This window comes from Kitasatospora sp. NPDC058444 (genome assembly GCF_042721415.1).
Taxonomy (GTDB): Bacteria; Actinomycetota; Actinomycetes; order Streptomycetales; family Streptomycetaceae; genus Kitasatospora.
In genome coordinates, this window is sequence record NZ_JBHXLL010000041.1 from 1 (window position 1) to 56,988 (window position 56,988).

The 56,988-nt window shown below is 73.6% G+C and carries 48 protein-coding genes, 1 tRNA gene and 1 rRNA gene (1 of these 50 only partly in view); 22 read left to right on the plus strand and 28 right to left on the minus strand.

Annotated elements, in window-relative coordinates; all coding sequences use genetic code 11:
* A 5S ribosomal RNA gene (gene rrf / locus ACFWP2_RS31220) occupies positions 1-91 on the plus strand; the annotation flags it as partial.
* Positions 92-380: 289 nt separating this feature from the next.
* Here the strand turns inward: rrf and ACFWP2_RS31225 are convergent.
* On the minus strand, positions 381-1,172 hold the full coding sequence (locus ACFWP2_RS31225; protein WP_380457688.1) for a VOC family protein: 792 nt from the start codon (positions 1,170-1,172) through the stop codon (positions 381-383).
* A 228-nt stretch (positions 1,173-1,400) separates the two neighbouring features.
* On the opposite strand from ACFWP2_RS31225, the gene ACFWP2_RS31230 reads away from it, so the two are divergent.
* The 3 genes from ACFWP2_RS31230 to ACFWP2_RS31240 all read left to right on the plus strand — a co-directional run bounded on the left by ACFWP2_RS31230 (position 1,401) and on the right by ACFWP2_RS31240 (position 6,432).
* A complete protein-coding gene (locus tag ACFWP2_RS31230) occupies positions 1,401-3,638 on the plus strand; it encodes an ATP-dependent RecD-like DNA helicase (protein WP_380457690.1) in 2,238 nt (745 codons plus the stop codon).
* A gap of 225 nt (positions 3,639-3,863) precedes the next feature.
* Positions 3,864-5,153: a citrate synthase gene (locus ACFWP2_RS31235; protein ID WP_359910538.1), complete on the plus strand. Its 1,290-nt coding sequence runs from the start codon at positions 3,864-3,866 to the stop codon at positions 5,151-5,153.
* A 559-nt stretch (positions 5,154-5,712) separates the two neighbouring features.
* Complete coding sequence (locus tag ACFWP2_RS31240) at positions 5,713-6,432, plus strand: SDR family NAD(P)-dependent oxidoreductase (RefSeq protein ID WP_380457693.1); 720 nt, start codon at positions 5,713-5,715, stop codon at positions 6,430-6,432.
* A 96-nt stretch (positions 6,433-6,528) separates the two neighbouring features.
* On the opposite strand, the gene ACFWP2_RS31245 is transcribed toward ACFWP2_RS31240, so the two are convergent.
* Together ACFWP2_RS31245 and ACFWP2_RS31250 are read right to left on the minus strand one after the other, a co-directional pair.
* Positions 6,529-8,793, minus strand: coding sequence for a heavy metal translocating P-type ATPase (locus tag ACFWP2_RS31245; RefSeq protein ID WP_380457695.1), 2,265 nt, complete (start codon positions 8,791-8,793; stop codon positions 6,529-6,531).
* A 67-nt stretch (positions 8,794-8,860) separates the two neighbouring features.
* A complete protein-coding gene (locus ACFWP2_RS31250) occupies positions 8,861-9,079 on the minus strand; it encodes a heavy-metal-associated domain-containing protein (RefSeq protein WP_380457697.1) in 219 nt (72 codons plus the stop codon).
* A gap of 182 nt (positions 9,080-9,261) precedes the next feature.
* Between ACFWP2_RS31250 and ACFWP2_RS31255 the strand changes: the two genes are divergently transcribed.
* Entirely contained in the window at positions 9,262-10,434 is a 1,173-nt protein-coding gene (locus ACFWP2_RS31255) for a PP2C family protein-serine/threonine phosphatase (protein WP_380457699.1), read from the plus strand.
* Positions 10,435-10,678: 244 nt separating this feature from the next.
* Here ACFWP2_RS31255 and dhaL read toward each other — a convergent pair whose 3' ends face one another.
* Together dhaL and dhaK are read right to left on the minus strand one after the other, a co-directional pair.
* Positions 10,679-11,302, minus strand: coding sequence for a dihydroxyacetone kinase subunit DhaL (gene dhaL, locus ACFWP2_RS31260; protein ID WP_380457701.1), 624 nt, complete (start codon positions 11,300-11,302; stop codon positions 10,679-10,681).
* Between the two features lie 20 nt (positions 11,303-11,322).
* Entirely contained in the window at positions 11,323-12,315 is a 993-nt protein-coding gene (dhaK, locus tag ACFWP2_RS31265) for a dihydroxyacetone kinase subunit DhaK (RefSeq protein ID WP_380457703.1), read from the minus strand.
* Positions 12,316-12,472: 157 nt separating this feature from the next.
* Here dhaK and dhaM point away from each other — a divergent pair, with 157 nt between their 5' ends.
* On the plus strand, positions 12,473-12,865 hold the full coding sequence (dhaM, locus tag ACFWP2_RS31270; RefSeq protein WP_380457705.1) for a dihydroxyacetone kinase phosphoryl donor subunit DhaM: 393 nt from the start codon (positions 12,473-12,475) through the stop codon (positions 12,863-12,865).
* 49 nt (positions 12,866-12,914) lie between these two features.
* Here dhaM and ACFWP2_RS31275 read toward each other — a convergent pair whose 3' ends face one another.
* Entirely contained in the window at positions 12,915-14,627 is a 1,713-nt protein-coding gene (locus ACFWP2_RS31275; protein ID WP_380457707.1) for a bifunctional 3'-5' exonuclease/DNA polymerase, read from the minus strand.
* A 239-nt stretch (positions 14,628-14,866) separates the two neighbouring features.
* On the opposite strand from ACFWP2_RS31275, the gene ACFWP2_RS31280 reads away from it, so the two are divergent.
* The gene (locus tag ACFWP2_RS31280) at positions 14,867-16,891 is read left to right on the plus strand and encodes a M3 family metallopeptidase (protein WP_380457709.1); all 2,025 of its coding nucleotides are present in this window, start codon (positions 14,867-14,869) and stop codon (positions 16,889-16,891) included.
* A 27-nt stretch (positions 16,892-16,918) separates the two neighbouring features.
* On the opposite strand, the gene ACFWP2_RS31285 is transcribed toward ACFWP2_RS31280, so the two are convergent.
* Together ACFWP2_RS31285 and ACFWP2_RS31290 are read right to left on the minus strand one after the other, a co-directional pair.
* Positions 16,919-18,394, minus strand: coding sequence for a cellulase family glycosylhydrolase (locus tag ACFWP2_RS31285; protein ID WP_380457711.1), 1,476 nt, complete (start codon positions 18,392-18,394; stop codon positions 16,919-16,921).
* A 165-nt stretch (positions 18,395-18,559) separates the two neighbouring features.
* On the minus strand, positions 18,560-19,183 hold the full coding sequence (locus tag ACFWP2_RS31290) for a TetR family transcriptional regulator (protein WP_380457713.1): 624 nt from the start codon (positions 19,181-19,183) through the stop codon (positions 18,560-18,562).
* A gap of 134 nt (positions 19,184-19,317) precedes the next feature.
* On the opposite strand from ACFWP2_RS31290, the gene ACFWP2_RS31295 reads away from it, so the two are divergent.
* Positions 19,318-20,544, plus strand: a complete 1,227-nt coding sequence (locus ACFWP2_RS31295; protein ID WP_380457715.1) for an acyl-CoA dehydrogenase family protein — start codon at positions 19,318-19,320, stop codon at positions 20,542-20,544.
* Positions 20,545-20,616: 72 nt separating this feature from the next.
* Here ACFWP2_RS31295 and ACFWP2_RS31300 read toward each other — a convergent pair whose 3' ends face one another.
* From ACFWP2_RS31300 to ACFWP2_RS31310, 3 genes are all read right to left on the minus strand, one after another.
* Complete coding sequence (locus tag ACFWP2_RS31300; protein ID WP_380457717.1) at positions 20,617-21,225, minus strand: hypothetical protein; 609 nt, start codon at positions 21,223-21,225, stop codon at positions 20,617-20,619.
* A 67-nt stretch (positions 21,226-21,292) separates the two neighbouring features.
* Positions 21,293-22,102: an enoyl-CoA hydratase/isomerase family protein gene (locus tag ACFWP2_RS31305; RefSeq protein ID WP_380457719.1), complete on the minus strand. Its 810-nt coding sequence runs from the start codon at positions 22,100-22,102 to the stop codon at positions 21,293-21,295.
* Between the two features lie 35 nt (positions 22,103-22,137).
* Entirely contained in the window at positions 22,138-22,827 is a 690-nt protein-coding gene (locus ACFWP2_RS31310) for a TetR family transcriptional regulator (RefSeq protein WP_380457721.1), read from the minus strand.
* Positions 22,828-22,979: 152 nt separating this feature from the next.
* Here ACFWP2_RS31310 and ACFWP2_RS31315 point away from each other — a divergent pair, with 152 nt between their 5' ends.
* Positions 22,980-24,605, plus strand: a complete 1,626-nt coding sequence (locus ACFWP2_RS31315) for an MFS transporter (protein ID WP_380457723.1) — start codon at positions 22,980-22,982, stop codon at positions 24,603-24,605.
* 80 nt (positions 24,606-24,685) lie between these two features.
* On the opposite strand, the gene ACFWP2_RS31320 is transcribed toward ACFWP2_RS31315, so the two are convergent.
* Positions 24,686-25,240: a GNAT family N-acetyltransferase gene (locus ACFWP2_RS31320; RefSeq protein ID WP_380457725.1), complete on the minus strand. Its 555-nt coding sequence runs from the start codon at positions 25,238-25,240 to the stop codon at positions 24,686-24,688.
* A gap of 130 nt (positions 25,241-25,370) precedes the next feature.
* On the opposite strand from ACFWP2_RS31320, the gene ACFWP2_RS31325 reads away from it, so the two are divergent.
* Positions 25,371-25,925, plus strand: coding sequence for a TetR/AcrR family transcriptional regulator (locus ACFWP2_RS31325; protein ID WP_380457826.1), 555 nt, complete (start codon positions 25,371-25,373; stop codon positions 25,923-25,925).
* 251 nt (positions 25,926-26,176) lie between these two features.
* Here ACFWP2_RS31325 and ACFWP2_RS31330 read toward each other — a convergent pair.
* Positions 26,177-26,252, minus strand: a tRNA-Arg gene (locus ACFWP2_RS31330).
* 656 nt (positions 26,253-26,908) lie between these two features.
* Here ACFWP2_RS31330 and ACFWP2_RS31335 point away from each other — a divergent pair.
* From ACFWP2_RS31335 to ACFWP2_RS31355, 5 genes are all read left to right on the plus strand, one after another.
* Positions 26,909-27,535, plus strand: coding sequence for a single-stranded DNA-binding protein (locus ACFWP2_RS31335; protein WP_380457727.1), 627 nt, complete (start codon positions 26,909-26,911; stop codon positions 27,533-27,535).
* Between the two features lie 355 nt (positions 27,536-27,890).
* Positions 27,891-29,324, plus strand: a complete 1,434-nt coding sequence (locus ACFWP2_RS31340) for a Cys-Gln thioester bond-forming surface protein (RefSeq protein ID WP_380457730.1) — start codon at positions 27,891-27,893, stop codon at positions 29,322-29,324.
* A gap of 346 nt (positions 29,325-29,670) precedes the next feature.
* Positions 29,671-31,335, plus strand: a complete 1,665-nt coding sequence (ettA, locus tag ACFWP2_RS31345; protein ID WP_380457732.1) for an energy-dependent translational throttle protein EttA — start codon at positions 29,671-29,673, stop codon at positions 31,333-31,335.
* A 142-nt stretch (positions 31,336-31,477) separates the two neighbouring features.
* Positions 31,478-31,921 carry an acyl-CoA thioesterase gene (locus tag ACFWP2_RS31350; protein WP_380457734.1) on the plus strand — a complete coding sequence of 148 codons (444 nt, stop codon included), beginning with the start codon at positions 31,478-31,480 and terminating at the stop codon, positions 31,919-31,921.
* 59 nt (positions 31,922-31,980) lie between these two features.
* Positions 31,981-32,673, plus strand: a complete 693-nt coding sequence (locus tag ACFWP2_RS31355) for a hypothetical protein (protein ID WP_380457736.1) — start codon at positions 31,981-31,983, stop codon at positions 32,671-32,673.
* A gap of 130 nt (positions 32,674-32,803) precedes the next feature.
* On the opposite strand, the gene ACFWP2_RS31360 is transcribed toward ACFWP2_RS31355, so the two are convergent.
* The 10 genes from ACFWP2_RS31360 to ACFWP2_RS31405 all read right to left on the minus strand — a co-directional run bounded on the left by ACFWP2_RS31360 (position 32,804) and on the right by ACFWP2_RS31405 (position 46,528).
* Positions 32,804-33,208 (minus strand): globin, encoded by a 405-nt coding sequence (locus ACFWP2_RS31360; RefSeq protein WP_380457738.1) that lies wholly within the window; start codon positions 33,206-33,208, stop codon positions 32,804-32,806.
* Positions 33,209-33,334: 126 nt separating this feature from the next.
* On the minus strand, positions 33,335-34,471 hold the full coding sequence (locus ACFWP2_RS31365; RefSeq protein ID WP_380457740.1) for an ABC transporter permease: 1,137 nt from the start codon (positions 34,469-34,471) through the stop codon (positions 33,335-33,337).
* Complete coding sequence (locus ACFWP2_RS31370) at positions 34,468-35,337, minus strand: ABC transporter ATP-binding protein (RefSeq protein WP_380457742.1); 870 nt, start codon at positions 35,335-35,337, stop codon at positions 34,468-34,470. Before ACFWP2_RS31370 ends, ACFWP2_RS31365 begins: the two co-directional genes overlap by 4 nt.
* A gap of 270 nt (positions 35,338-35,607) precedes the next feature.
* Positions 35,608-36,630, minus strand: a complete 1,023-nt coding sequence (locus ACFWP2_RS31375; RefSeq protein ID WP_380457744.1) for an FHA domain-containing protein — start codon at positions 36,628-36,630, stop codon at positions 35,608-35,610.
* Positions 36,631-36,973: 343 nt separating this feature from the next.
* Complete coding sequence (locus tag ACFWP2_RS31380) at positions 36,974-38,329, minus strand: VWA domain-containing protein (protein ID WP_380457746.1); 1,356 nt, start codon at positions 38,327-38,329, stop codon at positions 36,974-36,976.
* Positions 38,330-38,437: 108 nt separating this feature from the next.
* A complete protein-coding gene (locus tag ACFWP2_RS31385) occupies positions 38,438-39,817 on the minus strand; it encodes a protein phosphatase 2C domain-containing protein (RefSeq protein ID WP_380457748.1) in 1,380 nt (459 codons plus the stop codon).
* A 3-nt stretch (positions 39,818-39,820) separates the two neighbouring features.
* A complete protein-coding gene (locus tag ACFWP2_RS31390) occupies positions 39,821-42,577 on the minus strand; it encodes a tetratricopeptide repeat protein (RefSeq protein WP_380457750.1) in 2,757 nt (918 codons plus the stop codon).
* Positions 42,578-42,582: 5 nt separating this feature from the next.
* Complete coding sequence (locus tag ACFWP2_RS31395) at positions 42,583-43,950, minus strand: hypothetical protein (protein ID WP_380457752.1); 1,368 nt, start codon at positions 43,948-43,950, stop codon at positions 42,583-42,585.
* 261 nt (positions 43,951-44,211) lie between these two features.
* On the minus strand, positions 44,212-45,162 hold the full coding sequence (locus ACFWP2_RS31400; RefSeq protein WP_380457754.1) for a glutamate ABC transporter substrate-binding protein: 951 nt from the start codon (positions 45,160-45,162) through the stop codon (positions 44,212-44,214).
* Between the two features lie 22 nt (positions 45,163-45,184).
* Entirely contained in the window at positions 45,185-46,528 is a 1,344-nt protein-coding gene (locus tag ACFWP2_RS31405; protein WP_380457756.1) for a hypothetical protein, read from the minus strand.
* 527 nt (positions 46,529-47,055) lie between these two features.
* Between ACFWP2_RS31405 and ACFWP2_RS31410 the strand changes: the two genes are divergently transcribed.
* Positions 47,056-47,631, plus strand: a complete 576-nt coding sequence (locus ACFWP2_RS31410; protein ID WP_360352298.1) for a nucleosidase — start codon at positions 47,056-47,058, stop codon at positions 47,629-47,631.
* Between the two features lie 52 nt (positions 47,632-47,683).
* Positions 47,684-48,202, plus strand: a complete 519-nt coding sequence (locus ACFWP2_RS31415; RefSeq protein ID WP_380457759.1) for a DinB family protein — start codon at positions 47,684-47,686, stop codon at positions 48,200-48,202.
* An 86-nt stretch (positions 48,203-48,288) separates the two neighbouring features.
* Here the strand turns inward: ACFWP2_RS31415 and ACFWP2_RS31420 are convergent, their stop codons facing one another.
* Positions 48,289-49,248 (minus strand): sigma-70 family RNA polymerase sigma factor, encoded by a 960-nt coding sequence (locus ACFWP2_RS31420; protein ID WP_380457761.1) that lies wholly within the window; start codon positions 49,246-49,248, stop codon positions 48,289-48,291.
* 103 nt (positions 49,249-49,351) lie between these two features.
* Here ACFWP2_RS31420 and ACFWP2_RS31425 point away from each other — a divergent pair, with 103 nt between their 5' ends.
* Positions 49,352-50,134 carry an SDR family oxidoreductase gene (locus tag ACFWP2_RS31425; RefSeq protein ID WP_380457763.1) on the plus strand — a complete coding sequence of 261 codons (783 nt, stop codon included), beginning with the start codon at positions 49,352-49,354 and terminating at the stop codon, positions 50,132-50,134.
* A 33-nt stretch (positions 50,135-50,167) separates the two neighbouring features.
* The gene (locus ACFWP2_RS31430; protein ID WP_380457765.1) at positions 50,168-50,344 is read left to right on the plus strand and encodes a hypothetical protein; all 177 of its coding nucleotides are present in this window, start codon (positions 50,168-50,170) and stop codon (positions 50,342-50,344) included.
* Here the strand turns inward: ACFWP2_RS31430 and ACFWP2_RS31435 are convergent.
* Positions 50,334-50,987 (minus strand): cysteine hydrolase family protein, encoded by a 654-nt coding sequence (locus ACFWP2_RS31435; protein WP_380457767.1) that lies wholly within the window; start codon positions 50,985-50,987, stop codon positions 50,334-50,336. The two genes, ACFWP2_RS31430 and ACFWP2_RS31435, sit on opposite strands and share 11 nt — an antisense overlap.
* Before the next feature lie 39 nt (positions 50,988-51,026).
* On the opposite strand from ACFWP2_RS31435, the gene ACFWP2_RS31440 reads away from it, so the two are divergent.
* A complete protein-coding gene (locus ACFWP2_RS31440; protein WP_380457769.1) occupies positions 51,027-51,989 on the plus strand; it encodes a GlxA family transcriptional regulator in 963 nt (320 codons plus the stop codon).
* Between the two features lie 190 nt (positions 51,990-52,179).
* On the opposite strand, the gene ACFWP2_RS31445 is transcribed toward ACFWP2_RS31440, so the two are convergent.
* Both ACFWP2_RS31445 and ACFWP2_RS31450 read right to left on the minus strand, forming a co-directional pair.
* Positions 52,180-53,766 carry an AMP-binding protein gene (locus ACFWP2_RS31445; RefSeq protein WP_380457771.1) on the minus strand — a complete coding sequence of 529 codons (1,587 nt, stop codon included), beginning with the start codon at positions 53,764-53,766 and terminating at the stop codon, positions 52,180-52,182.
* 135 nt (positions 53,767-53,901) lie between these two features.
* Positions 53,902-54,396, minus strand: a complete 495-nt coding sequence (locus ACFWP2_RS31450) for a hypothetical protein (protein ID WP_380457773.1) — start codon at positions 54,394-54,396, stop codon at positions 53,902-53,904.
* Between ACFWP2_RS31450 and ACFWP2_RS31455 the strand changes: the two genes are divergently transcribed.
* Positions 54,365-54,868, plus strand: a complete 504-nt coding sequence (locus ACFWP2_RS31455; RefSeq protein WP_380457775.1) for an alpha/beta hydrolase — start codon at positions 54,365-54,367, stop codon at positions 54,866-54,868. The two genes, ACFWP2_RS31450 and ACFWP2_RS31455, sit on opposite strands and share 32 nt — an antisense overlap.
* A 108-nt stretch (positions 54,869-54,976) precedes the next feature.
* Here ACFWP2_RS31455 and ACFWP2_RS31460 read toward each other — a convergent pair whose 3' ends face one another.
* Entirely contained in the window at positions 54,977-55,900 is a 924-nt protein-coding gene (locus ACFWP2_RS31460; protein WP_380457777.1) for a ribosome-inactivating family protein, read from the minus strand.
* Positions 55,901-56,170: 270 nt separating this feature from the next.
* Here ACFWP2_RS31460 and ACFWP2_RS31465 point away from each other — a divergent pair, with 270 nt between their 5' ends.
* Positions 56,171-56,988, plus strand: partial view of a ribosome-inactivating family protein gene (locus ACFWP2_RS31465; RefSeq protein WP_380457779.1) — the 5' portion only. 82 nt of this gene lie beyond the right edge of the window; 818 of the gene's 900 nt are visible here — the first part of the coding sequence; the start codon lies at positions 56,171-56,173; its stop codon lies beyond the right edge, outside the window.

The following is a 56,988-nucleotide window of genomic DNA, read 5'->3' on the forward strand; positions in this document are numbered from 1 at the left end:
GCCCGGTTACATTCCGAACCCGGAAGCTAAGCCTCACAGCGCCGATGGTACTGCAGGGGGGACCCTGTGGGAGAGTAGGACGCCGCCGAACAATTCTTCAGAATGAACCCCCATCCGGTTTCCGGATGGGGGTTCTTCGCGTTTTGGGAGCATTCCCGGAGCGTTTTCGGAGCCGATGCCGGAGCCTGAACGTGCGAGGCCGCGGGCGAGTACGGCCGGGGTGGTCGGTGCGCCGGCGGCGATGGTCCGGCGGATCGTCAGAACAGCCGCTTCCGCCCTGCTCGGTGACCGGGAGCGGCCCCTTGGTCGCCCGGCGTCCTGTCTACGCCCGTAGCACCCCTTCACGGCCCTTCTGAAGGGTCGTGGGACCCCACCTGTCGTCACTCCCCGGGCTTGGCGCTGGTGATGACCGCGAAGACGGCGCCGTGCGGGTCGACCAGTTGGGCCAGACGGCCGACGCCGTGTACGTCCATGGCCGGGATCCGTACGGTCGCGCCGAGGGTGGCGGCGATGGCGAGGCTGGCGTCGGTGTTGGGGACCTCGAAGTAGGGGAGCCAGTGCGAGGTGGTGCCGCGCGCGGTCTGTTCGGGGCCGAGCTGCATGATGCCGCCGTGGGCGTCGTCGCTGCCGCCGCCGGCCGGGGTGAGGACGGTGTACATCGCCTCGCCGAACGGGACGTCCTGCTCCTGCCAGTCGAAGACGGCGCGGTAGAAGGACTTGGCGCGTTCGGCGTCGACGCTGTAGCACTCGGCCCAGCAGAGGCTGCCCTCCTCGGTGACGAGGTCCAGGCCGCGGTTGTCGTGCGGTTGCCAGACGGCGAAGTCGGCGCCGGTCGGGTCGGTGTAGCCGGCCATCCGGCCCGCGGTGAAGACGTCGAAGGGGGCGAACCGGACGCGGCCGCCGGCCTGTTCGACCAGGGCGGTGGTGCGGTCGGCGTCCTCGGTGGTGAAGTAGATCGTCCAGCCGGGCGGGGTGCCCTCGTCGGCGAGCGGGCCGAGGGCGGCGACGGTCCGGCCGTCGAGCTGGAAGAAGCCGTAGCCGCCGGCCTCGGGCCCGGCCGAGTCGAAGGTCCAGCCGAACAGGGTGGTGTAGAAGTCGACGGACGCGCGGGTGTCGGGGCTGCTCAGGTCGAGCCAGTCCGGGGAACCGGGGCGGAAGTCGGTGTTGAGCATGGCGGCACTGCTCCTCGGACGGGGCCCGGGCGGGCGTGGTCGGCGTCGGTCCCCCTCGGTCCCTCCCAGCCTGGCACCTCGGCCGGGGCGGTGCACGGCAGGCAGGTGCACGGCAGGCCGGTGGACGGCGGGCAGGTGCACGGCGGGGAACCGTTCAGGGCTTTGTCGGCACCGGGCGGTACGGTGCGTAGCGGCATTGATCCACCCGTACCGGTCGAAGGGGGTCCGGTGAGCAAGCGGACGGCGCAGTCCGAGCAGCAGGTGCCGCGGCAGCTCGCGCAGGTCGAGGGCGTGCTGGAGCGGATCACCTACGCCAACGAGGAGACCGGCTACACGGTGGCCCGGGTGGACACCGGGCGGGGCGCGAACGACCTGCTGACGGTGGTGGGCGCGCTGCTGGGGGCGCAGGTCGGGGAGTCGCTGCGGCTGCACGGGCGGTGGGGTTCGCACCCGCAGTACGGGCGGCAGTTCACGGTGGAGAACTACACCACGGTGCTGCCCGCGACCGTCCAGGGGATCCAGAGGTACCTGGGCTCGGGGCTGATCAAGGGGATCGGGCCGCGGTTCGCCGAGCGGATCGTGGAGCGCTTCGGGGCGGAGACCCTGGAGGTGATCGAGAACGAGCCGGGCCGGCTGATCGAGGTGCCGGGGCTGGGGCCGAAGCGGACGAAGAAGATCGCGGCGGCCTGGGAGGAGCAGAAGGCCATCAAGGAGGTGATGGTCTTCCTGCAGGGGGTCGGGGTGTCCACCTCGCTGGCTGTGCGAATCTACAAGCAGTACGGCGACGGTTCGATCGGGGTCGTGCGGAACGAGCCCTACCGGCTGGCCTCGGACGTCTGGGGCATCGGCTTCCTGACGGCGGACCGGATCGCCCAGGCGGTGGGCATCCCGCACGACAGCCCGGAGCGGGTGAAGGCGGGCCTGCAGTACGCGCTGTCGCAGAGCACCGACCAGGGGCACTGCTTCCTGCCGGAGGAGCGGCTGATCGCGGACGGGGTGAAGCTGCTCCAGGTGGACGTCGGGTTGGTGATCGACTGCCTGGCGGAGCTGGTCGCGGCCGAGGGGGTGGTGCGCGAGGCCATCCCGGGGGAGGGCGGCGAGCCGGTCACGGCGGTGTACCTGGTGCCGTTCCACCGGGCGGAGATCTCGCTCGCCAACCAGGTGGTGCGGCTGCTGCGGTCGGACGCGGACCGGATGCCGTGGTTCGGGAACGTGGACTGGCCGGTGGCGCTGGACTGGCTGGCGAAGCGGACCGGGGCCGAGCTGGCGCCGGAGCAGGAGCAGTCGGTGCGGCTGGCGTTGACCGAGAAGGTCGCGGTGCTGACGGGGGGTCCGGGCTGCGGCAAGTCGTTCACGGTGAAGTCGATCGTGACGCTGGCGCTGGCGAAGCGGGCCAAGGTGGTGCTGGCGGCGCCGACCGGCCGGGCGGCGAAGCGGCTGGCGGAGCTGACCGGGGTGGAGGCCTCGACGGTGCACCGGCTGCTGGAGCTGAAGCCGGGCGGGGACGCCGCGTACGACCGGGACCGGCCACTGGACGCGGACCTGGTGGTGGTCGACGAGGCCTCGATGCTGGACCTGATCCTGGCGAACAAGCTGGTCAAGGCGGTGCCGCCGGGTGCCCACCTGCTGTTCGTGGGGGACGTGGACCAGTTGCCCTCGGTGGGCGCCGGGGAGGTGCTGCGGGATTTGCTGGCCGAGGGCGGGCCGGTCCCGTCGGTGCGGCTGACCAGGATCTTCCGGCAGGCCCAGCAGTCCGGCGTGGTGACCAACGCGCACCGGATCAACGAGGGCAGGCCGCCGCTGACGGACGGTCTGGCGGACTTCTTCCTGTTCGCCGAGGACGACGCGGAGCGGGCGGCCGGGCTGACGGTGGACGTGGTGGCGCGCCGGATCCCGCAGAAGTTCGGCTTCGACCCGCGCCGGGACGTGCAGGTGCTGGCGCCGATGCACCGCGGCCCGGCCGGCGCGGGGAACCTGAACACCCTGCTCCAGGCGGCGGTGACGCCGGCCCGGGAGGGGCTGGCCGAACGCCGCTTCGGCGGCCGCACGTTCCGGGTGGGGGACAAGGTCACCCAGATCCGCAACAACTACGACAAGGGGCGGAACGGCGTCTTCAACGGCACAGTGGGAGTGGTGACCGCCCTCAGCGTGGACGACCAGCGGTTGACGGTGCTCACCGACGAGGACGAGGAGGTGGCGTACGACTTCGACGAACTGGACGAGCTGGCCCACGCGTACGCGGTGACGATCCACCGCTCGCAGGGCAGCGAGTACCCGGTGGTGGTGATTCCGGTCACCATGTCCGCTTGGACGATGCTCCAGCGGAACCTGCTCTACACGGCTGTGACCAGGGCTCGGAAACTGGTGGTGCTGGTGGGGTCACGCAAGGCGATCGGGCAGGCCGTCCGGGCCGTCAGCGCAGGTCGGAGGCACACCGCACTCGATCATCGACTGGCAACTGGATGATTATCCAACGGGATGGTTGCCTCTAATGTTCTCTTGACGTGAAGAGATTTACGGCAGAGCCTAGGGTGGTGCCGATCTTGTCCGGTTCGTACCGGCTGCGGCGGCAGGTTTTGTAGGGGCGGGCCCTTTCGGGCCACCCCGGGTGCGCGACTGTCCTCCGGATGGGGGATGGTAGAGACAGTCAGGGCACCTTGGAAGAGGATTCATTTCGTCGGTGAGGAAGACGTGAGCGACAACTCGGTAGTACTGCGGTACCAGGACGGCGAGTACGAATACCCCGTCGTCGAGAGCACTGCGGGCAACTCCGGCTTCGACATCTCGAAGCTGCTCCCGCAGACCGGCCTGGTCACCCTGGACAACGGCTTCGGTAACACCGCCGCGTACAAGTCCGCGATCACCTTCGTGGACGGTGACAACGGCATCCTGCGGTACCGCGGCTACCCGATCGAGCAGCTCGCCTCCGATGGCGGCTTCATCGAGACCGCGTACCTCCTGATCAACGGTGAGCTGCCCAACGCGGACCAGCTGGCGGAGTTCAACCGCGAGATCACCCAGCACACCCTGCTGCACGAGGACGTCAAGCGCTTCTTCCAGGGCTTCCCGCGGGACGCCCACCCGATGGCCATGCTTTCCTCGGTCGTCGGCGCGCTGTCCACGTTCTACCCGGAGAGCCACAACCCGTTCGACGCGGCCCAGCGCCACCTGTCGACGGTCCGCCTGCTCGCCAAGCTGCCGACGATCGCCGCGTACGCGTACAAGAAGGCGATGGGCCAGCCCTTCGTCTACCCGCGCAACGACCTGAGCTACGTCGAGAACTTCCTGCGGATGACCTTCGCCGTCCCCGCCGAGGACTACGAGCTCAACCCGGTCGTCGTCAACGCGCTGGACAAGCTGCTCATCCTGCACGCGGACCACGAGCAGAACTGCTCGACCTCCACCGTGCGCCTGGTCGGCTCCAGCCACGCCAACCTGTTCGCCTCGATCTCGGCCGGCATCTCGGCCCTGTGGGGCCCGCTGCACGGCGGCGCCAACCAGGCCGTGCTGGAGATGCTGGAGAGCATCCAGAAGGACGGCGGCGACGTCGACGCCTTCATCACGAAGGTGAAGAACAAGGAAGCCGGCGTCAAGCTGATGGGCTTCGGCCACCGGGTCTACAAGGCCTTCGACCCGCGCGCCGCCCAGGTCAAGCTGCTCGCGCACGAGGTCCTCGGCCAGCTCGGCAAGAGCGACGAGCTGCTGGACATCGCGCTCAAGCTGGAGGAGCACGCCCTCAAGGACGACTTCTTCATCTCGCGCAAGCTGTACCCGAACGTGGACTTCTACACCGGCCTGATCTACCGCGCCATGGGCTTCCCGACCAGCATGTTCACCGTGCTGTTCGCGCTCGGCCGGCTGCCGGGCTGGATCGCCCACTGGCACGAGATGATCAACGACCCGACCAGCCGGATCGGCCGCCCGCGCCAGATCTACACCGGCACCGCGATCCGCGACTACGTCCCGCTGGACGCCCGCTGACCGCAGCGGTGCCGACCACCGGCCCGCGCGGAAGCTGAAAGGGGCCCGGCCGCTGTCCCAGCGGCCGGGCCCCTTCGCGTCCCGGTGGCGCGCCCGAGGGCCCGCGCGGGGACGGAACCGTACGGCGCACGACTCCGGGGCCGGCCGCAGCCGGGGACGGCCGCTCAAAGCGTCCCAGGCCCGCCAGAACCCCGGCGTCGTGCGCGAAGGCCGTCGGGTTCGACGACCGTTCCCGGGGCCCGCCGGAGCCCCGTCGGCGACAGCCGCTGGAAGCGCGGGGACACGTTGCCGTTCAGCGTGTCCCCGCCCATCGGAAAAACTGCCGCACTACCAACCTAAGACGTATCAGGGTGCGAGAAGTTACGCCCGGGGGGTGTGAGCTGCCTCTCGCCACGCTCCGTGTGCGCGTCGTACCGGGCCCATATCACACCTTCGCTGGCGCGGGACGTCACCCTCCCCGCAGTCACGGCAACCGAGCGTGATAGGAATCGTGGCATTCCGGTACGGACCGTCGCGCACATTCGCAGTGCGACGGCGGAACTGGGGAGGGAGTGGGCAGATGGCCAGGAACGTCGTCGTCACCGGTGGTGGCACGGGAATCGGGTACGAGGTCACTCGGCGGTTCGTCGAGGCCGGCGACCGCGTGGTGATCGTGGGCCGCCGCCGGGAGGTCCTGGAGAAGGCCGCGGCCGAGTTCGGGCCGAACGTCACCCCGCTGGTGTGCGACCTCGCCGACCCGGACGCCGTCGAGGCCGCGCTCGCCGAACTGCCCGAGCGGATCGACGTCCTGATCAACAACGCCGGCAGCCGGGAGACCGTCGTCGGCGGCGGGCCGCACGCCCTGCTGGCGCGCTGGCGCGGCGACTTCGAGCGCAACGTGCTGACCGTGGTGCTGCTCACCGAGTCGGTCCGCGACCGGCTCACCCCGGGCTCCGGCCGGGTCGTCACCATCAGCTCCATCGCCGCCCTGCGCGGGGCCGGCTCGTACGGCGCGGCGAAGGCCTCGCTGCACGCCTGGAACCACTTCCTGGCCGCCCAGTTGGGCACCTCGGGCATCACCGCCAACATCGTCGCGCCGGGCACCGTCGCGGGCACCGAGTTCTTCGGGCCGCGGCTGGACGAGGCCGAGGTCGCCCGCCGGGCCGCCCGCACCCTGCTCGGGCGGATCGGCGAGACCGGCGAGGTCGCGGCGGCGGTGCACTTCCTGGCCTCGCCCGAGGCCGGGTTCATCACCGGCGAGATCCTGCACTGCAACGGCGGCGAGCTGCTGGGGCGTTGAGCCGCCGGCCCGCTGAGGCCCGCTGAGGCCCGCTGAGGCGCCGAGGTACGTCGAAGGCCCCGACCGGTGACGGTCGGGGCCTTCGCGCGCAAGGGCTCAGGCGGGCCGGAAGCGGCGCAGCCGCAGGCTGTTGGTGACCACGAAGACCGAGGAGAAGGCCATCGCGGCCCCCGCGATCATCGGGTTGAGCAGGCCGGCCGCGGCCAGCGGGATCGCCGCCACGTTGTAGCCGAAGGCCCAGCACAGGTTGCCCTTGATGGTGCCCAGGGTGCGGCGGGAGAGCCGGATGGCGTCGGCCGCCGAGCGGAGGTCGCCGCGGACCAGGGTGAGGTCGCCGGCCTCGATGGCGGCGTCGGTGCCGGTCCCCAGGGCCAGGCCCAGGTCGGCCTGGGCGAGCGCGGCCGCGTCGTTGACGCCGTCGCCGACCATCGCCACGACCCTGCCCTCGGCCTGCAGCCGCTTGACGGTGGAGACCTTCTCCTCGGGGAGCACCTCGGCGATCACGTGCTCCGGGGCGATGCCGACCTCGGCCGCCACGGCCTCGGCCACCGCCCGGTTGTCGCCGGTCAGCAGCACGGGCGTGAGGCCCAGCGCGCGCAGCCGGCCGACGGCCTCGGCGCTGGTCGGCTTGACCGCGTCGGCGACCTCCAGCACGGCCCGCGCCTCGCCGTCCCAGCCGACCGCGATCGCGGTGCGGCCGGCCGCCTCGGCGGCGGCCCGGGCGCGGGCCAGGGAGGGCGGCAGGTGCTGCGCGCGGTCGGCCAGTAGGGCCTCGCGCCCGGCGACCACCGTGCGGCCCGCCACGACCCCCTCCACGCCCCGCCCGGGCACGTTGCGGAAGTCCGCGACGGCGGGCAGTTCGCCGGCCTCGGCGGCCGCCTCGGCGATGGCCCGGGCGATCGGGTGCTCGGAGGCGTGCTCGACGGCGCCGGCCAGCCGCAGCGCCTCGGCCCGGTCCACGCCCTCGGCGGTGTGCACGGCGACCAGGGCCATCCGGCCGGTGGTGACGGTGCCGGTCTTGTCCAGGACGACGGTGTCGACCTCGCGGGTCGTCTCCAGCACCTCGGGGCCCTTGATCAGGATGCCGAGCTGGGCGCCGCGGCCGGTGCCGACCATGAGCGCGGTCGGGGTGGCCAGGCCCAGGGCGCACGGGCAGGCGATGATCAGCACGGCGACGGCGGCGGTGAAGGCCTCGGTGGCGCTGTCGGTGGTCAGCAGCCAGACCACCAGGGTGGTCAGGGCGATCAGGATGACGACCGGGACGAAGACGGCGGAGATCCGGTCCGCGAGGCGCTGGGCGGCGGCCTTGCCGTTCTGGGCCTCCTCGACCAGCCGGGCCATCCGGGCCAGCCGGGTGTCCGCGCCGACCCGGGTGGCCTCCACGACCAGGCGCCCGCCCGCGTTGACGGTGGCGCCGGTGACGGCGTCCCCGACGGTGACCTCGACCGGGACGGACTCGCCGGTGAGCATCGAGGCGTCCACGGCGGAGGCGCCCTCGACCACCACGCCGTCGGTGGCGATCTTCTCGCCGGGGCGGACCACGAAGCGGGTGCCGACCGCCAGCCGGTCGACCGGCAGCCGCACCTCGCGTCCGCCCTCCAGGACCGCGACGTCCTTGGCGCCGAGGTCGAGCAGGGCGTGCAGCGCGGCGCCGGCCCGGCGCTTGGAGCGGGCCTCCAGATAGCGGCCGAGCAGGATCAGCACGGTGACGGCGGCGGCGGTCTCCAGGTAGAGCGTGGCGGAGGCGTCGGTGTCGCCGACGGACAGCGAGAAGTCGTGGTGCATCCCGGGCATGCCGGCGTGGCCCAGGAACAGCGCCCAGCAGGACCAGCCGAAGGCGGCCAGGGTGCCGAGCGAGACCAGGGTGTCCATGGTGGCGGCGCCGTGCCGCAGGTTGGTCCAGGCGGCGCGGTGGAACGGCAGGCCTCCGTAGACCACCACCGGGCCGGTGAGCGCGAAGGCCAGCCACTGCCAGTCGGTGAACTGGAGGGCCGGGACCATGGACAGCAGGACGACCGGGACGCTGAGGACGGCGCTGATCAGCAGCCGGTCGCGCTGGGGGTCGGGCCGGGGGGCGGGCTCCTCGGCCCGGGCCGACGGCTCGGGGGCGGCGGGCGCCGGCGGCGGGGGGAGCTCGGCGGTGTAGCCGGTGCGCTCGACGGTGGCGATCAGGTCCTCGACCGTGGTGCCGGGGCCGAAGTCGACGCGGGCCTTCTCGGTGGCGAAGTTGACGGTGGCCTCGACGCCGTCCATCCGGTTGAGCTTCTTCTCGATCCGGGCGGCGCAGGAGGCGCAGGTCATCCCGCCGATCGCCAGCTCGACCCGGTCCCGGGCCCCGAGGTCCGGGGCGGACGTGCTCATTGCGGAATCAGCTCCTCGGTCGGGTGGGCGGCGGGGACGCCGCGGCGCCCCCGCCGTGCCGGGTGGTTCAGGCGCTGCGGCCGACCAGCTCGTAGCCGGCCTCGTCGATCGCGGCGCGCAGCTGCTCGTCGTCCAACGGGGCGGCGGAGGAGATCGTCACGGTGCCGGCCGCGGAGTCGGCGGAGACTCCGGTGACCCCGGTCAGGGCGGAGACCTCCTCGCTGATCGCCTTCTCGCAGTGGCCGCAGCTCATGCCGGACACGGTGTAGGTGATGGTGCTGGACATCGGAGGCCTCCGGGAGGTCCGGGCGGCCCGGGTGTTCGACCGGGACGCGGCGCTGGCAACGACTCTTATGACCACACCATACCCCTCCAGGGTATTTCTGGGAGTGGTGGGGTGGGGCACACCGCGGAACCGGGGCCCGGGCCGGTCGGGCCCCGCCCGTGATCGTCCCTTATGTTCGATATGTGTTTCCGCTCCGCCGCGCCCAGTCCCCCTCGGCCCCCACGGCAGCCGGACTGCCGCCGGACCGGCAGCGCGGCGCCCTGCTCGCCGCCGACCTCCAGGACGTGCCGTTCTGGAGGCGCGCCACCCCGGCGCTGATCGCCATCCTGCTGGTCGGGCTCGCGGACTTCCTCTCCGGCAAGGACCGCTACCTGGCCCCGCTGATGACCGTGGTGCCGACCATCGCGGCGCTCACCCTGAAACCCCGCGAACTGCTCCTGGTCTGCTCGCTCGGGCTGCTCACGGTGTTCGGGCTCAGCCACCACGACGAGGTCGACAACATCAACGATGCCCGCTTCCTGTACGGGGCGATGATCAGCTACGTCGTCCTGACACTCTTCTCGGCCTGGGTCGCCAAGATCCGGATGCGGCGAGCGGCGGCCTTCGCGGCCGTCAGCTCCGTCGCCGAGGCCGCCCAGCGGGCGCTGCTCCAGCTGCCGGGACCGACCGTCGGACCGCTGCGGCTCGCGGTGCGGTACGTGTCGGCGGCGGACGCCTCACGGATCGGCGGAGACCTGTACTCGGTGCTCGAGACACCGCACGGCACCCGGGTCGCGGTCGGAGACGTCCGGGGCAAGGGACTGGCGGCGGTGCAGACCGCGGCCGTGGTGCTCGGCGCGTTCCGCGAGGCGGCGTACGACGAGGCCGGGCTGCGGGGCGTCGCGGCACGGATCGAGGCCAGCGTCGAACGGCACGTGCCGGACGGGGAGTTCACCACGGCGCTGTTCGCCGAGTTCCGAACACCGGGGGCGATGGAACTACTGCAGTACGGGCACGTGCCGCCGATCCGGGTGGACCACGAGGGACGGGCGCACGTGCTCCACGCGCCCGACCCCTGGGTGCCGCTGGGGCTCGGCCGACTGGCGTCCGGGGAGCCGACCACCTGGGGGCAGCCGTTCGGGACGGACGACGTCCTGGTGCTCTGCACGGACGGGGTGATCGAGGCACGGCACCGGACGAGCGGGGAGTTCTACCCGCTGGCGGAACGGGTCGGGCCGCTGGTGCGGGGAGCTGCGCGCTCGGCGGGGGAGCTGGAGACGGCGGTGGGGCGGGTGTACGCGGACCTGCTGGCGCACACGGGTGGGGAGCTGGGGGACGACGCTTTGCTGTTGCTGATCGCGCGGACGGATGGGTGAGGGGCCCCTGCGGGGCGGGCTTGTGGGGTTGGGCTCTCGGGAGGGTGGGGGCCGGGGGCGCGTCCCTCTCGCTGGGGTGGGAGGGGGTGGGTGGGTGGCGTCGCTCGTGTGGGGTGGTGGGGCGTTCCTCTCGCTGGAGGGAGGGGGTGGTGGGGCGTTCCTCTCGCTGGAGGGAGGGGGTGGTGGGGCGTTCCACTCGCTGGAGGGAGTGGGTGTTGTGGGTGGGTGGGTGGGTGGGTGGGGCTCAGGTGGTGATGTCGGCGAGGGTGCGGAAGACGAGGGCTGTGGAGGTGGCGCCCGGGTCCTGGTGGCCGATGCTGCGTTCGCCGAGGTAGGAGGCGCGGCCCTTGCGGGCCTGGAGGGGGACGGTGTCGCGGGCGCCCTGTTCGGCGGCTTCGGCGGCCGCGGCGGCCGCCGCGGGGAGGCCCGCTCCGGTGGCGGCTGCGGCGCGGAAGGCGGCGACGGCCGGGGTCCAGGCGTCCACGATGGTCTTGTCGCCGGGTTCGGCCTTGCCGAGGAGGCGCACGGCGTCCAGGCCGGCGGACAGGGCCTCGGCGACGGCGGCCGGGCCGGCCGGTTCGGGCAGGGCGGCGCCGATGGCGCGGAAGGCCTTGCCGTAGAGCGGGCCGGAGGCGCCGCCGACCTTGGAGATGAGTGTGGTGCCGGTCTTGGTGAGGACGGCGCCGGGGCCGGCCGGCTGGAGGCCGTCCAGGGCGGTCAGGGCGGCGGCGAAGCCGCGCCGGAGGTTGCTGCCGTGGTCGCCGTCGCCGATCGCGGTGTCCAGCTCGGTGAGCCGGGACTGCTCCTTCTCGACGGCCGCGGCGATCGCGCGGATCCAGGCCTCGGCCAGCGGGGTGTCGAAGTCCATCGGGTCTCCTTCGGTGCGGCTCAGCGCTTGAGGGCGGGAGTGTCGACCGGGGCGTCCCAGAGTTCCAGCAGCTCGGGGTCGGCCTTGGTGAGGGTGAGCGAGAAGCCGGCCATGTCCAGGCTGGTGACGTAGTTGCCGACCAGGCTGCGGGCCACCGTGATGCCGCGCTCGGCGAGCCTCGCGGCGACCTCGCCGTAGACCACGTACAGCTCCAGCAGAGGGGTCGCGCCGAGGCCGTTGAGCAGGGCGATCACCTCGTCGCCCGGGGTCAGGTGGTGGTCGGTGAGGATGGTGTCGACCACTTCGGTGGCGAGTTCGCGGGCCGGGCGGAGCTTCTCACGGCGGCGGCCGGGCTCGCCGTGGATGCCGACGCCGACCTCGATCTCGTCCTCGGGCAGGTCGAAGCCGGGCTTGCCGGCGGCCGGGGCGGTGGCCGCGGTGAGCGCGATCGCGAAGGAGCGGGAGGCGGCGTTGACGCGCTCGCCGAGGGCGGCGACCTCGTCCAGCGGGGCGCCGCGTTCGGCGAGGGCGCCGGCCGTCTTCTCGACCAGGACGGTCGCGCCGGTGCCCCGGCGCCCGGCCGTCCAGGTGGAGTCCTCGACCGCGACGTCGTCGTTGACCAGGACGGTGCGGACCTCTAGGCCCTCCTCGGCGGCGAGTTCGGCGGCCAGCTCGAAGTTCATCACGTCGCCGGTGTAGTTCTTCACGACGAAGACCACGCCGGCACCGCTCTCCACGGCCTTGGCGGCGGCCAGCATCTGGTCCGGGACGGGCGAGGTGAACACCTCGCCGGGGCAGGCGGCGTCGAGCATGCCGGGGCCGACGAAGCCGCCGTGCAGCGGCTCGTGGCCGGAGCCGCCGCCGGAGATCAGCGCGACCTTGGGGCCGGCCGGGCGGGCCGCCCGGGTGATCACCCGGTTGGGGACGTCCACCGCCAGCTCCGGATGGGCGGCGGCGATTCCGGCCAGCGCGTCCTCCAGGACGCTCTCCGGGGTGTTGATCAGCTTCTTCAACGCTCTTCGCTCCCTTGGTGACCAGGGTGAGGACGCCACGGCGGTCGATGCCGTCGACCCGACGCTACGCCAGACGGGGGTGGTGGGCACGGGGTGCGACACGCGGGATTCCGGTCACCCTCCCGGAGCAGCGGGTCCCGGTCGTAGGGTCGGCCGCATGAGTGAGAACGTGGGCATTGTTCTGGTCTCGCACAGCGCCCGGCTCGCGGAGGGGCTGCGCGAGCTGCTCGGCGAACTCGCCTCGGACGGCGTGCGGGTGGTCGTCGCGGGCGGCACCGAGGACGGCGGGCTCGGCACCAGTTACGACCTGATCGCGGCGGCGATCGCGCGGGCCGACGCCGGGGCGGGCGTGGTCGTGCTGCCGGACCTTGGCAGTTCGGTGCTCACCGCCGTCACGGTGCTGGAGGACGAGCCGCGCCCGGGCGTGAAGCTGGTGGACGCGCCGTTCGTGGAGGGCGCGGTGGCCGCCGCCGTCACCGCCTCGACCGGGGCGGCGCTGGCCGAGGTGGTCGCGGCGGCCGAGGACGCGCGGGGATTCAGGAAGCTCTGATCACCTTCGGGGGGCGTGGCGCCTGGCGGCTGTTCGGCCGGACGTCCGCTCACTTGGCGTCCGCGTAGCAGTCCACCACCGCCGTGCTGAGCGGGAAGCGCACCGGGGTGTCGCCGAACACCAGCCGGCGGGCCTCCTCGGCCGCCTCGGCGACGGCGGCGGCCACCTCGTCGGCGAGGTTCGCCGGGGTGTGCACCACCACCTCGTCGTGCTGGAAGAACACCAGGTGGGGGCGGTCCGCCGGGCCGGCCGCCGGCAGGTCGTGCAGCCGGCGGCGCAGCGCGGCGAGCAGGGCCAGCGCCCAGTCGGCGGCGCTGGCCTGGATGACGAAGTTGCGGGTGAAGCGGCCGCGGGCGCGGGCCGTGCGGCCGCCGGCCTCGCCCGCGGTGTCGCCCTCGGTGAGGTCGAGGAAGTCGGCGGAGGCCGGCGGGCAGACCCGGCCGAGCCGGGAGGCGACCACGCCGCCGTCCTCGCCGGTGCGGGCGGCGGCCTCGACGTAGCCCATCGCGGCCGGGTAGCGGCGGTGCAGGGTGTTGAGCAGCGGGCCGATGTCGCCGCTGGTCTGCCCGTACATGGCGCCGAGCAGGCCGAGCTTGGCCTTGTCCCGGTCGCCCTGGAAGGCGTGGGTGGCGAGCGCCTCGTACAGGTCGCCGCCGGCGGCGGTGCGGGCTAGTCCGGCGTCCTGGGAGAGCGCGGCGAGCACCCGGGGCTCCAGCTGGGCGGCGTCGGCGACGACCAGCAGCCAGCCCGGGTCGGCGACCACGGCGCGGCGCAGGATGCGCGGGATCTGCAGGGCGCCGCCGCCGCGGCTGGCCCAGCGGCCGGAGACCACGCCGCCGACCACGTACTCGGGCCGGAACCGGCCGCCGCGGGCCCAGGCGTCCTGCCAGGCCCAGCCGTGCGCGACGTGGATCCGGGACAGCTCCTTGTAGCGGACCAGCAGCTGCGCGGCCGGGTGGTCGATGCCCTTGAGCTCCCAGGAGCGGGTGGAGCCGAGCTGGATGCCGGCCTCGGCGAAGGCGCGCAGCACCTGGGTGTGCGAGTCGGGGTTGAACGGCTTGGCGCCGAGCGCCTGCTGGAGGTCGACGGCGAGCTCGGCGAGGACCCTGGGCTGGGTGCCGGGGACGGTCGGGCGGGGGCCGAGCAGTTCGGTCAGCAGGTGGTCGTGGACGTCGGCCCGCCAGGGCAGCCCGTCGTGGGCGATCTCGGCGGCCACCAGGGCGCCGGCCGACTCGGCGGCGACCAGCAGCCGGAACCGCTGCCGGGCGCCCGGGTCGGCGATGGCGGCGATCCGGCGCTGCTGTTCGGCGTGGACGGCGACCACCGCCGCCAGCGGGTCGGCGCCGGGCGGCAGTTGCAGCCGGTCGGGGGCGAACAGGGTGTCCTGGCCGTCGTCGGCGTCGGCCAGGCCCGGTTCGGGCAGGTCCGCCGGGACGGGCAGGCCGCTCAGCCGGGCCCAGGCGGCGCCGAGCGACCGGGGCGCGCCGAACCGGCCCTCGTGCGCCAGCAGCAGGGCCTCGACCAGCCGCAGGTCGTGGCAGCGGGCGAGCCGGTCGGGCAGGTGGGGCAGCAGCGGGGCATACCCGGAGTCGGCGGCGGCCCAGACCCAGCGCGGGTGGTCGGCGGCCTCCCGGGCGGCGACGGCGGTGGCGAGGTCGCGGACGGCCTCCGGCGGGCCGAGCGGGGCGCCGGCGTCGTCCAGCGCCTGGAGCCGGCCGCCGGGGCCGTGCGGGTCGGGCGTGAGGGCGGTCCTGGGTGCCACGGGTGCTGCTCCTCTCCGGCGCGCGGTCGGGCGTGCGGGGGCGGGGACGGGGGTGCGGGCCCGCGGGCGGGCGCGCGGCGGCCCGCGACCGACGGGTCCGCGCCGTCGACGTTAACGGGTGGGTACGACAAAGGGTCGCAGGCGGGGGCGGCGGCGACCGGCGGGAGGGGCCCCGGCGGGCGTCCGCGACGGCGGTAGAGCCCGTGGGCAGGGCGGGTGACACCGCGTAGGGTTCGCGAATGACCGAGAACCCGTTCTTCCAGGCCAGCCCGCTGGTCTACGAACTCCCGCCGTTCGCCGAGATCCGCGAGGAGCACTACCTGCCCGCGTACGAGCGGGGAATGGCCGAGCAGCTGGCCGAGATCGCGGCGATCACCGCCGACCGGAGCCTGCCGACGTTCGAGAACACCGTGGTGGCCCTGGAGCGCTCCGGGGAGCTGCTGCGCCGGGTCGACGCGGTGTTCCGCCACGTGTCCTCCGCGGACACCACCGACGTGCTGGACGAGGTGGAGGCGAAGGTCAGCCCGCTGCTCGCGGCCCACCACGACGCGATCCACCTGGACCTCGCCCTGTTCGCCCGGATCGAGGCGCTGTACGAGGACCGTGCCGAGCTGGGCCTGGCCCCGGAGTCGCTGCGGCTGCTGGAGCGCCGATACACCGCCTTCGTGCGCTCCGGCGCCCGGCTGGGCGAGGCCGAGCAGGCCCGGCTGCGCGAGCTGAACGCCGAACTCGCCGCGCTCGGCACCACCTTCCAGCAGAACGTGAACGCCGCCACCCGCTCGGCCGCCCTGGTGCTGGACTCGGCCGAGGAGCTGGCCGGGCTCTCCGAGGGCGCGATCGCCGCCGCCGCGGAGAACGCCCGGGTGCTGGGCCACGACGGCGGGTACGTGCTGAGCCTGAAGAACACCTCCGCCCAGCCCGAGCTGGCCCAGCTCACCGACCGCTCGGTGCGCGAGCGGCTGCTGGCGGCCTCGCTCGGCCGGGGCCTGGCGGACAACGGTCCGGTGGCGATCCGGATGGCCGCGCTGCGCGCCGAGCGGGCCGCACTGCTGGGGCACCCGAGCCACGCCTCGTACGTGGTGGCGGACGAGACGGCCGGCACCGTCGAGGCGGTCTCCGCGCTGCTGGCCCGGCTGGTGGAGCCGGCGGTGGCCAACGCCCGCCGGGAGGCCGCCGAGCTGGCCCGGATGGCCGCCGCGGACGGGATCGGGGAGATCGCCGCGCACGACTGGGCGTACTACTCGGAGAAGGTCCGGCAGAGCTCCTACCGGGTGGACGCGGCGGCACTGCGCCCGTACCTGGAGCTGGAGCGGGTGCTGGAGGACGGCGTGTTCTTCGCCGCGAAGCTGGCGTACGGGCTGAGCTTCACCGAGCGGCCCGACCTGACGGCGCACCACCCGGACGCGCGGGTCTACGAGGTGTTCGAGGAGGACGGCACCGCGCTCGGCCTCTTCGTCGCCGACTTCTTCGCCCGCGCGTCCAAGCGCGGCGGCGCCTGGATGGACTCGATGGTCCCGCAGTCCGGGCTGACCGGGCACCGGGCGGTGGTGCAGAACACCCTCAACATCCCGCACCCGGCCCCCGGCGAGCCGGCGCTGATGGACTGGGACGAGGTGCGCACGCTCTTCCACGAGTTCGGGCACGCGCTGCACGGGCTGTTCTCGGACGTGCGCTACCCGCTGTTCTCGGGCACCTCGGTGCCCCGGGACTTCGTGGAGTTCCCCTCGCAGGTCAACGAGATGTGGATGGTCCGGCCGGAGGTGCTGGCCAACTACGCCCGCCACCACGCGACCGGGGAGCCGCTGCCGGCCGAGCTGGTCGAGCGGATGACGGCGGCCGAGGGCTTCGGGCAGGGCTTCCGGACGGTCGAGTACCTGGCGGCCACGCTGCTGGACTGGGCCTGGCACACCGTGCGGCAGGGCGAGGAGATCGCGGACGCCGAGGAGTTCGAGGCGCGGGCGCTGGCGGCGGCCGGGATCGCGGTGGACGCGATCCCGCCGCGCTACCGGACGGCGTACTTCCAGCACGTCTTCGCCAGCGGCTACAGCGCGGCGTACTACGCGTACATCTGGTCGGAGGTGCTGGACGCCGACACCGTGCAGTGGTTCGGGGGCAACGGGCGCCCGGTGCGGGAGAGCGGCGAGCTGTTCCGGCGGGAGCTGCTGGCGCGCGGGTTCAGCCGGGACCCGTTGGAGTCCTTCCGCGCGGTGGTCGGCCGGGCGCCGGAGACCGGGCCGCTGCTGGCCCGCCGGGGGCTGGCGTGACCGTCCCGCTCGTTCGGCGCGTTCCGCTCAGCGGGCGGTGAGCGTGACCGTCACGGTCGTGCCCGGGCGGGCGTGCGGGAGCCGGACGCGTACGGTTCCCGCACGCCCGCCCGCCGGCTGGCCGACCTCGACCCGGGCGCCCGCCGGGGCGACGGCGGCCCGGACGCCGTGCGGGAACGCGGCCGGGGGCAGCAGGAGTTCGCTGCTCCGCCCGGTGCCGTCGGCGCGCCAGCTCACGGTGGCGCCGTCGGCGCGGACGTCGGCGCGGACGTCGGCGCGGACGTCGGCGCCCGCGACGGCCACCGGGTACGGGCCGAAGGCGGGCTCCTCGCCGGGGGCGGGGCGTCCGGCCGGGTCGAGCGCGCAGTAGCCGCCGTTGCCCCGGCACCAGTACCACAGCGTCCAGCCCTCGGCGAAGCCGTCCATCGCGGCGACCTGACGGCGGACCAGCTCGGCGTTGCCCGGGGTGCGGGAGTTCGGCGGGCCCCATTCGCCGACCAGGACGGGCAGCCGGTGGGCGGCCGGGTAGGCGGTGATCGCGGCGGTGTACTGCTCGACGAAGCCGCCGGCCGGGTCCCAGTCGGCGCCGCCCTCGACGGCGGTGTCGTAGAAGTGCGGCGCGTAGCCGAGCCGGGCTGCGCCGGGGCGGGGGTCGGCGAAGCCGGGCAGCCGGGTGGGCACGCCCTGGCCGACCAGCACGGTGGGCTCCACGAACAGCCAGGAGCGGGAGTCGACCCGGCGCACGGCCGTGATCAGGCGGCGGTACATGTCGGCGAGCCGGCCCTGCTCCAGGGCGGCGGAGGCGGCGGCCAGCACGGCCGGGTCGCTCGGGTCGCCGTCCACCGGGCCGAACGGCTCGTTGAACAGGTCGTAGCCCAGCAGTGAGCTGTGGCCGCGCAGTTCGCGGGCGAAGCGGGTGTAGAAGTCGGCCTGCCAGGCGCGCAGGTCGGGGTCGTCGTAGAGGTGCCGGAAGGCGGCCTGGACGGCGGGCTGGAAGTAGCCGGCGAACCAGTCGTCCGGGTCCGGGGTGAACGGCAGGTCGTCGTCCCGGGTGGCCCAGACGGGGATGCCGTTGGTGCCGCCGCCGAACTTCGGTCCGTAGACGTCCTGGTGGAAGTCGACCAGGACCAGCAGGCCCAGCCGGTCGGCCCGGTCGAGGAGCCGCTGGATCCGGTGCAGTTCGGTGGGGTCGAGCCGGCCGCGCTCGGGCTCCAGCCTCGTCCAGGAGACCGGCAGCCGGACCAGGGTGAAGCCCTGGGCGGCGACGGAGTCGAGGTCGGCGGGGGTGGCCTCGGCGTACTTGTCGAGGTTGAAGCCGCGCAGCCGCAGGCGGCGGCCCTGGGCGTCGGTGAGGGCGGTCCGGCCGTCGGCGGCGGTGGCCGTGCCGGTGGGGAAGCGGTCCGGGGAGCGGTCCGTCCGCTCGCCGTGGGCCGAGGCCGGGACGGCGGTGAGGACGGCGGTGGCGGCGAGCAGCAGGGCGACGGCGGTGCGGCGCAGGCGCATCGGGGACCTCGCACGGCGGGGGTGGGGTTGGGGCCCGATGATGCCCGGACTGCCGTGTACGGCACAAGAGTTCGGACGGCGGACGGTTCGACGGAGGACGGTCCGGCGGACGGGGGTTCGGGTGGAGGGGCGGTCCGGTCGAGGGCGGACCGGGTGGCGGGCGCCTCAGTCGGCGGACGGTTCCGGCGCGGTCGGCAGGACGGCGGTCGGCAGGTCCGCGGCGGCGGCCAGCCGGCCCCAGAGCAGGTCGGCCAGCGCCTGCACCATCCGGGTGCGGGAGCAGGGCCTGGCCTCCAGCCACCAGTCCCCGGCGGCCAGCACCATGCCGGTGATGCCCCGCCCCCAGGCCTCGGCGAGCAGGTCGCGGTCGGCGCCGAGGTCGACCTGGCTCTGCACGGCCCGGGTGATCTCCTCGGCGATCTGCCGGAGCGCGGGGGCGAGCGCGTTGCCCGCGCCGCTCGGGTCGCCCGGCTCGGGGTGGGTGAGCAGCCGGTAGACCTGGGGGCGGGCCTCGATGCCGGCGAGGTAGGTGTCCAGGACGTGCTCGACCCGGTCGCGGCGTTCCAGCGGCTCGGCGAGGGCGGCCCGGACGGCGGCCAGCAGTCCGCCGGTGTGGCGCTCGGTGAGCGCTCTGATCAGGCCGTTCCGGTCGCCGAAGTGGCGGTAGAGGATCGGTTTGGTGATGCCGGCCTCGGCCGCGATGGCGTTCATGCTGGCGCCCGGGCCCTCGCGCTGGATGACCCGGTCGGCGGCGTTGAGCAGCTGCTCGCGGCGGGGCTCTCGGGACATGCGCTGCTCCTCGGGATCGGGTTCGGCGGGGTCTGCGGAGGCGTTGACACCGGTTACCAATCAGTAGCAGACTCCCACGATGTTACCCGTGGTAACACCCCGGTCGGCCGCACACGTCTTCGGAGGCACGCACCATGAGCAGCACGTTCTCGCTGGACCCGGGCGCGGACCAGCTCGCCGTACGCGACTGGCTGCACGGCTTCGCCGCCGACGTGATGCGCCCGGCCGCGGCCGAGTGGGACGAGCGCGAGGAGACCCCCTGGCCGGTCATCCAGGAGGCCGCCAAACTGGGCATCTACTCGCTGGACTTCTACGCCCAGCAGTACTTCGACCCCTCCGGCGTCGGCATCCCGATCGCCATGGAGGAGCTGTTCTGGGGCGACGCCGGCATCGGGCTGTCCATCGTCGGCACCACCCTGGCCGCCGTCGCGGTGCTGGCCAACGGCACCGACGAGCAGATCGGCACCTGGACCCCGCAGATGTTCGGCACCCCGGAGGACGTCAAGGTGGCGGCCTTCTGCTCCTCCGAGCCCGACGCCGGCTCCGACGTCTCGGCGCTGCGCACCCGGGCGGTGTACGACGAGGCCAAGGACGAGTGGGTGCTGAACGGCACCAAGACCTGGGCGACCAACGGCGGGATAGCCGCCGTCCACGTGGTGGTCGCCACCGTCGACCCGGAGCTCGGCGCGAAGGGCCAGGCCTCCTTCGTCGTCCCGCCGGGCACCCCGGGGCTGAGCCAGGGCCAGAAGTTCAAGAAGCACGGCATCCGCGCCTCGCACACCGCCGAGGTCGTGCTGGACGGCGTCCGGGTGCCCGGCAGCTGCCTGCTCGGCGGCAAGGAGAAGCTGGACGAGCGGCTGGCCCGGGCCCGCGAGGGCGTCAAGCGACCGGGCGGCAGGGGCAACGCGGCGATGGCCACCTTCGAGGCCTCCCGCCCGGCCGTCGGCGCGCAGGCGATCGGCATCGCCCGGGCCGCGTACGAGGTGGCGCTGGACTACGCGAAGACCCGTGAGCAGTTCGGCCGCCCGATCATCGACAACCAGGGCGTGGCCTTCCAGCTCGCCGACATGAGGACCCGGATCGACGCGGCCCGGCTGCTGGTGTGGCGGGCCTCCTGGATGGCGGTCAACAACCAGCCGTTCACCGCGGCCGAGGGCTCGATGTCCAAGCTGTACGCCGGCGAGACCGCCAAGTACGTGACCGCGCAGGCGATGCAGATCCTCGGCGGCAACGGCTTCACCCGGGAGTACCCGGTGGAGCGGATGCACCGGGACAGCGCGATCTACTCGATCTTCGAGGGGACCAGCGAGATCCAGCGGCTGGTGATCGCCCGGGCGATCTCGGGGATGCCGATCCGCTGACCCGGCGGGACGGTGGTGCTCGGCGGGACGGCGGTACCGGGCGGGACGGCCGGGTCAGCGGGCGAGTGGGGATCAGCGGGCCAGCCAGAAGGTGAGCCCGGCGGTGAGCGCGCCCACCACCGCGCCGACGATCGTCTGCGCGGTGGTGTGGTCCCGCAGCACCACCCGGGACCAGCCGATCAGCGGAACCAGCGGGGTGAGCAGCAGCCAGAGCGGGCCGAGCGCGATGGCGAGGCAGACCACCGCGCCGGTGGCCACGGCGGTGTGCACGGAGACCTTCCACCAGGCGGTGATCGCCAGGATCGGGACCAGCGAGGCGAACATCGCCAGCACCAGCGCGGTCAGATCGGCCGGGGCGTCCAGTCCGATCATCACCGCGAAGCTGAGCAGGACCGAGCCCATGATGAGCGGGATGACGGTCAGCCGGCGCTGCCGGTGGCCGACGTGACGGTCCGCCACGGTGCCCCTGCGCATGCCGTACCGGATGATCAGGGTCGGGACGACGGCGGCGAACAGGATGGCGAACAGCGCCCACCCGATGCCCGGCAGGCCGTAGCGGAGGCCGCCCAGCACCGGGAGCAGCGCGATGATCACGTTCTTCGGCTCCAGGCCGTCGGTGATCCGGCGGGCCCAGATCGTCCGGCTGGTGGGGGCGGGCGCGGCCTCGGCCTCGGTCGTCATCGGGGTGGGTGCTCCGGGAGCGTGAAGGGGCGGACGGTGCTGGTCGGATGATCGCATTGCGTGGGGCTCAGAACCGGGCGGGGCGGCCCTCCAGGAAGGCCGCCAGGCCCTCGCGGACGTCCGAGCCCTCCCGGGAGCGGAGCAGCCAGGGGGCCAGGACCTCGTCCGCCCGCTCGGGCGGGGCGTCCAGGACGGCCTTGGCCGCTCCGATGGTGTGGGTCGAGCGGCGGGTCAGCAGCCGGGCGAAGTCCAGGGCGGCGGCGTCCAGTTCGGCGTCCGGCAGGACGCGTTCGGCGAGGCCCAGCGGCAGTGCGTCCCGGCCGGTCACCAACTCGCCGGAGAACAGCAGGTACTTGGCCCGGGCCGGGCCGATCAGCCGGGCCAGCCGTACGGTCGGCACCGCCGAGTAGACCACGCCGAGCTTGGCCGGGGTGATCCCGAGCCGGGCGTCCTCGGCGACGAACCGCAGGTCGCAGGCGACGGCGAGCTGGCAGCCGCCGCCGACGCAGGCGCCGTGCACCACGGCGAGGGTCGGGTGCGGGAAGGCCGCCAGAGCCTCCTCGGCGGCGACGTTGGTGGCGTGGTAGGCCTCGGCGCGGTCCGGATCGCCGTACGTCTCGGAGAGTTCGGCGATGTCCGCGCCCGCGCTGAAGGTGTTGGCGGCGCCGGTGAGCAGCAGGACGCGCACGCCCTCGTGGCCGGCCAGTTGCTCCAGCACCTTGGGCAGCGCCTGCCAGATCGCCAGGGTCACCGCGTTGCGGCGGTGCGGGCGGGCGAACTCCAGGACGGCGACGCCGTCCTCGCCGACGTACGCGTTGAGGCCGTCGGCCTGGGCGGGCAGGGTCGAGCGGTCCCGCGTGAGCAGCGGCTGGTCCATGCGCACCTCCGGTCGGTCGTGGTGCGCCAACTCTCTCAGGTGGCCCGGGCGCAGTAGTCGCCGAGGCCGTGTTCGAGCAGGGCGAAGGCGCGGTGGGCCTCCTCCAGCACGGCGGGCAGGGCGTCGGCGGCGCGCTCGCCGGCGAGCATCCGCCGGTGGTTGGCGGCGATCAGCGCGACCCGGACGGCCAGCACCTGGGCGGTGGCGACCCGGGCGGTCAGCTCGTCCTGGGCCGGGTCCTGGGCCCGCAGTTCGGCGCCGAGCGCGGCGCTCGCCAGCTGGTCGAAGCCGTGGGTGGCGCGTGCGGTCAGCGCCGGGGTGCGGTGGATCAGCCGGACCACGTCGAGCACGATCGGGTCGTCGTTGAGCCCGGAGGCCGGGTCGAAGCGCTCGAGTGCGGCGAGGAACTGCTCGCGCAGCGCCGTGACCGCCGAGGTGCCCGGGGCGCGGTCGCGCACCGCCCGGGCGGGATCGTCGAGGTGCTGCTCCATCGGGCGCATGACCAGGTCTTCCTTGGTGGGGAAGTAGTTGAAGACGGTCATCTTGGACACCTCGGCGGCGGCGGCGATCTCCGCGACCGAGACCTGGTCGAAGCCGCGCTCGGTGAACAGCGCGACGGCGGTGCGGAAGATCCGCATGCCCGTCTGGAACTTCTTGCGCTCGCGCAGCGGGAGCGCGTCGAGGTCGACGTCGGGGCCGAAGTCCTGAGCGGGTCGCATCGCCATGGGGGGACTGTACCAGGCTCAAATGTTGACCGGGCAGAAAGATTGGTCGGGATGAAGAATTGACCGGGTACAAGAATGCTGCCATGGTGAGGACGCGTCGCCGACCGCCCCGGCCCCGACGCGAACTCAACCGACCCTGGGGGGACTTGACCATGGCCACCGCCGTACCCGCACCACCCGGCACCACCGCGCTGATGACACCCGCCCAACGCAAGGTGGGCATGGTGCTCTGCCTGATCACGATCGTGCTGGCCGTGCTCGACATGAACATCGTCTCGGCGGCCACCGTGCCGATCGTCCGCGACCTCGACCCCGTCCACGGCGTCGATCGACTGCCCTGGCTGATCAGCGCGTTCGCCCTCGCCGCCACCGCGCTGCTGCCGCTCTACGGCAGGCTGTGCGACGCCTACGGCGCCAAGCGCGTGCTCCTCGGGGCGGTCGCCACCTTCACGCTCGGCTCGGCACTGTGCGGGGCGGCGCAGTCGATGGGTGAGCTGATCGCCTTCCGGGCCCTCCAGGGCGTCGGCGGCGGCGGGCTGATGAGCGTCACCATGGTCGTCATCGCCCAGTTCAAGGAGCCGGGCGAGGGCACCAACGCCAAGGGCAGCGCCATGGGCGGGATCGTCGCGGGGCTGGGCATGTCGATCGGCCCGCTGGTCGGCGGGCTGCTCGCCGACCACGTGAGCTGGCGCTGGATCTTCTACGTCAACCTGCCGCTCTGCCTGGTGGTGCTGGTCGGCGTCGCCCTGGTGATCCGGCTGCCGAGGGCGACGGGCCGCGGCGGCCTGGACTTCCTCGGCTCCGCCCTGGCCGCCGCGTTCGCGGTCGGACTGCTGCTGGTCACCGAGTGGGGCGGCAAGGACCACGCCTGGACCTCCCCGGTGATCCTCGGGCTGGCCGCCGGCACTCTCGCGGCCTTCGGCCTCTTCCTGTGGCGCCAGGCCGTGGCCGCCGCGCCGGTGCTGCCGCTGTCGCTGTTCCGGATCCCGGTGGTGCGGCTGGGCTTCGCGATCCAGGGCCTGGTCGGGATGGCCATGATCGGCGCGATCGTCCAGGTGATGCTCTACCTCCAGCTCGCCCGGGGCGTCGCCCCGACCACCGCCAGCCTCTACCTGATCCCGATGGCCGCCGGGATGACGGCCTCCGGCCTGGTCGCCGGCCGGCTGCTCGCCCGGGGCCACTCGCTGGGGGTCTTCCTGCCGGCCGGCGCGGGCTGCGCGGCGCTCGCCCTGCTGCTGCTCGGCCTGAGCGGGCCGAGCACCCCGCTCCCCGCGGTGATGGCCGAACTCGCCCTGCTGGGCTGCGGCCTGGGTCAGCTGATCGGCCAGCTGATCGTGGTGGTGCAGCGGGCGGCGCCGGTGCACCAGCTGGGCGTGGCGACCACCGGCATCCGGTTCTTCCAGAACCTCGGCAACGCGCTGGGCGCGGCGGTCTTCGGCACCGTGCTGGCCAGGGTCTTCGCGGACGGCGAGCAGGGGCGGCCGCTGGGTGCTGTCCGGACGCTCACCGGGGGCGCGCGCGAGCACGCGGTGCGCAGCTTCACCGACGCCGTGGACGTGGTGTTCCTGTCGGGCGGCGGGGTGCTGGTGCTGGTGGTGCTGCTGGCGTGGCGGCTGCGGGTGGTCGGCGGCGCGGCCCTGGACGGCGACGCGGGCCCGGGCGCTGGGCCGGGTACTGCCCCGGGTGCGGGTGCGGGTGCGGGTGCGGGTGCGGGTGCGGGCGCGGGCTCGGGATCGGGCTCGGGTGTGGGTGAGGCGGTCGGGGCCCGGGCGGCCTGAGCGGGGGTGCGAGCGGGGGTGCGTGCGGCGGGGCCCGGTGGACGGGGGTGTCCACCGGGCCCCGCCGGGTGCGCGGGAGCTCAGCCCTGGGCGGCGGCCGTCCACTCGGCGGCCAGGATCGACCAGATCTCCTTGTCGTAGCGGACCCCGTTGTACGGGTACCACTCGCGCAGCACGCCGTCGCGGGTCATGCCGAGCCGCTCGGCGACGGCCCGGCTGCGGACGTTGACGGAGGAGCACCACCACTCGGCGCGGTGCATGCCGCGGGTGACGAAGGCGTAGTCGAGCAGCCGCTTGACGGCGGCGGTGATCAGCCCGTGGCCCTCGCCGGCCGGTTCCGTCCAGGCGCCGATCTCGCAGACGCCGGACTTGGCGTCGAAGCTCACGAACATCACGCCGCCGACCAGCGTGCCGTCCAGCCAGATGCCGTAGATCCGCTTCTGGTCGGCGGCCTGGCCGTCGGCGTACCGCTGGAGGGTGGCGCGGGCGGAGTCCAGGTCGACCGAGAAGGTGGCCCAGGGGATCCACAGGTCGGTGTGGGCGCGGGCACGGTCGAGGTGGGTGAGGAACTCGGCGGCCTGCCAGGGCTCCAGCGGGCGCAGTTCGGCGTTCTCGGTGAGCGGTACGGCAAACACGGGCGGCCTTTCACGGGTGGTGCTGAGGTGGGCTGAGACCATTCATAACAAACGTTTGGTATGTACGATAGCCCCCATGACACCGGCCCGTGGAGACCATGACGCGCGACGCTCGGAAGTCTCCGAGGGGGTGTGGCGAGTGCTCTCCACCCGGGGCTTCGAGGGGCTGACCCTGCGCGCGGTGGCCGCCGAACTGGGCGCCTCCACCGGGATGCTGACGCACTACTTCCCGAACAAGCGGGCCCTGCTCAGCCATGCGCTGGAGGAGCTGGACCGGCGTTCGCTGGCCAGGCCGCGGCGCACCGCCCCGGTCGACGGCGGGTCGCCGCCGGTCGGGCTGGCCCGGGTGCGGGCGTCGCTCCTGGACGTGCTGCCGCTGGACGGCGAGGCCGCGGCCGACAACCGGATCTGGGTCGGCTCCTGGGACCACGCCCTGGCCGACCCGGAGCTGGCGGCCGCGCACGCGGGGCGCTACGCGCGCTCGCGCACGGCGCTCACAGCGCACGTCGCGGACGCCCAGCGGCTGGGAGAGCTCCCGGCGCAGGCCGACCCGGCCGCGCTCGCGGCGGGGGCGCAGGCCTTCGTGCTGGGCCTGGTGGTGCAGGCGCTGTTCGCCCCGGAGGAGTTCCCGGCGGAGCGGCAGGCGGAACTGCTGGACGCCTATCTGGCCGGGCTGGCGGGGTAGCCGAGTCGGGCGAAGTGGGCGGCGGCCACGTCGGGTCCGGTCGCTCCCGCGCGCGTGGGCGGGGGATTCGCCGGGAATTCCGGTTGTTCCGATTGACCCCGTTATTGACCGTGTTTCACGGCGACCATGACACGCATCGTCACGAATGATGTGCGAAGCGTGCGCGGAGCGGTTGGCGCACCGGATTACCGGGTGGTCCGGAGTGGGCACGGAAAGTGTCGGCCGGAGCGGTGACCTGCGGAATTGCCGGGTGGTGCCCCCAGCAGGATTCGAACCTGCGACCTACCGCTTAGAAGGCGGGTGCTCTATCCGCTGAGCTATGGGGGCGGGACGGGCGGCGCCCTGGCGGGCGCGACCGTGGCCGGGATCGGGCTGGCGGGCGCCGGGGCGCACGCTGTCCGGCCCCGTACCTGAGGGTGGGGTGGGGTTGGTGGGCCCTCGCCCTGTCGGGGACAGGATAAGGGTGGCCGGTTCCCAGGCCGGGTGTGACGACACCGCCGTTGGTGTGTCGGTTCGGTGGAGCGGTCCGATAATCGCAGGTGAAGGCCGTGAGTGCAGCGGTCTGGGAGTGTTCCGCGCCGGACGTTGTGCAGTCGTTACGGGGCTGCCTCCTCACCCGTTATGGATTCGGCACGGAGAATGTGCCGCCGACGGCGCGGGTGGGGGGTCTTTATCGCCGTTGGGCCGGTCGGATGACGTGCGCGGACGACCGTCGGGCCCGTTCCGGAGCGTGTTCCCCGGCGGGTTCCGGGGCGTGCCGGCGGGGCGGCGAGCAGCGGGTTTGTTGTCATGGCCGCGAAGAAGCGGGGGCCGGAGAGGCGACAGAAGGCCGAAATTCACCCCTGCGAGTGACGAAAGTTTCCACAACCCCCGAGTTATCCACAGGATTTCGGAACTCCGTGGCCGGGATTTCCTCCGAAGTGCACGCTCAAGGCGCACCGGTCGATTCCGTACGGTGCATCGGCGAGAACGGAGGGCGTGCCGTGAGCGAGACGCATGTGACGGTGATCGGCAATGTGGCGACGGAGGTGAGCTACGGCGAGACCGGCGGCGGGGTGCCGATGGCCAACTTCCGGCTCGGCTGCACCGAGCGGCGGTACGACCGGCAGCGCGAGTGCTGGGTGGACGGCGAGACGCAGTGGGTGACGGTGACGGCCTGGCGGGCGCTGGCCGTCAATCTGATCGGCTCGCTGGCCAAGGGCGATCCGGTGCTGGTGAGCGGCCGGCTGCGGGTGCGGGAGTGGACGGAGGGGGAGCTGAAGCGCAGCCGGGCCGAGATCGACGCTCGATCGGTCGGGCACGATCTCACCCGTGGTACCACGGCGTTCCGGTGGGCGGCGGGGGTGCGCGGGCAGCCGCCGGGCGGCCCCGGGCCGGCCGGGGCGGAGCCCGGCGGGGAGGTGGTGCCGGAGTGGATCGTCACCGCGGTGGAGGCGCGCAGGGGTTCCGGGGCAGCGTCCGGGCCGGCGCCCTCGGCGGCCCCCGCGGCGGTCGCGGCGCCCGCGGTGCGGGCACTGCCGCCGGGCGGGAGGCCGGTCGCGGGGGAGCCGGGCGAGGCCGCGGCGGGGGCGAATGCGTGGGGAGGTGGAGCCGCGGACGTGCCGACCTGACCGGTCGGGTGACCTTCCCTGTCGACAAATATGTTGGTCGAGAAGGTTGTTGCGCCCGCACGCGCAATCCGACCCGATAACAGAAAACCGCCCGTGAGTTTCTGCCAGCCCGTCAGCTTGTGTGGGACCTGAGGGGATTGATAACGATCCAGATACGGAATCGTCCTGATTTCGCATGGGGGTTTCGGGGCCTCCGGGGCTCAATAGGATTCGTCTGGTTCATACCCGCAGCAGTGCCACAGGGGGCACGCGCGGGACGGCAAGTCGGCGGGCCGCCCACTCGGTGCGGCCCGGCCCGGAGGGATCCCAGATGTTCCAGAGGCAGGGGCGGAGTCTGTCCCGGATAACCACTGTCATGCTCACGACCAGCTTGGCGTTGGGCGGCGGCCTGTTCGCGGCCGGTGCGGCGACCGCGGCCGCGGCCGACACCCCGACCTCGGGTGTGACCGCCGAGGTCCAGAACGAGATGCTCGGCGAGAAGATCGACGTCGACGGCCGGACCGTCGACGGCGGCCTGTTCACCCTCAAGACGAGCGCGGGCGAGAAGCTCCGGACGTACTGCATCGACTTCGACAACCCGGTCTACCTGGACAGCGCCGCCAAGTACCACGAGGCGGACTGGGCGTCGAGCTCCCTCAACAGCAACGCCAACGCCCCCAAGATCCGCTGGATCCTGGACAACTCCTACCCGCAGGCGAGCCTGGCCTCCCTGGCCACGGCCATCCACGTGGAGAAGCTGAGCGACGCGGACGCCGCCGCCGGCACCCAGGCCGCGATCTGGAAGTTCTCGGACAACAAGAACGCCAGCCCGCGCAACGAGACGGCCAAGAAGCTCCGCGACTACCTGGTCGGCGACGCCAACAAGGGCGTCGCGGCCGAGCCCAAGCCCTCGCTGACCCTCTCCCCGGACTCGGTCTCCGGGAAGTCGGGCGGCAAGCTCGGCCCGTTCCTGCTGAACTCCAGCGCGAACGAGGTCAAGCTGACCGTCACCGGCGACGGCGCGGACAAGATCAAGCTGCTGGACAAGGACAGCAAGCCGGTCAACGGCGCCCTGGCCGGTCCGATCGGCAAGGACACCCCGCTGTACCTGGACGTGCCGGCCGGCACCCCGGACGGCAAGGCCGCCATCAACGCCACCGCCGAGGCCAACGTCCTCAGCGGCCGGGTCTTCATGAGCAAGGTGGACAACAAGGGCCGCCACAGCCAGACCATGATCCTGGCCGGCTCCACCAAGGTGAACGTCGCGGCCGGCGCCAAGGCCACCTGGAAGCAGGGCAAGGGCGCGCTGATCGACAGCACCGCCAAGGAGGAGTGCGCCGCCGGCGGCGTGCGGGTGTCCGTCACCAACACCGGTGACGAGGCCGCCACCGTCACGGTCGGCAAGCAGCAGGTCGCCGTCCAGCCGGGCAAGACCGAGAGCGTGCTCGTCAAGGTCGAGGAGAAGACCCGCTACGACTTCAGCGTGACGGGCCCGAACGGCTACTCCAAGCAGTTCACCGGCGTCCTGGACTGCAAGGTCGGCGTGACCCCGACCCCTGCCCCGACCACCCCCGCCGCGACCCCGTCCGGCACTCCGGTCGCGACCCCGTCGGGCACCCCGAGCCAGGGCGCCGGCCAGCCGGCCCCGGCGACCACCAGCGCCGCCCCCGGCACCGGTGGCCTGGCCCAGACCGGTGCCAATGACTCCACCCCGATCCTCGCCGCCGTCGCCGGTGGCCTGGTCGTGGCCGGTGGCGCCGCCGTCTTCGTCCTGCGCCGCCGCGGCCGCCACGGTCGCACCACCGCCTGAAGCGCCTGAAAGCGTCTGAAGCGCCTGAACCGCTGAAGCGCTGAACCGCTTGGAGCGCCGAACCGCCCGAGGCGACTGAACCGCCCGAGCGGGCCGGGAGGCACCGACCTCCCGAGGCCCCGAGCGCGGCAACCGGCCCGGCTCCCCGCACCCGCTGCGGGGAGCCGGGCCGTCGCGATTTCCGGGAAGGGGCGCGGACGCCGGTCGTGGCGAGGGCGTCGAGAGGAGGCGAGCGCCTCCGGATACCCCCGTGGGGTCACCTGGGCGATTCGGGCCTCCGGGCCGGGTGCGGCACAATGGAAGGCTGCAAGCCGAATTACTCCCGACGACGCCGGAGCGATCTCACGTGGCGGAATACATCTACACGATGCGCAAGGTGCGCAAGGCTCACGGAGACAAGGTCATCCTTGACGACGTGACGCTCAGCTTCCTCCCCGGAGCGAAGATCGGCGTCGTGGGCCCCAACGGCGCCGGTAAGTCCACCGTGCTGAAGATGATGGCCGGCCTGGAGCACCCCTCCAACGGCGACGCCTTCCTCTCGCCGGGCTTCACCGTCGGCATGCTGCTCCAGGAGCCGCCGCTGGACGAGACCAAGACGGTCCTGGAGAACGTCGAGGACGGCGTCAAGGAGATCAAGGGGAAGCTCAACCGCTTCAACGAGATCGCCGAGCTGATGGCGACCGACTACTCGGACGCGCTGCTGGACGAGATGGGCAAGCTCCAGGAGGACCTGGACCACGCCGAGGCCTGGGACCTGGACGCCCAGCTGGAGCAGGCCATGGACGCCCTGGGTTGCCCGCCCGGCGACTGGCCGGTCACCAAGCTCTCCGGTGGTGAGAAGCGCCGCGTCGCGCTCTGCAAGCTGCTGCTGGAGGCCCCCGACCTGCTGCTGCTCGACGAGCCCACCAACCACCTGGACGCCGAGTCGGTGAACTGGCTGGAGCAGCACCTGGAGAAGTACAAGGGCACCGTCGTGGCCGTCACCCACGACCGGTACTTCCTGGACAACGTCGCCGAGTGGATCCTGGAGCTCGACCGCGGCCGCGCCTACCCGTACGAGGGCAACTACTCCACCTACCTGGAGACCAAGCAGTCGCGTCTGAAGGTCGAGGGCCAGAAGGACGCGAAGCGGGCCAAGCGCCTCAAGGAGGAGCTGGAGTGGGTCCGCTCCAACGCCAAGGGCCGCCAGGCGAAGTCCAAGGCCCGTCTGGCCCGCTACGAGGAGATGGCGGCCGAGGCGGACAAGATGCGGAAGCTGGACTTCGAGGAGATCCAGATCCCGCCGGGCCCGCGTCTGGGCAGCGTCGTCATCGAGGTCGAGAACCTCAACAAGGCCTTCGGTGAGAAGGTCCTGATCGACGACCTGAGCTTCACCCTGCCGCGCAACGGCATCGTCGGCATCATCGGCCCGAACGGCGCCGGCAAGACCACCCTGTTCAAGATGCTCCAGGACCTGGAGACCCCGGACAGCGGCACGGTCAAGGTCGGCGAGACCGTCAAGATCAGCTACGTCGACCAGAGCCGCGCCAACATCGACCCGAAGAAGACCCTCTGGGAGGTCGTCTCCGACGGTCTGGACTGGATCAACGTCGGCCAGGTCGAGATGCCGTCCCGCGCCTACGTGTCGGCCTTCGGCTTCAAGGGCCCGGACCAGCAGAAGCCGGCCGGCGTGCTCTCCGGCGGTGAGCGCAACCGCCTGAACCTGGCGCTCACCCTCAAGCAGGGCGGCAACCTGCTGCTCCTCGACGAGCCCACCAACGACCTGGACGTCGAGACGCTCTCCTCGCTGGAGAACGCCCTGCTGGAGTTCCCCGGCTGCGCCGTGGTCATCTCCCACGACCGCTGGTTCCTGGACCGAGTGGCCACCCACATCCTCGCCTACGAGGGCGAGAGCAAGTGGTTCTGGTTCGAGGGCAACTTCGAGTCGTACGAGAAGAACAAGATCGAGCGGCTCGGCGCCGACGCCGCCCGTCCGCACCGGGCCACGTACAAGAAGCTGACCCGAGGCTGACACCCTGCCGTCACAACGGCCCGGCAGACTGCCCTCCGGGGCGGCCTGCCGGGCCGTGGCCCGTCGCCACCGTTCGCCGCGTCACGTCCCACGCCACCGGCGGTGGACGGCGGCGGCCGACCGGACACCGAGGAGAACTGCCGTGGCCCGCCACATCTACCCCTGCCCGCTGCGCTGGTCCGACATGGACGCCTTCGGGCACGTCAACAACGTGGTCTTCCTGCGCTACCTGGAGGAGGCCCGGATCGACTTCATGTTCACCCAGGCCGCCGCGGCCGGCGCCGGGGAGTTCGCGGGCGGCTCGGTGGTGGCGCGCCACGAGATCGACTACAAGCGTCCGCTGGTGCACCGGCCCGAGCCGGTCACCATCGAGACCTGGGTGACGAGGATCGGCGTCGCCTCGCTGACCGTCTCGTACGAGATCAAGGACGTCGCCGAGGACGGCCGCGACATCGTGTACGTCCGGGCGTCCACCGTGGTCGTCCCCTACGACCTGGCCGAGGGCCGGCCGCGCCGGATCTCGCCGGTGGAGCGGGAGTTCCTCGGCCGCTTCATGGACGAGGAGCCGGTCGCCGCCGCCGTCTGACCCCGCCCGAGGATCCGAGACCCGACGATCCGAGACCTGACGATTCGAGCTGAACCGCCGTGAACATCACCGCCCGTCTCGCCCTGACCGACACCGGGGAGGCCGCCGACCTCTCCGCCTTCCTGCTGCGCCTGCTGCGCTTCGACCGGGCGGCGGCCGTCCGGATCCAGGCGGTGGGCCCGGGTGAGGGCGACGGTGTGCTGGCGGTCTTCGGCCGGTTGCCGCTGGGCGGTTCGGGCGCGCTGGCGATCCGCACCGTGCGCCTGGGCGGCCTGGACGAGCCGGTGGACCTGACCGTCTCGGCGGGCCAGTTGCTGGACGGCGTGGACGCCGAGGCGGGCACCCTCGCGCTGCCCGCGCCGGTGACCGGTCCGGCCTGGGCCGGCCTGCTGCCGCCGCGCACCGGCTGGCGGCCGGTCGGCGCCCCGCCGGTGGCCGAGGTGTACCCCGAACTCATGGCCGGGGTGCGGGAGTTCCGCGAGCGCAGCGAGGCCGTCCCGGTGCACCACCGCAGCCGTACGGTGCTGGACGCGCTGGCCGACGAGATCTGGTCCCGCCCGGTCACCGTGCTGCCCGAGCTGCCGCTGCGCGCGCTGCACGCCGCGTACGTGATCGGCTTCCTGCGGCCCGGCGCCCCGCTGACCGTGCACCGGGCGGGCGGCTGGCTGCGGCTGAGCGCCCCGGCGGGCTCGGTGGTGGTGCGCACCGCGGCCGCGCCGGGCGCGGGCCTGGGGCTCAGCCCGGTCCGGTAAGCCCGGCGCCGGGGCTCCGAGCCCCGGACTCCGAGCCCCCGGCCCCCGAGCTCACGGCGCCCGGAGCTCAGAGGGGACCGGGATCAGAGGGGGCCGGGATCAGAGGGACCGGAGCTCAGCGGGGCTGGGCTCAGCCCGGGGTGTTGATCATCGAGGCGGCGGCGTAGGTCAGGTACTCCAGCAGCTGCTGCTCGTGCTCGGCCGGCAGCTCCAGGCTCGCCACGGCCGCCCGCATGTGGGTCAGCCAGGCGTCGTGCGCGGCCTTGTCGACCTTGAACGGCGCGTGCCGCATCCGCAGCCGGGGGTGGCCGCGCCGATCGCTGTAGGTGCGCGGGCCGCCCCAGTACTGCATCAGGAACAGGGCCATCCGCTCCTCGGCCGGCCCGAGGTCCTCCTCGGGGTACATCGGCCGCAGCAACTCGTCCTCGGCGATGCCTTCGTAGAACCGGTGGGCCAGCCGCCGGAAGGTCGGTTCACCGCCGACCTGGTCGTAGAAGGTCTCCTCGCTCAACGTGCCTCGCCGGATCTCTCTCACCCGACCATGGTCGCAGACGCCGACGGGGTCGTACACCGGGACGAAAGGCGTACGACCCCGTCGGGATCGGTGGATGTCAGCCGGGGAGGGCCAGTCCTCCGGTCAGTCCTCCGGTCAGTCCTCCGGTCAGTCCTCCCAGCGGAACAGCTTCCAGGAGATGCCGGTCAGCACGGCCGCGAAGAGCAGCAGGCCGCCCATGGTCGGCAGGGCGTCCATGACGCCGCCGCCGCGGGTGAGCACCGACTGGGCGGAGTCGACCAGGTAGTGCAGCGGCATGACCTGGGAGACGGCCTTCAGCCAGTCCGGGGCGCCGTCCAGCGGGAAGAACGAGCCGGACAGGAAGGACATCGGCAGCACGATGATCTGCGAGATGCCGTTGGCCGCCTCCTCGGTCTTGGCGACCGAACCGGCCAGCAGGCCGATCGACATGAAGGCGAGCGTCGCGCAGGCCACCAGCGGGATGACCAGCCACCAGTTGCCGGTGAGCTTGAGCCCGAAGAAGCTCGTCGCGACCACCAGGAAGACGGCGGTCTGCAGGAAGGCGGTCAGCAGCGAGACCAGGATCCGGGAGCTGACCACGGTTCCGGCGTTGATCGGTGCCAGCCGCAGCCGGCGCAGCACCTTGGACTTGCGCCAGTTGACCAGCGTCAGCGCGGCGCCGAACACCGCACCGGTGGCGACGGCCCAGCCGAGCAGGCCGGGGGTGAGGAACTGGATCGGCTTGAGCGACTGGTCCTCGACCTGCTGGGCGTCCAGCACGAAGGCCGGCTTCTGGCCGGTGGCCGCCTGGTTGGCGTTCTGGACCACCGAGTTGAGGATGCCCTGGAGCGCGCCGGCCCGGACCTGGTCGGCGGCGGTGAAGCGCAGCTCGACCTTGCCGTCCGCGCCCTGCTTGATCAGCGCGTCGTAGTCGCCCTTGCGGACCTTCTCCAGCGTGGCGGCCTCGTCGTCGGTCTTCGTGATGGTGAGGACCTTCTCGAGCCCGGCCCGCTCGTCGCCCTGGATCGAGTCGAACAGCTTCACCGCGCCGACCTGCGCCACCTTGGCGTGCGGGCTGCCGGAGCCCTTGGTCACGGTGCCGAAGAAGACCAGGAACACCAGCGGGAACAGCAGGATGAAGAAGGTCGCCGTGCGGTCGCGCTTCATCCCCAGCAGCATGGCGCGGGACAGGCTCCAGAACGCGCTGACCCGCTCCCGCTCTCCGGCGGCCGGGCCGCCGCGCCGGGCCGGGGCCTGCGGCTCGGTGGAGGTGGTGGCGGTCATGCGCGGAACTCCCGTCCGGTCAGCTGGAGGAAGACGTCCTCCAGGGTGGCGCCGCGCACTTCCAGGCCGCGCAGCGCGTTCTGCTCGGCGAGGACGCTGAGCACCGGGGCCGGAACGCGGGTGGAGACGGAGAGCGAGACGGTGTCGTCCTCCAGGTTGGCGATGTCCGCGCCGGCCGCGGTCATCAGCTCCCGGGCCCGGTCGAGCGGGAGCTGGCCGGAGGCCACGCTGATCCGGACGGTGTCGTCGATCTCGCGGATCAGCGCCGCCGGGGCGCCGGTGTGGAGGATCTTGCCGTGGTCCATGATCGAGACCCGGTCGCAGAGCACCTCGGCCTCGTCCAGGTAGTGCGTGGTCAGCACGACCGTGCGGCCCTCGGCGTTGATGTCCCGCAGGAGGTCCCAGAGGTTGCGCCGGGACTGCGGGTCGAGGCCGGTGGTGGGCTCGTCCAGGAAGACGAGCTCCGGGTCGTGGGCCAGTGCGCAGGCGATCGACAGGCGCTGGGCCTGGCCGCCGGACATCTGGTCGGTCAGGGTCTCGGCCTTGTCCGAGAGGCCGACCCGCTCCAGCATCGCGTCGGCCCGCTTGGGGCCGACCCCGTAGAACGACGCGAAGGTGCGGATCGTCTCCCGGGCCGTCAGTTTCCGGAAGAAAGCGGTCGCCTGGAACTGCACGCCGATTCGCGGCAGCAGTTTCGGATTGCGTGGCCAGGGCTCCATGCCCAGCAGCCGGATCCGGCCCTCGTCCGGTTTCCGGACGCCTTCCAGGATCTCCATCGTGGTGGTCTTCCCGGCGCCGTTGGGGCCCAGGATCCCGTAGAACTCGCCGGCCTCGACGGTGAACGACACCCCGTCGACAGCCTGCACATCCCCGTACCGCTGACGTATGCCGTCAGCGGATATAGCAGCAGTCATGTGCCCTGAGCGTAGGGGGTGCGAAGGCTGCTGTGCACTCCGGTGCGGGCGAATTTGCGGACATTTTGAGGACGGCGCAAACAAATCCGGGCCGAGCGGATGTCGAATTCCGCCCGGCCCGGCCGGAGTTGTCGCCGACGGGGCGTCAGATAACGATTTGACGGCCCTTCAGTGGACGACCTGTTTCCCGGTCGCCGGCCCCCCTTGGGCCGTCGGTCCCGTTCAGCCGCGGTGCACGGTGATGGTGGTCCAGGCGCCGATGTGGATCCGGTCGCCGTCGTTCAGCGGTACGGCGGTGTGCGGGGTGATCGGCTCCGCGCCGCCGTTCACGGTGGTGCCGTTGGTCGAGTCCTGGTCGACCAGGACCCAGCTGCCGTCCGCCTGTTCGGCGAGCAGCGCGTGCTGGTGCGAGGCGCCCGGGTCCTCCGGCGGGACGGACAGGTCGATCTCCGGCACCGTGCCGCGGTGCTGGCTGCGCCGCCCGATCCGCAGCTGGCCGCGGCCGGTCAGCGGGATGCGGCGCTCGGGGCAGTACGGCGGGAAGAACAGGCCGGCCGCCTCGGGGCCGCTGCGGGCCATCATCTCGGTGAAGTAGTCCCGGTCGGCCGCGACCACGGCGATCCAGTTGGTCCGCACCGGCTCGGCGGGGGCGGGTTCCTGGGGCTGCTGCGAAACGGGCGGGGCCAGGTTGAAGGAGGTGCCGAAGTCGCCGCCGCGGCTGTTCGGGCCGGGGCCGGCCGGGTGGGCGTACACCGGGCCGGAGTCCTCGCGCACCGAGGTGTCGGGGAACGCGCCCTCGGGCATGAGCCCCTCCTGCCCGTTGGCGGGCAAGGAGGGCGGGTAGCCGTAGGTGTGCGGCTGCTGCGGGACGGGCGGGGCGACGGCCTGCTGGGCGGCCGGCGGCTGGCCGAGGTGGGGCTGGCCGGGCTGGGGCTGGCCGTGCGGCGGCTGGCCGGCCGGGGCGTGGCCGAGCGGGGCCTGCGGCGGGGTGCCGCCGTAGGCCGCCGGGATGTTCAGCGGCGGCTGCTGGGCCGGGCCGGGCGGGGTGTGGCCGGCGGCGGGCACCTGGCGGTGCGAGGGCGTGGAGAGCTCGTAGTCGTAGCCGCACTCCTCGCAGAACCGTCCGGTCTGCGGGCTGCGGCAGATCGGACAGACGGCCAGGCCCGCGGTGAGGCCCTGCGGCCCGGCCTGCGGCGCGACGGCCCCGTGCGGCGGCGGGGGCATCATGCCCGGCGGGGGCACCATGCCCGGAGGCGGCAGGGGTGCCCCGGGCGGCGGGACGGCCCCCGGCGGAACGGCTCCCGGCGGCATCGGCGGCGGAGGCGGCGGTGCGCCGAAGGAGGCGCCGCCGTACCCCGGGTGCCCGGCGTGCGCGCCGGGCACGGGGTCGGTCCCGTGCGCCCCCGGGTAGCCTCCGTGCGCCCCCGGCGTGGGGGCGGGCGGAGTCATCGGGAAGCCGCAGAAGTCGCACCAGTCCTCGGCCTGCGACTCGTGGCCCCTCGGGCAGATCGGCATCAGGTCCCCCTCGTTTCGGGCCGGCTCCGTGCGGCGTCGCGCCGGGGTGCCGGCCCGGTCACGTCTTCAGCGGTCACTTCTTCACACGTACCGTCTTGGTCGACCGGGTCTCAAGGGTCATCGAGTCGGCCTCGCTCACGTTCTTACGGAACCGAACCGTACCCTCCTTCGGGTCCACCACGTCCACCACCTTCTGGAGCAGCTTGTAGGTGCCCTCGTTCCCGGTCGCGTGCGCGATCCGGACGGCGGCGCCCAGCTTGGCGGTCGCGCGGTCGACGTCCCCGGCCCGGTGGGCCTCCAGGCCCTCCTGGATGGAGGAGGCGAGTTCGGCCTGCCCGGTGTAGTGGGCGACCTGCGGGCTGATCCGGGTGGAGGAGGCCAGGTCGTCCGTCCAGACCGCCTTGACCAGGCCCTGGGTGAGCACCTCGGGGGTGCCGCCGGCGACCTGCTGGGGCAGCACCAGGCTGACCCGGGCGGCCAGCATCTCGTTGCCGACCGAGGCGGCCGGGACCTCGACGCAGACGTGGTAGTCGCGGCTCTCGTCGCCCCAGGAGCCGGTGGGGTAGTCGCCGGCCCGCGGGCCCGCCTCGGTGCGGCGGGAGGTCAGGTCCTCGACCGAGGGGGCGACCTGCTTGACGAACCTGACGGTGGCGTTGGCCGGGGTCCAGATCCGCAGCGCGACGTCGGCGACCTGCTTGCCCATCGCGCCGGCCATCATCGAGCGGAAGTCCTCGGCCAGGCCGGAGGGTTCGGCGACGATGTCGGTGGTGCCGAGCAGTGCCGAGGAGATCCTGCGCAGCTCGTCGATCCGCCAGTCGGTGCCCACGCCGCGGCAGTCGGCGGTGAAGTGGCCGGTCACCCGCTCGAGGGTGCGGGCCAGGTCCTCGGCCGACTCGTGCTCGTTGTTGCCGTCGGTGAGCAGGACGGCGTGCCGGATGGCGATGCCGCGGCGGGTCAGGAAGAGCTGGTCGGCCTTGGCCAGCCAGGTGCCCATCGCGGTGCCGCCGGCCGCGGTGAGCCGGCGCAGCGACTCCTTGGCCTGCCCGCGGGTGGTGGCGGAGGCGGTGGCGAGGGTGCCGTCGCCGGGGTAGATGTCGCGGGCCTCGTGGGTGCCGGCGACCACGGCGAAGGCGGTGCCGTCGCGCAGCGCGTCGATGGCGGCGGCGGTGGCCTCGCGGGCGCCGTTGATCTTGGTCTTGGGGTAGTCCATCGAGCCCGAGCAGTCGACCAGGATGACCACGGCCGCCGCGGCGTCGCCGCCCGCCGGGGTGGCGTCGGCGAAGCCGAGCGGCCGGCCGCCCGAGGTGCCGCCGCCGGTCGCGGTGACGGTGACGATGGCGTTGACCTCGCGGGCACCGTCGGCCAGGTACTCGTTCTGGAAGATCTCCACGGTGAACCTGGGCAGGTTCGGCTTCGCCAGTGTTGCCATGGGGCGGTCGGCTCCCGTCGGGTGAGGGGTGGACGTGCTCAGGACGGTGGGGCGGCCCGCCGGGCGGGCCGGCGGGCCGTGGCGGCGGGGCCTCCGGCGGATGGCCGGTCAGGCCGTCGGCGGGTGCGGCGGGACGGGCGGTGCCACGGGCGGTGCGACGGGCGGGAGGGGGGCGGCGGGGACGGCCGGCGGGACGGCCGGCGGGACGGTCGGTGCCGGGGGGACCTCCGGCCGTGCGGGCGGGACCGGGGGCAGCGGCGGCAGCGGGGCGGCGGGGGAGCCGATCACCGGGAGGTCCGGCAGGGTCGGCTCGTGGTCCTCGTCCTCCTCCACCGCGGTCCGGTCCGCCGTCCGGTCGGCCGACCCGTCCGCCGACCGCGGAGCGATCACCGGCAGGTCCAGCGCGGTCGGGCTCTGCTCGGCCTCCTCGACGGCGCGGGCCGGCGGGTCGATCGGCAGCACGGCGACGGTGATGTTGTCGTGGCCGCCGGCGGCGACCGCGAACTTCACCAGGGTCTGCGCCGTGGCGAGCGGCTCGGTGCGGGCGTCCGGGCGCACGTAGTACGCCAGGTCGGTGGCCGCCTCGGCGTAGTTCCACAGCCCATCGGTGCAGATCAGCACCACCCCGGGGACGTGCGGGGTGAAGTCGAGGGTGTGCGGCACGACCTCCTCGGCGTCGGCGCCGAGCCACCCGGTGATCGCGTGCGCGCGCGGGTCGGCGTAGGCCTCGGCCTCGCTCATCAGCCCGGCCTCGACCATCCGGGCCGCCCAGGAGTCGTCCTGGGTGAGCCGGAACGGCTCGGCGGCGGCGCGGTCGTCCGGGATCCAGTACGCCCGGGTGTCGCCGACCCACCCGATGGTGACCCGCCCGCCAGCGGCTATCGCGCTGACGTACGTGCAGGCGGGCGCGTTGAGGTCGGGCCGGGTGGGGCCGGCGCCGTCGGTGGCGAGGTCGGCGACGGCCTTGGCGGCGTCGGCGATGGCCTGGCGCATCGCCCCGTTCGGGTCCCGGCCGGCCTCCAGGGCGGTCAGCAGCGACTCGGAGGCGGCGTCGACGGCGGTCTCCGAGGCCTCGTCCGGGCGGTCGGAGGAGGAGACGCCGTCGCACACCACGGCGACCACGACCGGCTCGCCGCCGGGCAGCGAGGTCGCGGCGACGGTGAAGGAGTCCTCGTTGCGGTGGTGGCGCACGCCGCGGTCGCTGACCCCGGCGACGCCGCCGAGCGACTTCTCCATGTGGTCGCGCGGGCGCGGCTGGGCGCCGCCGCAGCCCTCGCAGTAGCCGTCCGGGGCGACCTGCGGCTGCCCGCAGTGCACGCAGACCGGTCCGCGCGGCGACGGTACGGCCTCGCCGCGTGCGGCGGCCCAGCTCCCCGGCATCGAGCCGGGGGCCGCCCGGCCGTCCCGGCCGGTCCCGCAGGAGCCGCAGAAGGCGTCCTCCTGGTCCATCGGCTCCGAACAGCTCGGGCACTCGGTCTGCTGCGGCATCTGCTACACCCACGTCCTGGGACGGGCACGGTTGGCCCGTTCCACCATCTCGATCCTGATCTCGGCCCGGTCGGCCAACCGGGCGAGTACCCGGTAGGACTGCTCCAGGGCGAAGCGCAGTTCCCGCTCCTGTGCGGGACGTCCCAGTACCACCAGGTCGGTGGCCCGCCGGCCGGCGGCCGTCTCGGCGCCGACCCAGCCGAGGGCCGCGCCGAGCACCTCCACCGCGAGCTCCTCGCGGCGGCGGGAGTCCAGCCGCAGCGCGGTCAGCTGCGCGGAGCTCGCGCCGAGGTCGGCGGCGAGGTCGTCGGTGGCCGGGCGTTCGCGCAGCCGGGCCCGGACGGCGGCGATCCGGGCGGCGGTGTACTGGCTGGAGGTGGCCGGGACGGTCTCCAGGACGCGGACCGCGCCGGTCCGGTCCTCCTCGGCCAGCCGGACCCGGGCCAGCCCGAAGGCGGCGCTCAGGTAGGCGTGGTCGGTGGCCCACACCAGCCGGTAGAACTCGGCCGCGTCGCCGCCGTCGCCGAGCAGTTCGGCGCAGATGGCGAGGGCCAGCTTGGGGGCGGCCTCGCCGGGGAAGGCGTCGTAGACCGCGTCGAAGGCCTCCGCGGCGGCCCGCAGCTCGGCGGCCCGCTCGCTCGCCGGGGCCTCGCCGCCCGCCGGGGTCTGCCCGTTCGCCGGGGCCTCGCCGCCCGCCGGGGTCTGCCCGTTCGCCGGGGCCTCGCCGCCCGCCGGGGTCTGCCCGTTCGCCGGAGCCTGCCCGATTGCCGGCGTCCGGCCGTCCGCCGGGGCCAGGCCGCCGCCGACCAGCGCGGTCAGGCCGCGGTACCAGACCACCCGCCAGTCGTCCCGCTGGTCCCGCTCCAGTTCGGCGAGGCGGCTCACGGCCTCCGGGTGGCGGCCGAGTTCGAGCAGGGCGCGCAGCTCGCGCAGCCGGCTCTCGACCGAGGCGGCGGGCGCGGTGGCCAGCGCGGCGAGCGTCTCCTCGGGGTCGGGGGTGACCAGGACGGCCAGGAAGCCGGCGTTGGGGTCACCGGGGTCGACCCGGGGGACGGGCAGTGCGAGGGCGGCGGCGGACGGGTCCAGGGGGGCCACCCGGAGCTGTCCGGCCTGCTCGGTGGGCAGCACCAACTCGGTGTCGACGACGCGCAGTTCGGGGCCGAACAGGGTGGACGGCGCGGGTCGGGGCCGGTCGTCCTGGAGGGCCAGGACCTCCCGCAGCACGCCGGTGAGCTGGTCGGCCATCTCCTCGGCGGAGGCGAAGCGGCGGGCCGGGTCCGGGTCGGTGGCGCGGACCAGGAAGCGGTAGTACGACTCGTACCGGGCGAGGACCTCGACCTGCTCGGGGCCGGGCAGCGAGTCGCGGTAGGCGCCGCTGTAGCCCTGGAAGTCGAAGGTGAGCACCGCGAGGGTGCGGGCCACGGTGTACAGGTCGGAGGCGACGGAGGGGCCGTCGGTGGCGATCTCCGGGGCCTGGTAGCCGATGGTGCCGTAGATCGGGCCGTCGTCGTCGAGCCGGCGGACCGCGCCCATGTCTATGATCTTGAGCGCGTCGCCGCTCTGGATCACGTTGTCGATCTTGAAGTCGCAGTACACCAGGCCCCGGCCGTGCAGGTAGCCCAGGGCCGGCAGCGCCTCCAGCGCGTACGCGATCGCCTGCTCGACGGGCAGCGGCTCGCGCCGGCCGTCCGCGGTGCGGCGCTCGTTGGCGATGTCCTTGAGCGACTTCCCGCCGACGTACTCCATCACGATGTAGCCGTCGGTGGCGCCGGTGCGCAGGTCCGGGTGCTCGGCGAAGTTGATGATCCGGACGATGTTCGGGTGGTCCACCTCGGCCAGGAAGCGCCGCTCGGCGACGGCCACCGCGAGCGCGTCCTCGTCCCCGGTGTCCAGCAGGCCCTTGAGCACCACCCACTTGTCGTTGACCCGCCGGTCCACCGCCAGGTAGATCCAGCCGAGCCCGCCGTGCGCCAGGCAGCCCACCACCTCGTACTGCCCGCCGACCAGGTCGCCGCGGCGCAGCTTGGGCGTGAACGAGTACGGCGTGCCGCACTTGGTGCAGAAGCCGTCCGGGCGGCCCGGGCGGCCGTTCTTCTCCCGGCCCACCGGGGCGTCGCACTTGGAGCAGAACCGCTTGCGCTCGGGTACCTCCGGGTCGGCCAGCACCGCCAGGGCCGGGTCGGCCGCCTCGACGGTCGGCACGGTGACCAGGCCGGCGCCCAGCCGGTTGCGGGTGCCCGCGCTGGCGCTGCCCCGGGTGGAGCGGACCGAGAGCGAGCGGCCGCTGCCGGTGCGGGTCGAGCGGTGCGAGCGGGAGCGGCCGGACATCGAACGGGCCGAGCCGGTGCGGGCCGACAGCGAGCGGGCCGATGCACCGTGGCCGGAGCCGTGCCCGGAGCCGTTGTGTCCGGAGCCGGGGGAGACCCGGGCGGAGGGGACGTACGGCTGGGTGACGCCGGTGACGCCGGTGTCGCCACCGGGCGGGGTCAGGCCGCACTCGTCGCAGTAGCCGTCCGGGTCGATGGTGCCGGAGCAGTCGCGCGGGCAGGGCGAGCCGGGGCCGGCGGACTCCGGTGCCCCCGCCGTCGAGGCCCCGGACGTCCCGGACGTCCCGGACGTCCCGGACACCCCCGAGGCCCCGGACGTGGTGGGCGTCGCGGTGGTCCGGCCCGCCGGGGCCAGCCCGCACTCGTCGCAGTAGCCGTCGGCGTCGATCCTGCCGCTGCCGGAGCACTCCGGCCGTTCGCACGTCCCGCCCATCAACCTCAGCCCCCCTGAGCCTGTCCGTCGGCCGGCGACTGTCCGGCCGCCTCCTGAGCCTGCCCGGCTTCGGCCTCGGTGTGGGCCGGCCGCAGCGACTGCTGGAACCGGGCCACCGCGGCGGCCGCCGCCCGCAGGTCGCAGGGCGCGCTCCACAGCAGCCAGCGCGCCTTCTCGTACCGCTCGATCACTTCCGGGTCCTCGGAGACCCGCAGCCGGGCCGCCATCGCCTTGTAGGCGTCCAGCCGGCCGCGCAGCTCGGCCCGGACGGCGAGCGGCTGGGTCACCTCGGTGAGCGACTGCCGGGCCCGGGTCAGCTCCTTGGCGGCGGCGTCCTCCAGGGTGTCCAGCAGCGGCGCCAGCCGGCCCCACTGCCCGGCCTGGCGCAGGTCCAGCGCCGCGACGATCCGCTCGCGCAGCGCCGAGGCCGGCCCGGGCACGGCCGGGACGTCGCTGGACGCTATCTTCGCCAGCACCTCGCCGCGCGCCCGGCGGGCCTCGGCCAGGGTGGCGTCGGCCCGCTGGAGCAGGTCGCCGACGCCCTGGAGGCGTTCCTCGGCCTCGTCGCGCAGCCGCAGCAGGTCCTCCAGTTCCAGCCGGACGCCGTCCAGCGCCCGCCCGGTCCGGTCGAACCGCTCGGTGTCCACCATCCCGGCCGGGCCGGCGAAGGCCGAGCCCTCCGGGACGGTGCCGCGCTGGGCGGGCACCCGGGCCGGGCGCCACAGCGCGAGCGGGTCCCCGCGCACCTCGGTGCGCAGTTCGGTGAGGTCCCTCTCGAGGCCGGCCAGGTCGTCGCCCAGCGGGTGGGCGCCGGTGCGCACGCCGAGCGAGGCGGCCAGGGTGCGCACCCGCTGGAGCTCGGCGAGCAGCAGGTCGATCCGGGCCGGCAGCGCCGACCAGACCGCGTCGGCGGCGCTGACCACCTCCAGCACGGTGGCGTACCAGGAGTTCATCCGGGTCATCAGCGCGTCCAGGCTGATCCGCTCGACCAGCCTGGCGGGCGCGCCGAGCACCTGCGGGCCGTCCGGCACCACCCCGCCCGGGACGGTCACCGCCTCGCCGGTCAGCAGTTCGCTCAGCTCGGCGAGTTCCGGCCCGCCGGGCTTGGCCTTGCGGGCCCGTACGGCCCGGGCCGAGGCCAGCGCCTCGGAGTAGCGGTCGAACAGGGCCCAGAGCAGCGGCAGGCCCTTGCCGGCGACCGACCAGCGCTCCAGGGTGCGCCCGGACAGCTCGGCGCCGTCCAGCAGCCGCAGGCCCGGGTGGTCCTGGAGGGCGAGCAGCGCCGACTCGACCGCGTCCCGCTCCGCGCCGAGGCGGGCGAGCGCGCGGTCGACCTCCTCCCGGCTCAGTACCGGGCCAGCCGATGCCGCCACCGCGGTGTCCTTCCTTCCTCGCGTGCGATCCCGACGTGCCTGACGTGCCTGACGTGCTCGACGTACCGGACGTGCGGTCCCACGACTACCCCCGTATCCACCACCGGTCTCCCCGTGGTGATCGTCCCGAACCCTAGCCGGTGGTCGTTGCGGCGGAGCGGGCGCGGGGCGTCAAGCCACCGTCAACGCCCCGCTGACGGCCCGTGCGCTACCTCCCCCGCGCCGTCCCGCGCGTCACCGGCGGCACGCGTCGCCACCGCCTCAGTGGGTGCCCGGCCAGTAGTGCTCGGCCTCGTTGACCATGTACGGCTTGAGCCAGTGCTCGTACGAACGGGCCCAGTCGCCGCGCGCGTAGTAGTCGGCCAGGACCTGGTTGACCCGGGCGGTCAGGTCGGTGCTGTCCTTCAGCATGGCGACGCCGATCACCTCCGGCTGGGCCTCGCCGTCCACGATCCGCACGGTCTGGTCCTGCGCGGCCTGACCGGCCGCCAGGCCGTTGTCGGTCATGGTGGCGTCGACCTTGCCGAGCTGCATCAGGACCAGGCAGTCCAGCTGGTTCTCCACCGTGACGACCTGCCGGGCCGTGTTCTTCTCCTTGACGATGTTCAGCGCGGTGGAGCCGTCGGCGGCGCAGACCGCCTTGTCCTTGACCGCGTCGTCGATGTTCTTCGCCGGCGACGCCTTCGGCACCAGGACGCGCTGGCTGATGTTGAAGTACGGCTTGGAGAAGGCGACGTCCTCCATCCGCTTGCAGTTGATCGTCATGGTGCGGACGATCAGGTCGACCCGGCCCTTCTTGATGGCGTCGATCCGGTCGGCCGTGGCCACCGGCTTGAGCACCACCTTCTCCGGGTCGCCCATGACGGCCGCGCCGATCGCCCGGGCGAGGTCGATGTCGAAGCCCTCGATCTGGCCGGTGTTCGGGTTGCGGGCGCCCCAGCGGTAGCTGTTCTGGTCCACGCCGATCACCAGGCTGCGCCTGGCCTTGATGGCCCTCACGGCCGGGCCGTCCTCGGTGCTCGGCGGCACGCTCTTGTAGGTGTCGCAGCCGTCGGCCGGGGTCTGCTCCTGCTGTACGGCCAGGGGCGCGGCGGTGGCGGCCGCCGGCACGGCGCCGACCGGGCCGCCCCCGGCGAGCACGGCCGCGCCGGCCGCCAGCAGGGCCAGCGCGGCGGCGGGCCTGGTCGTTCTCCTGAGTGCTCTGTCGCGCATCTCTCGTTCTCCCCCTCGCCCGTTACCGGTACTCGGCCAGTCGCCGGCCGAGGCCGCGCAGCGCGGCGGCCGCGGCCACCAGGCCGAGCAGCGCGGCGGCGACGGCGGCGGCGCGCAGGTCCCCGCCGGTGCCCTCGGCGGCCTGGTCGAAGCGGTCCTGCTCGATGTCGGCGGCCTGGGCGAGCGCCTTGTCGACGGCCTTGAACGCGGCGTCTGCGCTGGTCGCCGAGTCGGTGGAGGCCGTCACGGTGGCCTCCAGGGCGCCCTGGTAGTCGGCGTCGCCGACCTCCTTGTTCCGGGCGGCATCGTGCCGCCGACGCCACTCGTCGAACTGCTTAGAGGCGTCCACGACGCTCGGCACGGCGGCCGACGGGGCCAGCCGGACGGCCTGTGGCAGTGAGCCGTCGGACCGGTCCGACGGGAGGTCCTTGGCACCGGCCAGGTGTTCGGTGGCCTTCGCCCACTGGTCGGCGTACCGGGTGGTCGAGCCGCGGGCGACGAAGTGCAGGTTCTCCGCCAGCCGGGCGGTCAGCACGTCGACCCGGGCGGAGTTGAGTGCCCGCAGCGGGGCCGCGCCCTCGCGGTTGCTCCGCTGCAGCGCCGAACTGGTGGCCAGTCCGGTGACGGTCAGCCACAGGGCGCCGGCCAGTACGGCGGCGGTGGCGCCCAGCAGCCCGATGTTGAACACCCGGTTGGTGCGGCGGAACAGCGTCAGCTGCACCCAGAGCAGCGCGGCCAGGGCGACCAGCGCCAGGCCGTACGCGGCCCACGGCACCGCCCTGGCCTCGGCGTAGTCGTCGGACAGCTCCCGGTTCTCGACGGCGGCCAGTTCGGCGGCGGCCGGCAGCAGCACGGTCTGCATCTGCTCGGAGGCGTACCGCAGGTAGGCGCCGCCGAGCGGTATGCCCTGCCGGTTGTCGGCCCGCGCGGTCTCCACCAGGCCTGCGTACACCGGGAGTTGCTGGTTCAGCCGGGCGAGCGAGCCCTGCGCGGGGGAGGTCGCCGTGGTCCGGGCGGCGGCCTCGGCGATCAGCTTGGCGGCGGTGGCGACGTCCTGCTCGTAGCGGCTGCGCACCTCGTCGGGCTCGGCGCCGGCCAGCAGGAAGCCGCTGGCCGCGGTGGTGGCGGCGTCGGCCAGGTTGCGGTGGATCTCGGCGGCGTCCCGGCTGAGCGGCTGGCTGTACGAGACCACCCGGTCGGCGGCCTGCGCCCTGGTCTCCAACTGCCAGGCGGTGAGGCCGCCGAAGGCGACGGCGAGCACGGCGAGCACCACCCCGGCCAGCCGCAGTCGACCGGGGGGTGTGCGGGTGGCCTGCGCGAGCCGGGCGCGCACGCCGGTGGCGACGGCCGTCGGGGGGCGCTTCACGGGCGCTCCGCCGGACTTCGCGACCGGTCCGGCCGGTGCGGCCGTCGCCACCGGTGCGGCCGTCGCGCCCGGCGGCGCCGGCGGCCGGCCGGGCTGTGCCGGGAACCCGGTGCCGGACGCGCCGTTGCCTACTGGTCTTGCCACCCGCCTCATCCTCCCCTGGGGCCGGGCCCGTCCCCGGGGCCCGACCGATGGCAGCAGTATGGCCGTCACTCCCCCCGACCACACCTGACTTGCGCCGATCTTGAGCATGTCGTGCACGCTCCCCGGGACGGCTCGTGCCGCTGGTGCGGCCGGTGCCGCCGGTGCAGCCGGTGCGGCTCGTGCCGCTGGCACGGCCCGTACCGCTCCCGTCGTTCCCGCCGCTCCCGAGCGTCGGCCGAGGAGGTGGTGAACCGTCCGACGCGGGCCGCGCTCCGCGCGGTTCCCCCGGCCGGGCGGAGGGCGGGGGTCCGCCGCGGCCCGGGGGCCCGTTCACGGGCGCGCAATCCCGGGTGCGGCACCCCCTCGCTCCGTACGATGGAGGTATGCGCCTGCTTGGAACGATCTCGCCCGACCGCCCGCTGCTCGTCGTCGCCGTGCGCGAGGAGGCCGCCCACCTGGACGACCGCCTGCCCGTGCTGCTCACCGGGATCGGGAAGGTCAACGCCGCCGTCGCGCTGGCCACCGTCCTCGCGCAGGGCGAGAAGCCCTCCGAGGTGATCAACCTCGGCACGGCCGGCGCCCTGCGCCCCGGCTGGGAGGGCATCCACCACGTGGTCCAGGTGATCCAGCACGACCTGGACACCGCCACCCTGCACGCGCTCACCGGCCGTGAGTACGGCGCCCCGCTGGTGATCGGCAAGGGTGACGGCCCGGTGCTGGCCACCGGTGACCTCTTCGTCTCCGACCCGGACGCCCGCGACCGGCTCGCCGAGCACGCCGACCTGGTGGACATGGAGGGCTACGCCGTCGCCACCGTCGCGCACCGCGCCGGGGTGCCCGTGCGGCTGGTCAAGCACGTCAGCGACGAGGCCGGGGACGGCGCCGCGCACAGCTGGAAGGAGTCGGTGGACGACTGCGCCCGCAAGCTGGCCGACTGGGTGACCGCGCAGGGCTGGTGACGCGGCCTCAAACCCGGTTTCCCGGGGCTCCGGCGCTGGCTAGGGTGGCGCGATGACCGAGAACACCGCCCCGGGCAAGCTCTCCGACGTCCGTCCGCCGAGTCTGAACGCGGACGAGCCGACCACCCTGCTGGCCTTCCTCGACTATCTGCGGGCGGCGGTCGTCGCCAAGCTCGACGGGGTCTCCGACGAGGACGCCCGGCGCCCCGGCGTCGCCTCCGGCACCAGCCTGCTGTGGCTGGTGCGGCACCTCACCGTGGTCGAGGACAACTGGTTCACCTGGGCGTACCGGGGTGAGGGCGGGGAGCCGCGCGAGTCGGACGAGGTGCCGCTGGACGGCGCGACGGTGGCCGCGGAGGTCGCCGCCTACCGGGCGGCGGTCGAGCGGTCCAACGCGGTGGCCGCGGCCGCCCCGGACCTGGACCGGCCGGGCGTGCGCTCGCTGCGGCCGGACGCCACCGAGGGGCCGTCGCTGCGCTGGGTGCTGGTCCACATGATCGAGGAGACCGGGCGGCACGCCGGGCACGCGGACATCATCCGCGAGCAGCTGGACGGCGCGGTCGGGCGCTGAGGGCCCGGGGAGCCGGCCCCGGGGAGCTGGGAGCGGAACGGGGTGGGTGGGCGAGGGCCCGCCCACCCCGTTCCGTGCGCCCGGGGTCAGGCGTCCCGGAAGGCCGAGAGGTCCAGTGCCGCCAGCCGCTCGGGGTCGGTGAGCACGTCGATCGCCACGATCGCGCCGTCCACCACGGTGAACGCCATGATCGACAGCGCTCGGCCGTTGTCGCCGATGACCACCGCGCCGGCGGTGCCGTTGACCAGCGCCGGGCGGGCGAACGGCGACAGCGTGCCCCACAGGACGGCCTGGCCGGCCACCGTGTCGGCGCCCGAGAGCACCACCGTGTGCCGGGCCATCGCGGCGCCGCCGTCCGAGCGCAGCACCACGTCCGGGTCGAGCACGGCGACGAGCGCGCCCAGGTCGCCGTTGCGGGCGGCGGCGAAGAACGCGTCCACGGCCAGCCGTTGCCGGCCGAGGTCCGGGTCGGGCGCGGGCGCCTGCCCGCGCACCTTGCGGCGGGCCCGGCTGGCCAGCTGGCGGGTGGCGGCCGCGGTCTTCTCGATCAGCGGGGCGATCTCCTCGAACGGCACCGCGAACAGGTCGTGCAGCACGAAGGCGACCCGCTCGGCCGGTGACAGCGACTCCATCACCACCATCAGCGCCAGCCCGACCGAGTCCGCGAGCATCACCTCCTGCTCGGGGTCCACCACGCCCTCGCGCCGCAGCAGCGGGTCCGGGATGCGCGGCGGGCCCGGCTCGCCGTCCGGTCCGGCGGGCTCCAGCGGCTCCTCGCGGCGCTGGGCGCGGGTGCGCAGCAGGTTCAGGCAGACCCGCGAGACCACCGTGGTGAGCCAGCCGCCGAGGTTGGCCACCTCGGCGGTGTCGGAGCGGTCGTAGCGGAGCCAGGCCTCCTGGAGGGCGTCCTCGGCCTCGGTGATCGAGCCGAGCATCCGGTACGCGACGGCGCGCAGGTGCGGGCGGTGCTCCTCGAAGAGCGCGGCCCGGGCCGCCGCGCTCCCGTCCGCCTTCTCGTCCGCCTTCTCGTCCGCCTTCTCGTCCACGTGTCACATTCCTTCGTCGCCAGGGGTCAGGGCAGCAGGAGCCACCCAACAACGGCTGCGGCGGGGAGATCAACTCCCCTCCCGGGACGAATCGGAGACGATCATGACGAAGCACACCGTGCTGGTCACCGGCGGTACCGGAACCCTGGGGCGGCAGGTGGTCCCGCTGCTGCGCGCGGCCGGCTCGCCGGTGCGCGTGCTCAGCCGGCGGGAGCGTCCGGCCGCCGACGGCGTGGTGTACGTGCGCGGCGACCTGCTCGGCGACCCGGAGACGGCGGCCGCCCGGCTGGACGAGGCGCTGGCGGGGGTGGACACCGTGCTGCACCTGGCCGGCGGCCCCAAGGGCGACGACGTCGCCACCCGGCTGCTGGTCGCCGCCGCCCGGCGGGCCGGGGTGCGGCACCTGGTGTACATCTCGGTGATCGGCGCGGACCGGCTGCCGCTCGGCTACTTCCGGGCCAAGCACGCCGCCGAGCGGGCGGTGGCCGACTCGGGCCTGCCGTACACGGTCCTGCGGGCCGCGCAGTTCCACGACCTGGCGTTCACGGTGGCGGAGAAGATGGCCGGGCTGCCGCTCGTCCCGGCCCCCGGCGGGGTTCGCTGGCAGCCGGTGGACGTGCGGGAAGTCGCCGCCCGGCTGGTGGAGTTGGCGCTTGCCGAGCCGGCCGGGGCGGTGCCGGACCTGGCCGGTCCCACGGTGTACGGGATGGCCGAGCTGACCCGCGGCTACCTCGCGGCGCGCGGCCGCCGCCGCCCGCACCTGCCGCTGCGGGTGCCGGGCAAGGTCGGGCGGGCGTACCGGGCGGGGGAGAACCTGGCCCCGGCGGGGGCCGAGCACGGGCGGCGGACCTGGGAGGAGTACCTCGCGGAGCGGCTGGCGGCCTGAGGACTGTCCGTGGCGGTCCGTAGGGTGGCCGTCGTGTCCCTCCTCGATGCGATCCGCGCCGACACCGACGCCGCTACCGGCACCGACGCCGCTATCGGCACCGCCGAGGCCCTGGCGCGGCTGCGGGAGCTCGCGCCGGGCCTCGGGGTCTCGTACGTGCTGCCCAACGCGCAGGAGGGCAACGCGTACCGGCCGCTGCTCAGGCCTTAGCGGCCCGCACGACCCGCTCCGTCGTCACCACCTTGGCGAAGCGGTTCGCGTGCAGGGTGGTCGCCGTGGCGCGGGCGAGGTCGGCGGCGGGGACGGTGGTGCCGTCGGGGCCGGTCATGTCGAAGGAGTGCATGGCGTCGGTGGGGAAGATCGCGTCGTAGCCGAGGTTGCCGGCCATCCGGGTGGTGGTCTCGACGCACACGTTGGTGATGATGCCGGTGACCACGACCTGCCGGGCGCCGCGCTCCTGGAGCCAGGCGTGCAGGTCCGGGGTGCCGTAGAAGGCGCTGTTGACGGTCTTGGTGACGTGCAGGGCGGGGGTGAGGCCGGCGACGAAGTCCTTCAGCTCGTACCCCGGGGTGCCCTCGGCGAGCGGGCCGGCCGCGGAGGCGTGCTGCACGGTGACGATCGGGCGGCCGGTGGCCTGCCAGGCGGTGATCAGTTCGGCCATCCGCTGCTCGGCCCGCGGGTTGTCGCGCGGCCCCCAGAAGGAGGTGTCCTCGAAGCCCTTCTGGACGTCGATGAGCAGCAGGACGGCGTCGGGGTCGAGGGTGAGCGGGGCGTCGAAGGCGTCGGTGTTCGTCATGCCGTCCATGCTGGTCGGCGGCACCGGGGAGGCGTGATGGGCGGGGAGGCCACCCATCGATGGATTCCTGCCACGGACCGGCTTACCGTTTCTGCCATGCGAACGGTGGGTTGCCTGATCTTCGACGGTGTCCGGGCCTTCGACTACGCGGTGATCGGCGAGGTGTGGCAGAACCGGACCTCCCGGCCCGGCCTGCCCGCCTTCGACCTGCGGGTCTGCGGGCCGGAGGGCGCCCGGGTGCGGCTGGACGGCGGGCTGGAGCGCGTCCCCGACCACGGGCCGGCGGCGCTGGCCGACTGCGACCTGGTGGTGGTGCCGGGCGTCGAGGACCCGGCCGCCCCGCGCGGTCCGGAGGTCCTGGCCGCCCTGCGGGCCGTCGCCGCCGCCGGCGTCCCGATCGCCTCGCTCTGCGCGGGCGCCTTCGTCCTCGCCGAGGCCGGCCTGCTGGACGGCCGCGAGGCCACCACCCACTGGGCGCTGGCCCCCGAACTCGCCCGCCGCTTCCCGGCGGTGACGGTCCGGCCCGAGGTGCTCTTCACCGGCGGCGACGGCCTGTGGACCTCGGCCGGCGTCGCGGCGGGCATCGACCTCTGCCTCCACCTCGTCCGCACCGCCCACGGCCAGCGGGCCGCCGCGACCATCGCCCGCGCCATGGTCACCGCCCCCTTCCGGGCGGGCGGCCAGGCCCAGTTCATCCCCTCCCCGGTCCCGGACGACGCCGCCGGCGACGACCCGCCGGCCCGGCTGCGCGCCGAGGTCCTGGCCTCCCTCGACACCCCCTGGACGGTGCGCCGGATGGCCGCCGCCGCCCTGATGTCCGAGCGCACCTTCGCCCGCCGGTTCACCGCCGCCACCGGAACCGCCCCGATGCGCTGGCTCCTCGACCAGCGCGTCCTCGCCGCCCAGCGCCTCCTGGAGGAGACCGACCTGCCCGTCGACACCGTCGCCGGCCGCTGCGGCTTCGCCTCGGCCGTCTCGCTGCGCCCGGTCTTCACGGCCCGGGTGGGCGTGGCCCCGCGGGAGTACCGCCGCGCCTTCCGCGGCCGCGCGGAGGAGTAGCCGAACAGTGTCCGGTAGCGGAGTTCCCGGTGGGGAGGGCGGGGAGGGCGGGGAGGGCTGGGTGGCGAGGGGGGTGGCGAGGGGTGGCGGCCCTCAGCGCCGCCACCCCGTTGGCTTCTCGGCACGGGGGCCGTGGTCCGTTGAGCCAAACCCCACCTTGGGGTGAAGCCGGCGCAACGAGGGCACGGCCTCAGCCCGTGGCGGCCTCGCGCAGGCGCTTCTTGTCCGGCTTGCCGACGGGCGTCAGCGGGATCTCGTCGACGAGGTGGAGCACCTCGGGGGCGAAGATCCGGCCCTTGTGCTCGGTGACGAAGGCGCGGAGTTCGTCCAGTCGCGGCCGCTGCCCCGGGGCGGGGACGACGGCGACGTGGACGTGCTCCGCCGCCTGGTCGTCGCGGACCCCGAAGACCGCGCAGCGGGCGACCGTCGGGTGGGTGACGAGGAGTTCCTCCACCTCGGACGGGTAGACGTGCCCGCCGACCACGATGATCAGGTCCTTGACCCGGTCGGAGAGGTAGAGGTAGCCGTCCTCGTCGAAGTAGCCGACGTCGCCGGTGTTCAGCCAGCCGTCCCGCAGCACCGCGGCGGTGAGGTCGGGCCGCTTCCAGTACCCGGCCATGACGACGTCGGAGCGCAGGTGGATCTCGCCCTGCTCGCCGGTCGGCAGGTCGGTGCCGTCGAGGGAGCGGATCGCCACCTCGACGCCCGGGACGGGCCGGCCGACCGGGACCTGGGTGCTGTCCGGGCCGACCCGGTCGTGCTCCTGCGGGGTGAGCATGGAGATCAGCTGCGCCTCCGACATCCCGTAGACCCCGAACAGGACGGGCCCGAAGACCTTGAGCGCCTCGCGGATCCGGGTCGGGGAGGCGGCACTGCCCCCGTACATGACGTGCCGCAGGCTGGACAGGTCGGTGCGGCCGATCGCGGGGTGGTCGAGCAGCTGGTGGAGCAGCGGTGGCAGCAGCCAGAGGTCGGTGATGCGTTCGCGCTCGATGGCGGCCAGGACGGCGCCGGGGTCGAAGGAGCGCTGGAGGACGACGGTGCCGCCGCGCTGGAGCATCAGGTCGGTGAGGACCCCGGCGAGGTGGGCGAGCGGGGTGGCGGCGAGGAAGCGGGGGGCGCCGTCGGCCGGGTCCCCGCCGAACGGGGAGTCGAAGACGCGGCGGTAGGGCCCGTGCAGGCTGAGGATGCCCTTCGGGATGCCGGTGGTGCCGCCGGTGTGGCGGATGCTGAGGTCGTCCTCCGGGCCGATCCGCACGTCCGGGGGCTCGGCGGGGCGGTGGGCGGAGGCGGCGACGACGTCCTCGCCGATCGCCGGGGCGCCGCCGTCCGCCGGCACCGGGCCGAGGGTGAGGACGGTCGGCACGTCGATCAGCGGGAGCAACTCGTGGGCGGCGGCGTACCGTTCGGCGTCCACGAGCAGCAGGCCGGTGTCGACGCTGGCCGTGATCTCGGCCAGGACCGGGGTGCTCATGCCGTCGTACAGGTTCACCACCCGGGCCCCCGCGAGGCCGGCCGCGTAGCGGGCGCTGAGGGCCTCGGGGGTGTTGCCGGTCAGCAGGGTCACGGTGGTGCCGAGGGCGGCGCCCCGGGCGATCAGCTCGTGGGCGAGGCGGTGGGTGGCGGCGGCGAAGTCGCCGGCGGTGATCCCGGTGCCGTCGGCGGTGACGACGGCCTGCCGATCGGGGGCGGAGGTGAGGGCCTGGAGGATCAGCGCGGGGCCGCTGACGAACTCCGCGTCACCCATGGCTACTTCTTCCTTGTAGTTTGCAACCATGGGGCACAGGCTAACCCCAACCTCCTTTCCTGGTACGGGAACTGCCGATGAGGGCCGAATGTGATCGCCCATCACTCGAACGGGGGAACGGGGGAACGGGGGAGGGTGCGGGGGGTCGTTCGTGGACCGGCCGGTTCAGAAGGCCGCCGGGGGCCGCAGGGCGAGGTCGGTGGCGGTGGGCCAGTGGGCGGTCGTGGCGGTGACGATCACGTAGCCCTGCTGGGAGGGGAGCCGGGGGACGAGGGCGCTGCGGCAGCCGTGGCTGCGGTGCACCTCGACGGGGAGGGGGACGCCGTGGAGCAGCACCTCGCCCGGGGTGGGCGGGCCGTCGAGCGGGGCGAGGTCGGTGCGTGGGTCGAGGCGGTCCGAGTTGGCCAGGAAGGTGGAGAGTTGGGACTGCGGGGTGGTGAGGGAGCCCACCCGGTGGCCGGGCGGAACCGGGCGCGAGGTCTGGACGACGGCCACGAGTTCGCCGTCCAGGTGGTAGTTGAGGTCGAGGTGGCAGAGGTAGCCGTCGGAGGACAGCCGCCCGAGCAGGAAGGACCACCCGGGCGGCGCGGCGCGGAGGGCGGCGATCGGCGACCGGACGGGCGAACTCGTGGTCGTCGCACACTCGTTCGGCGGCTTCACCGGCCCGCTGGTGTGCGAGCGGGTGCCGGTGGACCTGCTGGTCATGCTCCAGGCCCAGGTGCCGGCTCCCGGGGAGACGCCGGGGGAGTGGTGGGAGAACACCGGCTACGGGCCGGCCCGCCGCGAGTCCGACCGGGCCAGGGGCGTGGCGGAGGGCGTGGAGGAGGACGAGCGCGCCCTCTTCCTGCACGACACCCCGGCGGCGCTGGCCGAGGAACTCCTCGCCGAGCACGGGCGGCGGCAGTCCGCGACCCCGTTCGGCACGCCGTGGCCGCTGGACGCCTGGCCGCACGTCCCGACCAGGTTCCTGCTGGCCGCCGGCGACCGGTTCTTCCCGCCCGCGTTCCTGCGGCGGCACGTCGAGGAGCGGCTCGGCTTCCGGCCGGACGAGATGCCGGGCGACCACCTCCCCATGCTCGGCCACCCGGAGGAGCTGGCCGAACGCCTGGAGGCCTACCGGGCCGGGCGGTAGGCCTCCAGGCGTTCGCGCGGGAAGTCGGCCGGGCCGACTTCCCGCGCGGGGAGCGGGCAATGGGGCGGCCCCTCCGGCCGGTGCCGGTGGGCCGTCCCGGAGCCGGGACTACCTGGGCTTGTGCATGATGGCGCCGTTGGCCTCGATGAAGCCGATGTAGTAGAGCACGGCCGCGATGGTGGCGACGGTGTGCCCCATGATGGAGATGGTCGCCGTGGACGGGTCGTTGCGGGCGTTGCGGATGAACTCGCTGATCTGCCCCCACTGGTTCTCCACGTTGGCGGCCGAGATGTTGCCGCGCTGCGGATCGAAGTAGTTCAGCGGCCGGTTCCGGCCGGGGTCCTGGATGTTGCCCCGGACGACGTCGAAGACCACGCCGAAGCGTGCCGCCTCCGAGAAGATCTGGATCGCCGTCAGCAGCGCCCGCCCCGTCGCGTCGTTGTAGGCCGTCGCGCGCCCGAGGGTGCGCATGGCGTTGTAGATGTGCTCGGGGCTGAGGACGAGGCTTCCCCGCTCGTTGCCGCCCGGGATGTTGCTGTAGTTGCCGCTGGCGATGCGGCGGTTCGCGGGCACCGACACGCCCAGCGCGTTCTCGAACTCGCCGATCCGGTCCTGGAACGCCCAGTGGGAGTTGCTCTGCGGGGCGTAGAACCCCGCGACGTAGAGGTCGTTCGCCCAGAGGTAGACGGAGACGACGTGGACGTTGTTGGTGTCGAGGACGCGCACCTGGATCAGGCGGCCGCGTTCGGTGGTGGTCTCGGTGACGCCGTTGAGGCCGGTCGAATCGCCGTAGGTGCGCCGGTGGATGGTGTCGATCAGGTTCCAGTAGTTCTGGTGGTTGGTGTTTCCGCCCGAGGTGATGTTCGAGATGTGCCAGTCGATCACCTGGTAGTTGGTCGCGGAAGCGGTGCCGCTGAGCGTCGTCACCAGGCCCATCGAGATGGCCAGGGTCAGCAGGGCGGAGCAGAGTTTCTTCAGCACGGTCTTCTCGGTCTCCTCCGGATCGAGGGTGGGGCGGGTCCTGTCGCGCACGAGGCTAGGAGCCACCGGGCCGGCGAACTCCGCTGTCCGTGCACCGCCATGTGTCCGAGAACGCACCGGAAGTCGACGGGGCCGACGTCCCGGGCGCAGTGGCGAGTGCGCTGGCGGTCAAATGACCTGTCCCTGACGGCGAACCCCGGGCTTGCCGGGCCGCTTAGCGTACGTACTGACAGCGCGTCATGGACGCTCGCCGCGTGCTGAAGTCTGCGGCCGGCCCGGCGTGCTGACGACCCGTCTTTTCACCATCGAGGGAATTCCCGCATGCTCACAATGAACGGATCCGGCGCACTGGTACGGGTGCGCCGACGGCTGGTCGGCGTACTGGTGGCGCTGGCGCTGGCGGTCGGGCTCATGGGTATGACGCCGACCGCGGCGCACGCCGACACGAACAACCGTCTCAGCAACATCAACTGGGAGATCGGCGACCTGGGCGGCGGAGGCGCCCAGGAACACCAGCGGTACTGGGACGTGATCGCCCAGCTCCACTCGCTCAGCAGCCACGACTGGTTCAGGGAGGACCTGGACGAGACCATCGTGGCGGACAACGACCAGCTCATCCAGATCAGCCTGTTCCAGCACGGCACCTACCTGGGGGCCATGTACTTCTGGCCGCACAACCTGTACCTGGCCGGCTTCTACCAGGTCGGGGGCACGCACTGGGTCTTCGCCGACGGCCCCGGGTCGAGGGACCGCTTCAACCGGGTGCTGGGCGTCCAGGCGAGCACCCTCCCCTGGTCCAGCAACTACAACGGCATTCCCCGTGGTGACAACCGGTGGCAACAGCGGATCACCGGGCCGAGCCTCGAGAACTCCCTGCGGCAGGTCCGTCAGATCGCCGTTCTCCAGGACACCGCCGCCGGGCGCGCCGTCCTGGCGGACTCCCTCATCATGATGATCCAGGCCACCTCGGAGGCGGCACGCTTCGGGCGGATCTTCGACAACATCCGCAACAACATCCGTAACCACACCGACGTCCAGATCGGCGAGGACAACGTCAACCTGGAGACGAACTGGTCCTCGGTCTCGAACTGGGTCTACCGGGTCATGAACAACCCCGGCACCCAGCCCGTCTCGGCCGC

Bases quoted from the DNA above. Each gene is read 5' to 3' on its own strand.
- ACFWP2_RS31225 (WP_380457688.1), bottom strand. From the start codon at position 1,172: ATGCTCAACACCGACTTCCGCCCCGGTTCCCCGGACTGGCTCGACCTG.
- ACFWP2_RS31240 (WP_380457693.1), top strand. From the start codon at position 5,713: ATGGCCAGGAACGTCGTCGTCACCGGTGGTGGCACGGGAATCGGGTAC.
- ACFWP2_RS31245 (WP_380457695.1), bottom strand. From the start codon at position 8,793: ATGAGCACGTCCGCCCCGGACCTCGGGGCCCGGGACCGGGTCGAGCTG.
- ACFWP2_RS31250 (WP_380457697.1), bottom strand. From the start codon at position 9,079: ATGTCCAGCACCATCACCTACACCGTGTCCGGCATGAGCTGCGGCCAC.
- dhaL (WP_380457701.1), bottom strand. From the start codon at position 11,302: ATGGACTTCGACACCCCGCTGGCCGAGGCCTGGATCCGCGCGATCGCC.
- dhaM (WP_380457705.1), top strand. From the start codon at position 12,473: ATGAGTGAGAACGTGGGCATTGTTCTGGTCTCGCACAGCGCCCGGCTC.
- ACFWP2_RS31280 (WP_380457709.1), top strand. From the start codon at position 14,867: ATGACCGAGAACCCGTTCTTCCAGGCCAGCCCGCTGGTCTACGAACTC.
- ACFWP2_RS31285 (WP_380457711.1), bottom strand. From the start codon at position 18,394: ATGCGCCTGCGCCGCACCGCCGTCGCCCTGCTGCTCGCCGCCACCGCC.
- ACFWP2_RS31290 (WP_380457713.1), bottom strand. From the start codon at position 19,183: ATGTCCCGAGAGCCCCGCCGCGAGCAGCTGCTCAACGCCGCCGACCGG.
- ACFWP2_RS31295 (WP_380457715.1), top strand. From the start codon at position 19,318: ATGAGCAGCACGTTCTCGCTGGACCCGGGCGCGGACCAGCTCGCCGTA.
- ACFWP2_RS31300 (WP_380457717.1), bottom strand. From the start codon at position 21,225: ATGACGACCGAGGCCGAGGCCGCGCCCGCCCCCACCAGCCGGACGATC.
- ACFWP2_RS31305 (WP_380457719.1), bottom strand. From the start codon at position 22,102: ATGGACCAGCCGCTGCTCACGCGGGACCGCTCGACCCTGCCCGCCCAG.
- ACFWP2_RS31310 (WP_380457721.1), bottom strand. From the start codon at position 22,827: ATGGCGATGCGACCCGCTCAGGACTTCGGCCCCGACGTCGACCTCGAC.
- ACFWP2_RS31315 (WP_380457723.1), top strand. From the start codon at position 22,980: ATGGCCACCGCCGTACCCGCACCACCCGGCACCACCGCGCTGATGACA.
- ACFWP2_RS31340 (WP_380457730.1), top strand. From the start codon at position 27,891: ATGCTCACGACCAGCTTGGCGTTGGGCGGCGGCCTGTTCGCGGCCGGT.
- ACFWP2_RS31365 (WP_380457740.1), bottom strand. From the start codon at position 34,471: ATGACCGCCACCACCTCCACCGAGCCGCAGGCCCCGGCCCGGCGCGGC.
- ACFWP2_RS31375 (WP_380457744.1), bottom strand. From the start codon at position 36,630: ATGGTGCCCCCGCCGGGCATGATGCCCCCGCCGCCGCACGGGGCCGTC.
- ACFWP2_RS31380 (WP_380457746.1), bottom strand. From the start codon at position 38,329: ATGGCAACACTGGCGAAGCCGAACCTGCCCAGGTTCACCGTGGAGATC.
- ACFWP2_RS31385 (WP_380457748.1), bottom strand. From the start codon at position 39,817: ATGCCGCAGCAGACCGAGTGCCCGAGCTGTTCGGAGCCGATGGACCAG.
- ACFWP2_RS31390 (WP_380457750.1), bottom strand. From the start codon at position 42,577: ATGGGCGGGACGTGCGAACGGCCGGAGTGCTCCGGCAGCGGCAGGATC.
- ACFWP2_RS31400 (WP_380457754.1), bottom strand. From the start codon at position 45,162: ATGCGCGACAGAGCACTCAGGAGAACGACCAGGCCCGCCGCCGCGCTG.
- ACFWP2_RS31410 (WP_360352298.1), top strand. From the start codon at position 47,056: ATGCGCCTGCTTGGAACGATCTCGCCCGACCGCCCGCTGCTCGTCGTC.
- ACFWP2_RS31415 (WP_380457759.1), top strand. From the start codon at position 47,684: ATGACCGAGAACACCGCCCCGGGCAAGCTCTCCGACGTCCGTCCGCCG.
- ACFWP2_RS31425 (WP_380457763.1), top strand. From the start codon at position 49,352: ATGACGAAGCACACCGTGCTGGTCACCGGCGGTACCGGAACCCTGGGG.
- ACFWP2_RS31435 (WP_380457767.1), bottom strand. From the start codon at position 50,987: ATGGGTGGCCTCCCCGCCCATCACGCCTCCCCGGTGCCGCCGACCAGC.
- ACFWP2_RS31440 (WP_380457769.1), top strand. From the start codon at position 51,027: ATGCGAACGGTGGGTTGCCTGATCTTCGACGGTGTCCGGGCCTTCGAC.
- ACFWP2_RS31445 (WP_380457771.1), bottom strand. From the start codon at position 53,766: ATGGTTGCAAACTACAAGGAAGAAGTAGCCATGGGTGACGCGGAGTTC.